Here is a 56607-nt window from a genome sequence, read left to right on the forward strand (position 1 = left end):
CAAGAGCGGCTCGGGTTTCTACACCTACGGCTGACCTGCGTACCACCGCACGGGCCCGGCACCTGGGAGAGATGCCGGGCCCGCGGCATTCACACACCGTGTGCGCCCCGGGCTCGCATATGCCCCGCGCACACGCTCCCCGGCGGTCCGGTGCGGGGGTTGACTCGCCATGGACATGTAATCGACCGACCCGACCACGCCACGAAAGGAGCGGACTCGTGACCGCCGATCCCGAGCATCCGGTCGTCAACGGAGACCTCGCAGAGTTACGACGCCGCCTCGACGTCGCCTACGCCCGCGTCGAAGGCGGACTGACCCTGCTCAGTCACCGCACCGAGGAGACCGTGAAGGAACTGGACGAGCTGAGCACCCGCCTCGTCACCCTGGAACACACCCGCTGGCCGCTGCCGTCGATCGCGGCCGTGACGGCCGTGGGCGCGCTCGTCGTGGTGCTCTGGCAGGCGTTCGGCCGGTAGCCGGCCGCCTTCCGCCGGTCACCTGCTGTCCTTCACCTGGGGGGGGGATCAGGGCAAGGTGTCCTGCCCGAGCCGGAGGTGGTGCAGCAGCAGCAGGGCCGCCGCCATGTTGGCGGCCGGCACCTCCCCGCGGGCGACCATGTCGGGGACGAGCTTGAGCGACACCCACTCCCGGCGGTCGGACTCGAAGTCGTCCACCGGGTGCCCGGTGTACTCCCCCTCGTCCGCCCAGTAGATGTGGTGCCGGGCGTCGGTGAGGCCGTTGGACGGCTCCACGCTCATGAGGTGGCGCAGCGGCCCCGGCCGCCAGCCGGTTTCCTCCTCCAGTTCCCTGGCCGCCGCGACCACGATGTCCTCGCCGTCCTCGACGACCCCCGCCGCGAGTTCCCAGCCCCAGCTCCCGGTGATGAAACGGTGGCGCCAGAGCAGGAGCACCTCGCCCGCGTCGTTCACCACCGTGGCCACGGCGACGGGCCGCAGCCGGAGCAGGAAGTGGTCGAGGTGCCGGCCGTCCGGCAACTCGACATCCGCGAGGTTGACGCTGAACCAGCGGTTTTCATACACAGTTTGTTCGTTCTGTTTCGTCCACTGCACGGTTCTGCCACCTTTCTCTGAGTAGGTGGCAATATCGCAGCCGGAACCGTCCGGCAGCAGGCGCACGGGGACCGCGTGCGACGCAGTGCCGGGCGCAGAGGCCCGGTCAGTGCGGCACGCGGGGCGGTGGGCGGTGCAGGGGGGTCACAGCGGTACGCGCAGTGCCCCGTCGATGAGCGCGGCGGCCTCGGTGGTGCCCGCACAGCCGCTGCGTATGAGGTGCTCGCGCACCGCGCGGAGTCTGTCGCGCAGCCGCTGGGACTCCATGCCGCGGGCCTGTTCGGCCATCTGCACGGCTGTCACCACCGCCTTGTCGGCGTTGCCCTGGCGCAGCTCGATGGTGCTGAGCATGGCGAGGCGGTGCACCCGGCCCCGGTCGTGGGCGGGGGTGTCGACGGCCGCCGCGGCGTGCTCGGCCGCCGCCGCCACCTCACCGAGGCTGAGCAGCGCCTCCGCCACCTGGACGTTGACCAGCCCCGGCTGCACATAGCCGGTCTCGTCGGGCTCGTACCCGCGCCGGATGCGGTCGGCGGCCTGCTCGGCCCGCCGGATGCAGGACAGGGCGCTCGTGCCGTCGCCGAGGTGGGCGTACGCCTTCGCCTGCATCGCGTACAGGTCGGAGGCGAGCGCCGGGGTGATGTGCCGGCCGGCGGTCCGCAGCGCGGCCTCGGCGAAGGCGACGGCCTGGCGGTACTCCCGCACGTACAGCGCCTGGTTGACCAGGAGCGCGATGACGTACGCGCCGAGCCCCCGGTCGCCGCTGGCCTTCGCCAGCCGCAGGGCCTGGTGGAAGTAGCGCTGGGCCAGGCCGTGCGCGTCGGAGTCGTAGGCGCAGATGCCCGCCACCGACACGAGGCCGCCGGTGGCGCGGTGGAGCTGGCGGCCGGTGGCGTCGGTGTAGCTGCCGCGCAGCAGCGGGGCGGCCTCGGCGTTGAGGAAGCCGACGATCCGGGAGCGGGTCGCGACGCCGCCGGCCTTGCGGTACATCTGCTCGTAGTGGGCGCGGGCCGAGCGCAGCAGCTCCAGGTCGGCCTGGGTCACCCGGCGCCGGCCGCCCCGGGAGACGTCGCCGTCCTCGGGCGGGTTCTCCCACTCCCAGACGGGCATCACCGCCGGGGTGCCGGTGACCGCGGGGGCCTCCATGAGGTGCGGGCGCCGCTGCTGGTCGGAGCGCCACAGGGCGGTGGCGCGCTCCACGAAGCCGGAGAGGGAACCGGTGGGCGAGGCGGCCGGTTCGCCGTGCACGCCGAGGCCGATGTCGTCGAGGGTGACCGGCCGCCGGAGCCGGGTGGCGAGCACCTCGCAGATCAGGTCGGGGACCTGGCCGCGCGGGCGCTGTCCCTTCAGCCAGCGGGCGACGGCGGTGTGCTCGTACCTGAGCTTCAGGCCGCGCGTCCGGCCCGCCTGGTTGACGTGGGCGGCCAGTCCCGCGTGCGAGATGCCGGCCTCGTCCAGGATCGCGTCGAGGAGGGTGTTGGGCTGCATGGGATGCCCCCGGAGGCTCGATGTCCTAGAGAGTAGTAGGTCTGCCTCCGCTGTGTGCGGGTCCGCACACGGGGTGTGAACCGAGTGCGCGGATCCGCAGCGTGTGCGCGCTGTCGCGGAGGGTTGCGGGCCGGGTTGACTGAGGTGCCTCGCAAGAGGCCGGCCGGGCCGTCGGCTCCCCCTCGCGCAGTGCGGCGGCCCGGACACCGCGCCGTCCGCCCGGCCGTCTGCCCGACACTCCGTGGCGGGGCGGACGGCGCCGCCGGCCCGGGTGCGGGTGCGCGCCGGGGGCTCACCGGCGGGGTGCGGGGTCAGGGGTGTGTGGTCGGGTGCGGCGCCGTCGTGGCCGGCCGCGGCGTTCCCCGCGCCCCGACGGGCAGGCTGCCGTCGCGCAGCATCAGAAGGGCGATGTCGTCCGTCACGACGCCGCGGGTGTGCTGTCCGAGTGCGGCGAGGAGACGGTGGAGCACGGCGGCCGGGGGGAGCGTGGGATCGCGCACGGCCTCGGTCACCGCGTCCGCGAGCGGGAAGAAGCGGCCCCGCGGGTCGCGGGCGTCCTCGGCGCCGTCCGTGTGGAGCAGGAGCGCCTCGCCCGGCAGCAGGTGCCCGCACTCCTCGACCGGCGGTTCGTCGGGGAGCGGGAAGAGGCCGAGCGGCGGCAGCGGGTCGGCGCGGGCCAGCGGGCGGATCCTGCTGCCGCTGATCAAGTAGGGCCAGGGATGACCGCAGTTCAGGGCGCGCAGTTCGCCGTCCGCGCGGATCTCCAGCACCAGGACGGTGACGAACTCCTCGGCGGCCGTGTCGTCGCCCGCGCGGGCGCGCAGGTGGCGGGCGAGGGCACGGTCGAGGCGGCGGGCCACACCGTCGAGTCCGGGTTCGTCGTGCACCGCCTCCCGGAAGCTGCCGAGGACGACGGCGGCCGTCCCCAGGGCCGCGAGTCCGTGGCCCCGCGCGTCGCCCATCACGACCCGTACGCCGTACTCGGTGCCGACCGCCTCGTACAGGTCGCCGCCGATCGCGGCGCCCCGGTCGGCGGAGAGCTGGACCGCGGCCACGTCGAGGCCCTCGATCCGCGGCGGCGGGCGCAGCAGCACGCTCTGGGCGGCGTCCGCGACCCGTCGTACCCTGCGCAGCTCGCGCAGCAGCCGGCGCCTGGCGTGGAAGACCAGCCCGGTGCCGACCGCGAAGAAGACGGCGCTGCTGACGATCCGGGCGCCCAGCCCGCTCTGCTGGGCCAGCGGACACGCCAGCTTGTAGGTGATGGCGGTGGCGCCCCAGACGGTGGGCAGCCCCCGTGCGAGCGCCCGGCGCAGCGGGCGTCCGCGCGGGTGGGAGGAGGGGCGGACGTGCTCCCCCGGTCGTGGCCTGCCGGACAGCCCGGCCCTCTTACGGATCATCCCCGTTGGCCCCCCAGTCGGGTCCGTACAGCGCGGACCGGCCCCGAAAGGCCGGTCCGATTCTGTCGACCGACTGGCCCGCCAGGACCAGATCATCCGTGGTTCTCACTCTCACGAGTGAAGCGAGGTGACCGGGGGCGTGCCCCGCCCGACTCGGCGGCGTGTCCGTCCTAGCTCCGCAGCACCGCCCCGGTGCGCTCGCCCGCGAGCGCGACCGCCGCGTCCCGGGCCGCCGATGCCTCGTCGACGGTCAGCGTCCGGTCGGCGGCGCGGAACCGCAGCGCGTAGGCCAGGGACCTGCGTCCCTCGCCGAGCTGCTCGGCGTTGTCGTACACGTCGAAGAGCCGGATGGCTTCCAGCAGTTCGCCCGCGCCCTCGCGCAGCGCGGCCTCGACGTCCGCCGCCGGGACGAACGCGTCGACGACCAGCGCGACGTCCTGGGTGGCGACCGGGAAGGTGGAGATGGACGGCGCCTGCGGGATGTCGTCGCCGACCCGCTGGAGGATGTCGAGGTCCAGCTCCATCGCGCAGGTACGCGCGGGCAGGCCCAGGGTCTTCACGACCCGGGGGTGCAGTTCGCCGGCGTGGCCGACGATCCGCTCGGTGCCGTCGACATCGAGGGTCAGTTCGGCGCAGCGGCCCGGGTGCCAGGGCCCGTACTGGCCCTTGCGGACGCCCAGTTCGGCGCCGGCCTCGCGGGCGACGGTCCGGGCGGCCTCGACCGCGTCGGCCCAGTCGGCCGGACGGCCCTTGCCCCACCAGCCGGTCTGCTCGCGGGCGCCGGCCAGCACGACGGCGACGTGCCGGGGCTGGTCGGGCAGCGCGGCGTCCAGCGCGGCGAGGTCCGCCTCGCTGGGGCGCCGGTCGACGGGCAGGGCGGCGGCGGGCCGCCGCTCCCGGCGCGGGTGGAACACCAGGCCGGTCTCGTACAGGGCCAGGTCGTGGCTGCCGCGGCCGTCGTTGCGGCGCAGCGCGCCGAGCAGTCCCGGCAGCAGCGAGGTCCGCAGCGCGGGCTCCTCGTCGCTGAGCGGGTTGACCAGCTTGACCACCCGGCGGGCCGGGTCGTCGGCCGCCAGGCCGAGCTGGTCGAAGACCTGCTCGCTGACGAACGGGTAGTTCGGCGCCTCGACGAAACCGGCGCCGGCCAGCGCGCGGCCGACCCGGCGGTGCAGCCGCTGACGCCCGCTGAGCCCGCGCCCCGAGGGCGGCTTGGGCAGCGTGGCGGGCAGGTTCTCGTAGCCCTCCAGGCGGATGACCTCTTCGGCCAGGTCGTTCGGGGCGGTGAGGTCGGGCCGCCAGGACGGCACGGTGACCAGCAGCTCGTCCTGCCCGTACACGTCGCAGCCGACCTCCTGGAGGCGGCGTACGACGGTCTCGCGGCCGTAGCGGACGCCCGCGACCCGGTCCGGGTGGTCGGCGGGGAGCGTGACGGTGTGCGGGGCGTGCGGGGCGCTGATCTCGGTGACGCCGGCCTCGGCGGTGCCGCCCGCGAGCAGCACCAGCAGGTCGACGGTCCGCTGGGCGGCGGCGGCCGCGGCCTGCGGGTCGACGCCGCGCTCGAAGCGGCGGGACGCCTCCGAGGAGAGCTTGTGGCGGCGGGCCGTGCGCGCGACGGAGACCGCGTCGAAGTGGGCGGCCTCGATGACCACGTCGCTCGTGGCGTGCGCGTCCGGGTCGTCGTCGTGGTCGGCGATCTCGGTGTCGGCGCCGCCCATGACGCCCGCGAGGCCGATCGGGCCGCGCTCGTCGGTGATCACCAGGTCCTCGGCGGCCAGGGTGCGCTGGACGCCGTCGAGGGTGGTGAGCTTCTCGCCCGGCTCCGCGCGGCGCACGCCGATGGTGCCCTGGACCAGGCCGCGGTCGTAGGCGTGCAGGGGCTGGCCCAGCTCCGTCATCACGTAGTTGGTGACGTCGACGGCGAGCGAGACCGGGCGCATGCCGACCTTCTGCAGCCGGCGCCGGAGCCAGATCGGGGAGCGCGCCTCGGGGCTCAGGCCGGTCACCGTGCGGGCGGTGAAGCGGTCGCAGCCGGACGGGTCGGCGATCTTCACCGGGTAGCCGTAGGCGTTCGGGCCGGGGACGTCGAGCAGCGCCGGGTCGCGCAGCGGCAGGCCGTAGGCGATGGCGGTCTCGCGGGCGACGCCGCGGATCGACAGGCAGTCGCCGCGGTTGGCGGTGACGGCGATGTCGAGGACCTCGTCGACCAGCTCCAGCAGCTCGACGGCGTCCCTGCCGACCTCGGTCTCCGGCGGCAGCACGATGATGCCGTGGCCGCCCCCCCCGGACTCCGTCCGGGGGGACCCCCAGTCACCCATGCCCAGCTCGTCGGCGGAGCAGATCATGCCGTGGGAGGTCTTGCCGTAGGTCTTGCGGGCGGAGATCGAGAAGCCGCCCGGCAGGGTGGCGCCGGGCAGGACCACGACGACCTTGTCACCGGCCCGGAAGTTGCGGGCGCCGCAGACGATCTCCTGCGGTTCGCCGGTGCCGTTGGCCTGTCCGACGTCGACGGTGCAGAAGCGGATGGGCTTCTTGAAGCCCTCCAGTTCCTCGATGGTCAGCACCTGGCCGACGACCAGGGGGCCCTTGAGGTCGGCGCCGAGGTGCTCGACGGTCTCGACCTCAAGGCCCGCCGAGATCAGTTTGGCCTGCACGTCGCGGCCGGTCTGGGTGGCGGGGAGGTCGACGTACTCCCGCAGCCAGGAAAGCGGGACCCGCATCAGATCTCCATCCCGAACGGCCGGGTGAACCGGATGTCACCCTCGACCATGTCTCGCATGTCTTCCACGTGGTGGCGGAACATCAGCATCCGCTCGATGCCGAACCCGAAGGCGAACCCGCTGTACCGCTCGGGGTCGACGCCGCAGGCGGTCAGCACCTTGGGGTTGACCATGCCGCAGCCGCCCAGCTCGATCCAGCCCTCGCTGGAGCAGGTGCGGCAGGGCCGGTCGGGGTTGCCGACGGAGGCGCCCTTGCACACGTAGCAGAGCATGTCCATCTCGGCGCTCGGCTCGGTGAAGGGGAAGAAGTTGGGCCGCAGCCGGGTCTTCATGCCCGCGCCGAACAGGGACTGGACCATGTGGTCCAGGGTGCCCTTGAGGTCGGCCATGGTCAGGCCCTCGTCGACCGCGAGCAGCTCGACCTGGTGGAAGACCGGGGTGTGCGTGGCGTCCAGCTCGTCGGTGCGGTACACCCGGCCGGGGCAGATCACGTAGACCGGCACGCCGCGGCCGAGCAGGGAGCGGATCTGCACGGGCGAGGTGTGGGTGCGCAGCACGACGCCGGACTCGGTGCCGCCCTGGGGGCCCTGGACGAAGAAGGTGTCCGCCTCGCCGCGGGCCGGGTGGTCGGGGCCGATGTTCAGGGCGTCGAAGTTGAACCACTCGGCCTCGGCCTCGGGGCCCTCGGCGACCTCGTAGCCCATGGCGACGAAGACGTCCTCGATGCGCTCGGAGAGCGTGGTCAGCGGGTGGCGGGCGCCGGCCGGTACGCGGTCGTGGGGCAGGGTGACGTCCACCGCCTCCTCGACCAGTACCCGCGCGTCGCGCTCGGCCTCCAGTTCGCCCTGGCGGGCGGCGAGGCCCTTGTTCACCGCGCCGCGGGCCTGGCCGACCAGCTTTCCGGCGGCGGCCTTGGCCTGCGGGGGCAGCGCACCGATCTCGCGGTTGGCGAGGGCCAGCGGGGAGGTGCCGCCGGTGTGGGCGACCTTGGCCTCCTGGAGCGCGTCGAGGGAGTCCGCCGCGGCGAAGGCGGCGAGCGCCTCGTCCCGCATGCGCTCGATCTCTTCCGGTTTCAACGCCTCGACCTCGACAGGGTCGTACGACTTATTCGGTGCCGACATCTCTTCCCGTGCTTCCGATTGGCTGGCTGACGTCCCCGTCACGGCTTGGCACCAGGCTCGTCACCTGGTTGTTCACCTGCGTGTGCGCTGGGTGCGCGCCGTGGGCAGGACACAAAGGTGCCAGAGGCCGAGTCTAACGGGGCGAGGGAACGCGGATGCGCCCGCGGGGCCTTCAGGCGAGGTACGCCGGGGCCGCCACGGGCAGCGTAAATCGGAACTCGGCGCCACCGCCGGGCGCCCGGCCGACGGTGATGGTGCCGCCGTGGGCCTCGACGATTCCCTTGACGATGTACAGCCCGAGGCCGGTGCCGCCGCGCTTGCTGCCCCGCCAGAAGCGGGTGAAGACGCGGTTCATGGACTCCTCCGGGATGCCGGGCCCCTCGTCGCTCACCGTGACCGACGTGCCGGTGTCCTCCCCTTCGCGGGGGGACGCCGAGGGCGTGATGTCGATGGTGACGGTTCCCGCGCCGTGGCGCACGGCGTTTTCGATGAGGTTGCTGAGCACCTGGTCGACCTTGTCGGGGTCGGCCCACAGGTCGGGCAGCGGCCGGCCGAGCCGGAGCAGGAAGCGGTCGGCGCTCTGGCCTGCGGCGACGTACGCCTGGATGTGGCGGCCGACGGCGGCGCCGAGGTCGACGGGCTGGCGGCGGACCTCCAGCCGGCCGGAGTCGATGCGGGAGATGTCGAGCAGTTCGGCGATGAGCCGGGTGACCCGGTCGGCGTCGGCGTCGACCGTCTCCAGCATCAGCCGCTTCTGGTCGTCGGTGAACCGCTCCCACTTGGCGAGCAGTGTGGCGGTGAAGCCCTTGACGGAGGTGAGCGGGGAGCGCAGCTCGTGGGCGACGGTGGCGATCAGCTCGGCGTGGCTGCGCTCGGTGCGGCGGCGGGCCTCGGTGTCGCGCAGGGTGACGACGACGCGGCGGACCGGGCCGGTGGGGCGGCTGCGCACGTACCGTGCGGAGACCAGGACCTCTCGGCCGCCGGGCAGGAGCAGGTTCCGCTCGGGCTGGCCGACCCGGATGGCGAGGCCGCCCCAGGGGTCGGTGAGCTGCCACCAGCGGCGGCCTTCCAGGTCCTCCAGCGGGAGCGCCGTCTCCAGGCGCTGGCCGAGGGCGTCGGCGGCGCGGCGGGCGGTGATGCGCTCGGCGGCGGTGTTGAAGCTGATCACCCGGCCGTGCTCGTCGGCGACGACCAGGCCGTCGGGCAGGTCGTCGGGTCCGACACCGAGACCGGCGGCGTCACCGGGCCGGGGCACGGGCGGCCACCCGGCCTGGCATGCTCCCGGTGCGCTGCTCGTGCCGACGCTCATCCCCGTACCCCACCTCTCGACCGTGCAGGGGTGCCGAGTTGGTCACCCTACTAGCTCTCGGTGACGGAGCGGCACCCTCCGGCGGCGCGCTGTGCACGGGCCGACGCGTAGAGACATACGGCGGCGGCGGTCGCCAGGTTCAGACTTTCGGCCCGGCCGTGGATGGGGACGCGGACGACGGCGTCGGCGAGGGCGCGGGTCTCGGCGGGCAGCCCCCACGCCTCGTTGCCGAAGACCCAGGCGGTCGGTCCGCCCATGGTGCCGTGGTCCAGCTCGGCGTCGAGGTCCTCGGCGCCCGCGCCGTCGGCGGCGAGGATGCGCACCCCGGCGTCCCGCAGTCCGTCCACGGCGCTCTCGACGGGAACGTGCACGGCGACGGGCAGGTGGAAGAGGGAACCGACGGAGGCCCGCACGGCTTTCGGGTTGTAGAGGTCGACGGAGGCGTCGGTGAGGACGACCGCCTCGGCTCCGGCGGCATCGGCGCAGCGCAGCACGGTGCCGGCGTTGCCGGGGTCCCTGACGTGGGCGAGGACCGCGACCAGCCGGGGCCGGGCGGCGAGGATCTCCTCGAAGGGGGTGTCCAGGAACCGGCAGGTGCCGACCAGGCCCTGCGGGGTGACGGTGGTGGAGATGTCCTCGATGACCTGTTCGGCGGCGAGGTGGACGCGGGCGCCGGCGGCGCGGGCGGCACCGACGATGTCGGCGTAGCGCTCGGCGGCCTCGACGGTGGCGAACAGTTCCACGAGCGTGGCCGCGCCGCCGCTGCGGTGCGCGGCGGCCTCCCGCACGGCCTGCGGCCCCTCGGCCAGGAAGAGCCGCTCCTTGCCGCGGAAGTTCCGCTTGGCCAGCCGCCGCGCGGCCAGCACGCGGGGGGAGCGGGGGGAGATCAGCTCGGGGACAGCAACCATGCGACGTACCTTCGGGAAACTAGGGGCGCGGGGCGGTATCGGCATGCGGCTCCGCCATCGGCATGCGGCTCCACCGCGCGGGTGCGCTCAGCCCGTCGAGCCCGCGCCGACGCTACGGGCCGGACGCGGCGCCACGCGACGGACCGGGCCCGGCGACACGCGGCGGGCCGGGCGCGGCAACGACAGAACCCGCAGGCATCAGTACCTGCGGGTCCGGTCACGTCAGCCTGGAGCCGGCGAAGTGTCACGCGGCCTTGGGCGCGTTCACGTCACTCGGCAGCGCCTTCTGAGCGGCCTCGACGAGCGCGGTGAACGCGCCGGCGTCGTTGACGGCCAGCTCGGCCAGGATCTTGCGGTCCACCTCGATGTTGGCGGCCTTCAGTCCCTGGATGAAGCGGTTGTACGTGATGCCGTTGGCGCGGGCAGCCGCGTTGATGCGCTGGATCCAGAGCTGGCGGAAGTCACCCTTGCGCTTCTTGCGGTCGTTGTAGTTGTAGACCAGCGAGTGGGTGACCTGCTCCTTGGCCTTGCGGTACAGGCGCGAACGCTGACCGCGGTAGCCGGAGGCCTGCTCGAGGATCGCCCGGCGCTTCTTGTGGGCGTTGACTGCCCGCTTGACGCGTGCCACTTGTTAACTCCTTGCAGCGGGGCCGCGGTGGTTCCTCACGCGGCCCGGAATCGATGGGGTCCCGGTCCTGACGTACGGCGCTCGGTGCGAGCGCCGGGACGTCACTTGCCGAGAAGCTTCTTGATCTTCGCGGCGTCGCCCGGGGCCATCTCGGCGTTGCCGGTGAGGCGACGCGTCACACGGGACGACTTGTGCTCGAGCAGGTGGCGCTTGCCGGCGCGCTCGCGGAGCACCTTGCCGGAGCCGGTGATCTTGAAGCGCTTGCTGGCACCGCTGTGCGACTTGTTCTTCGGCATAGCGCCGTTCTCTCCTCGTCGATGGCGCTCCGGTGCCCGGTCGTGAGAACCGGGCACGGTGGAACGTCGCTCTTGTTTCGATTACGTCCCGGGACTCACGTCCCAGGGGTCACGCCTCGGCAGGAGCCTGGGCCGGCGCCTCGGCGTCGACCACATCCGCATCCAGATCGTCGTCCGCGTTCACGGAGTCGGAGTCCGCGGCGTTCTGCGAACGGCCCGGGTTGGCCTTCGCTTCGGCCTTGCGGGCCTCCTGCGCCTGACGGGCCTCGGCCATCGCCTCGGTCTTCTTCTTGTGCGGACCGAGGACCATGATCATGTTTCGGCCGTCCTGCTTCGGGTTCGACTCCACGAACCCGAGGTCGGCCACGTCCTCCGCGAGGCGCTGCAGCAGTCGGTAGCCCAGCTCGGGCCGGGACTGCTCGCGACCACGGAACATGATCGTGATCTTGACCTTGTCGCCCTGCTTGAGGAACCGGACGACGTGACCCTTCTTGGTGTCATAGTCGTGCGGGTCGATCTTCGGCCGGAGCTTCATCTCCTTGATGACCGTGTGCGCCTGGTTCTTGCGCGCCTCACGGGCCTTCATGGCCGACTCGTACTTGAACTTCCCGTAGTCCATGAGCTTGCACACGGGCGGACGGGCGGTCGCCGCGACCTCGACGAGATCGAGGTCGTACTCCTGTGCGAGCTCCAGGGCCTTGGCAAGCGGGACAATCCCGACCTGCTCGCCGCTGGGACCGACAAGTCGCACCTCGGGAACGCGAATCCGGTCGTTGATGCGGGGCTCGGCGCTGATGGATCCTCCTCGGTAGCACCACACGACTGCCTGGGGGGCAGCCGCGTAACGTCTCTGTACGTGGGACCTAACCGCGCCGGCGCAACAAAAATGCCCCGGACGGTCACAGGCGGGGCTCCTCGAACTACTACCGGAGCACCGTCGCGATGACCGCGGGGCGCGAACTCGGGCGGGTCGCCGCCGCAGCGGGACCGCCTGACCGGTGACCCGCCGTCCCGGAGGACGGTCAGGTGGGAGTTCGAAGCCTCCACTTGTGGGCCGGACGCGCTGCCGTGAGACATGCGGATCCGACCGGTCGTGCCTCAAGGTTAGCAGTTCCGCGAAGGGGGCGCGAACCCGGCGCCGTCCGCCCTCCTGCTGTCAAGAGGGCACCCGGGGGGGTTCTATCGTGTGCGGCATGAGTGAGACCCCTCCCGAGCACACCGAGAGTTCCGAGAACCCCGATTTCGACGCCATGGCCCGCGACATCGCCGAGGTCCCGGCGGTCGAGGTGATCGTGACGGTCGCCGTCAACCTGATGAGCGCCGCGGCCGTGAAGCTCGGTCTGACCGAGGAGGGCGAGGAGCACAAGGACCTGGACGAGGCGCGCAAGCTGGTGCACGCGCTGGCCGGTCTGCTGGACGCGAGCGCGACCGAGATCAGCTCCTTCCACGCGGCGCCGCTGCGCGACGGCCTGAAGTCGCTCCAGCTCGCGTTCCGTGAGGCGTCCCTGGTCCCCGACGGCCCGGGCCAGGGTCCGGGCGAGAAGTACACGGGCGCCGTCTACGGCTGACCCGCCCCCCCCCCGCTTCCTCCTCTTCCTCGGGTCACCGCACGTACAAGGGCTCGCCCGGTGGCGTCGCCCCGGCCGGCAGCAGTGCCAGGTCGAGGCCGCGCACCAGGCGGGCCCTCAGCGTCTCGTCGGCGGCGAGCCGCCCGGCGACGGCCTGAGCCGCTTCGGCGGGGGCCGCCGCCGGGTCGAGGACCAGGGCGAGGGTGCCGTCGGCCGCTCCCGGACCGAGGTGGGCGCGCAGGACGGCGGGCTCGGCGGCCACGGCGGAGCGCACCGCCGCGACGACGGCCGGGTCGGCGAGCGGGTCGGCGCTGGTCCGTCCCTCGGCGAGGGCCAGCAGCGCGGCCCCGGTCAGCTCGAAGGCGACCGGCCCGGCCAGGTCCAGCACCACCGTGTCCGCCTTCTCGTGCGCGGCGGCCCGGAGCGCCTGGTGCAGGGGTACGGCGACGGGGCGGGCCGCGGGGTCCCAGCGGGCGAGCGAGTCGGTGGAGGTGAAGGCGGGCAGCGCGGTCCGGCCGCCGGCCTTGAGGGTGGGCACCGCCATGTCGCTGGTCTTCTCGCGGCGCAGCCCGTGCTCGTCCTCCTCGGCCTCTCCGAGGACGGCGACGACGGGGACCAGCAGCCGGGCGCCCCTGAGCGCCTCCAGTACCGGTGCCAGGGCGGTGCGGTCCTCGGCCCAGGCGGCGAGCGCGGTGCTCAGCCGGGGGTCGGCGGAGCCGTCGTCGTCGGAGAAGCCGGGGTCCGGGATGTTCTTGTTCGCCACGGTCCCCGACCCTATCGGGGGCCGGACGGCCTTTTCCTCAGCGGCCTCTCAGGAACCTTTCACCCGTTTCTGACCTCGTTGAAACGGGGCACTCAGGCACGGCCCGGACCATCGCGGGCATGGGAGATTCCGGAGCCCGGCGAGGCCGACGCGCCCGGCGGCGCGCGCCGGTGTGGGCGGCCGCCGTCGCGTTGGCGGTCGTGTGCGGGACGGTCACCGGGGCGGTGTACGTGCGGGGGCAGGCCGGGGCGGGAGCGGGGACGGCGGCGGGCCGAGCCGTATCGTCGGCTTCGGCCTCGGCTTCGGCTTCGGCTTCGGGTCCCGGTCCGGATTCGGGTTCGGGTTCGGGTTCGGCTTCGGGTGACGGGGAGGCATCGGTGGAACCGGTCATGGACCGCGACGCGCTGCTGGCGGACGCGATGGCGGCGGTGCCGGTGGCGGACGGCGCCGAGTTGTCGGTCGCGGTGCTGGACGAGGAGAGCGGTGAGAGCGCCGGGTACGGCGAGGGCGCCTTCGACACGGCGAGCATCGTCAAGGTCGACATCCTGGCGGCGCTGCTGCTCCAGGCGCAGGACGCGGGGCGGTCGCTGACCACGGCGGAGCGGACGTACGCCACCGCCATGATCGAGAAGAGTGACAACGACGCCGCCTCAGCCCTGTGGCGGACGATCGGGCGGGCGGCGGGGCTGGCGGCCGCCAACGAGCGGTTCGGGCTGACGGGGACGGAGGGCGGGAGCGGTGCCCTGTGGGGACTGACCCGGACGACCGCCGCCGATCAACTGGTGCTGCTGCGCCAGGTCTTCGAGGAGGACTCGGAGCTGGACGCGGCCTCGCGGTCGTATCTCAAGGGGCTGATGGCGCGGATCGCGGACGGTCAGGACTGGGGGGTGTCGGCGGCGGGATCGGCGGCCGGGCTGAAGAACGGCTGGCTGGCGCGGAGCACCACCGGGCTGTGGGTGATCAACAGCATCGGGCGGGTGACCGCGGACGGCCGCGCTCTGCTGGTGGTCACGTTGTCGGGCGGCAACGCGACGCAGGCGGACGGGATCTCGCTGGTGGAGGCGGCGGCGAAGGCGGCGGTGTCGGTGTTCGCGACGGACACGGCGGGCTCGACGGGCTCGACGGGCTCGACTGATGTGGCGGGCACGGAGGTGAGGGGCGGCGGTGTGGTGTCCGGGCGTCGGCCGGACGAGGCTCAGAAGGTGTCGTAGCGGGAGCGGGAGCGTCGGCGCCAGACCGTCACGGCGGCGGCGAGCAGGACCGTTCCGGCGCCGCCCGCGAGCGCCGCCGCCCAGACCGCGCCGGACCCGCCGGAGGTGTCGGCGTCGGGTCCGGCGCCGAAGTACTCGTCGCCGTACGCCGCCGGCTTCAGCCCCTGCGGTTCCAGGCCGTCGGCGGCCTCGACGGCGGCGGCCGGGTCGATGAAACCGAAGCCCCGGGAGTCGTCGCGGCCGGTCGCGGGCGCGTCGCGGGCGGTGTCCTCCAGGAGGCTCTTGACCTGGGCCGGGGCGAGGCCGGGGCGGGCGGCCCGGAGCAGGGCGACGGAGCCGGAGACGAAGGCGGCGGCGGCGCTGGTGCCCCAGCCCTCGTAGTAGCGGTGGTCGGGGTCGGCGATGATCACGTCGACGCCGGGGGCGCTGACGGTGGCGTACCAGCGGCGGGTGGAGAAGGCGGCGCGGGTGCCGTAGCGGTCGACGGCGGTCGCGGCGATCACCCCGGGATATGCGGCCGGGTAGGAGACGTGGTCGCCCTTCTCGCCGCCGTTGCCGGCCGAGGCGACGACGACGACGTTCTTCTTCAGCGCGTACTGGATGGCCTCGTCCTCGCCGGGTTCCGGGTGGGCGGAGGAGGAGTCGTCGCCGAGGGAGAGGTTGATGACGTCGGCGCCGTGGTCGGCGGCCCAGCGGATGCCCTCGGCGAGAGCGCCACCGCGGGTCTTGCGGGCCGTGGCGCGGGAGGGGTCGCCGTCCTCCAGGATGACCCGGACCGGGAGGATCTTCGCCTCGGGGGCGACCCCGAGGACGCCGTCGGCGCCGCCGGTGCCGTGTCCGTGGCCGGCGATGATCCCGGCCATGGCGGTGCCGTGCCGGGCCCAGGCCCGTTCGCCGCGCTCGGCCCCGAAACCGACCAGGTCCTTGCCGGTGAGGACGTTGCCGGTGAGGTCCGGGTGGTCGTCCTCGACGCCGGTGTCCAGGACGGCGACGGTGACGCCGGCGCCCTTGGTCGTCCGCCACACCTCGTCGGTGTGCAGGGCGTCCAGCGCCCACTGCTTGGCGCGTATGCCGTCGGCGTGCGCGGCGGTGGCCGGGACGAGGGCCGCGGTGGCGGCGAGGAGCAGCGCGAGGGCGGTGGCCCGGCGGGACGGGGTGGCGTTCACGAGGGCTGCTCCGTGGCCGGTTCGACATGTTTGCGCAGGCCGCGTTCGACGCGGTCGGCGAGGCCCTTCGCCTCGTGGCCGAGACCGGCCTGGGCGGGGGCGGTGGTGGCGCCGGTCTCCATGGCGTTCTCGGCGGGCTGCGGTTCGTCGACGGTCCGGGCGTCGGCCCAGCCGGAGACGGCGTAGACGACGACGGGGGCGTCGGTGAGGACGGAGACCGTCCAGGCGGCGCGCTGGGCCGCGCCGAAGCCGGCGGCGACGGTGCCCTCGGCGGCGTAGGGCAGCGGCATGAGGTCGGCGCGGCGGCCCAGTCCCTCCTTGTCGAACCGGCCGGCCAGCGAGGTCATCGCGGCGGCGTCGCCCTTGGTGAAGAGCAGGCCGACGGTGGTGACGTGGCTGCGGGTGGCGTCGGTGTAGGTGGCGCGGAGCAGGCGGGCGCAGCCGACGGGGGCGAGCGCCTTGCGCAGCAGGGCGTCGAAGGCGTGCCCGCAGCCGCTGTCCGGGGCGACCGCGACGCGGGTCCAGGTGCGGTCGGCGCCGCCGGGACCGGCACCGGTGCCTTGGAGCGTGGGCGGGAACAGCCGGTCGACCGGCGCGTTGTGCCACAGGCCGCCGGCGGCGGCGAAGGAGTCGTCCGCGCCGCCGTCGCCGGAGTCACCGGAGAGCCAGGTGCCGGTGGCGGCCCCGGTGACGAGTCCGGCTCCGAGGACGAGGCAGACGGTGGCGGCCACGATCTGGGCACGCGGCCGTCGGCCGAGGGCGCGCGGCCGGGCCCGCTCGTCGTACCCCTCGGGCCGGCCGAACGAGACGAAGGGCCGCCGGCCGTTGGGCTCGCCCCAGGACAGCGCCGGGTCGGGCACGACCGGCCGGGCGGCCGGGCGGGGCGAGCCGGCCGGCGGGGACACCGGCGCGCCCGGCCCGGTCCGGAGCCCGGCCGTCGTCTCCGGCGGGACCGGCCTGAGCCGCCTCGTCGTCTCGGAGAACGTCTCGACCGGCCCGGAGGGCTCCGTCGGTCGACCAGGCGGCGGGTACGGGGACCGCGGGTTCGCCGGGGGGCGGGGTCCGGACGGCGCGGGGCTCGCCGGGGGGTGGGACGCGGGCCGAGGGGGCGCCACCGGGGGGCGGGGCACGGAGGGCGACCCGGCGTTCCGGCCCTGCGCCCCGTTCCGGCCCTGCGCCCCGTTCCCGTTGTGTCCCCTGTTCCCGTTGTGCCCTGGGTCACGCGGGTCACGCGGGTCACGGAGGTCGCGGCGCGTGATCGGTGGAGTGTCCGGGAAGCGGGCCGAGGCGCGCGGCGGCGGGGGCGGGGTGCCGTCGTCCTGGGGTGCGGCGGCCGTGCCCGCACGGGCCGCCGCCGGGGGACGCTCCTGCGCCCCGGTACCGGCCGGGGGCGGCGGCGTCACCGGGCGCGGCGGGACCTGCGGGGGCAGCGGCACGGCGACCGGGCGCGCGGCCGCGGCACCGTGCCTCGAAGACCCTGCCGGCGCTGCCGGTGGGGGCGGCGGGAACGGCGGTGCGGTCGCCGTCGAGTCGGGGGCGGCGGGCGGGGCAGCGGGCCGAGGGGGGTTCGACGGGGGCGGCGGGATGGAGGCGCGCCGCGCTTCCGTGCTCATGCGCCCCCCGTTTCCTCGTACCCGGGCCGTCGTCGTCCGCGGGCCGTGTGCAGCCGCCCGGCCCGGCGCGGACAGGTCCGTCCCGGGCACATACCCGCAGCGGCGGACCGCCATCCCGCGCGGGCGCCCGGCCCGCGCACAGCGGTCTCCGTCGTGCGTGCGCGTCACTCTACGGCGTGAGCCGGTGCCGAGGGGAACCAGTCCGCAGGCCCGGGGCATTGGCCCGGAACGTCCCCCTACCCTGCGGTAATCGTGTCTGGCAGGCTGCGTACATGACTGCGCGCTCCGCCGACCGGGCCCGTTACGACCGGGCCACCGCACTCCTCGACGCGCCGCTGGCGATCGTGGACCTGGAGGCGTTCGACGCCAACGCCGACGACCTGGTGCGCCGCGCCGGCGGCAAGCCGGTGCGGGTGGCCAGCAAGTCCGTACGCTGCCGTGCCCTGCTGGAACGCGTCCTCGCCCGGGACGGTTTCGCGGGCGTGATGTCGTACACGCTGGCCGAATCGCTGTGGCTGGCGCGCTCGGGGTTCGAGGACGTGCTGCTCGCCTACCCGTCGGCGGACCGTGCCGCGTTCGCCGAGCTGACCGCCGACCCGAAACTGGCCGCCGCCGTGACCGTGATGGTGGACGACCCCACGCAGCTCCGGCTCATCGACGAGGCCCGCGCCGGCGGTGGTGAAGTCGTGCGGGTCTGCCTGGAGTTGGACACGTCACTGAAGCTGCTCGGCGGGCGGGTGCGGGTGGGGGCGCGTCGTTCGCCGCTGCACTCCCCCGCCCAGATCGCGGACCTCGCCCGCGCGGTGGCCCGGCGCCCGGGGTTCCGGGTGGTGGGGATCATGGCGTACGAGGGGCATGTGGCCGGTGTCGGCGACGCGGTCGCGGGACGTCCGCTGCGCTCACGGGCGGTACGGCTGATGCAGGCCACCGCCCGCCGGGAACTGGCCGGGCGGCGCGCCGAGGCGGTGCGGGCGGTGCGGGCCGTCGTACCGGATCTGGAGTTCGTCAACGGCGGCGGCACGGGCAGCGTGCAGCACACGGCGGCGGAGGACGCGGTCACCGAGATAGCCGCCGGGTCCGGTCTCTACCTGCCGCGTCTGTTCGACAACTACACGTCCTTCCGCGGCCGCCCGGCGGCCCTCTTCGCCCAGCCCGTCGTCCGGCGGCCGGGCGTCGGCGCGGTGACCGTGCTCGGCGGCGGCTACCCGGCCTCGGGTGCGGCCGGACCCGACCGGCTGCCGGTGCCGTATCTGCCCGAGGGGCTGCGGTACGACGGCCAGGAGGGGCCCGGCGAGGTGCAGACGCCGCTGCTCGGCTCCCCCGCCGACGACCTGCTGGTGGGCGACAAGGTCTGGTTCCGGCACGCCAAGGCCGGTGAGCTGTGCGAGCGGTTCGAGGCGCTGCACCTGGTCGAGGGGGACGCGGTGACGGCGACCGTCCCGACGTACCGGGGCGAGGGCCGCACCTTCCTCTGAGCGCCTTGCCCCCGCGGCCTACAGGGGCGTGACGTACGCGCCCGAGATCCCGCCGTCCACCAGGAAGTCGGCGGCGTTGACGAAGGAGGAGTCGTCGCTGGCGAGGAAGGCGACGGCGGCGGCGATCTCCTCGGCCTCGGCGAACCGGCCGACCGGGATGTGCGTGAGCCGGCGCGCGGCCCGCTCGGGGTCCTTGGCGAACAGCTCGCGCAGCAGCGGGGTGTTGACCGGGCCGGGGCAGAGCGCGTTGACCCTGATCCCCTCGCGGGCGAACTGCACGCCCAGTTCCCGGGACATCGCCAGCACCCCGCCCTTGGAGGCGGTGTACGAGATCTGCGAGGTGGCCGCGCCCATCCGGGCCACGAAGGACGCGGTGTTGATGATGGAACCGCGGCCCTGGCGCCGCATGTAGGGGAGGGCGGCCTTGCAGCACAGGTAGACGGAGGTGAGGTTGACCTCCTGGACCCGCCGCCACGCCTCCAGCCCCGTCTCCAGGATCGAGTCGTCGTCGGGCGGTGAGATCCCCGCGTTGTTGAAGGCGACGTCCACACTGCCGTAGGTCTCGTACGCCGTCCTGAACAGCGCCTCGACCTGCTCGGGGTCGGTGACGTCGACGAGGACGAAGGTGCCGCCGACCTCGTCGGCCGCCGCCCTGCCCCGGACCTCGTCGATGTCGCCGCAGACCACCCGGGCGCCCTCGGAGGCGAGCCGGCGGACGGTGGCCAGGCCGATGCCGCTGCCCGCCCCGGTGACGACGGCCGTACGGCCGGTCAGGCGGCGGCAGATGTTCGCTTCGCTCACTGTGCGGGGTCCTCCGTGCTCGATGAGGCGCTGCTGATGAAGACGTTCTTGGTCTCGGTGAAGGCGGTCAGCGCGTCCGGGCCCAGCTCGCGGCCGATGCCGGACTGCTTGAAGCCGCCGAAGGGGGTCGAATAGCGGACGCTGGAGTGGGAGTTGACGGAGAGGTTGCCCGCGCGGACCGCCGCACTGACGCGCAGGGCGCGGCCGAGGTCCCAGGTCCAGATGGAGCCGGACAGGCCGTGCGGGGTGTCGTTGGCGAGCCTGATCGCGTCCTGTTCGTCGCGGAAGGGCAGCAGGACGGCGACGGGGCCGAAGATCTCCTCACGGGCCGCCCGGCTGTCGGAGCGTTCGCCGGTGAGGACGGTGGGCGGGAACCAGAAACCAGGGCCGTCGGGGGCGGCGCCGCGCAGCGCCGGGGCGTCCTCGGGGACGTAGGAGCGGACGCGGTCGAGCTGCCGGGCCGAGATCAGCGGTCCCATCTGCGTCCTGTCGTCGGCCGGGTCGCCCACCACGACGGCGGCGAGCGCGTCGGCGAGGATCTCGCGGGCCTGGTCGAACACCTCCCGCTGGACGAGGATCCGGGTGCGGGCGCAGCAGTCCTGGCCGGCGTTGTCGAGGAAGGAGAACGGGTCGAGGGCGGCCGGGAGGTCGGCGTCGGCGAAGACGACGTTGGGGCTCTTGCCGCCGAGTTCGAGGGTGACGCGCTTGAGCAGCGCCGAGCCCTCGGCCAGTACGCTCCTGCCCACCGCGGCCGAGCCGGTGAAGACGACCTTCGGCACGTCCGGGTGCCTGACGAGGGCCCGGCCGGTGACGGGTCCCGGTCCCGGCAGCACCTGGAAGAGGTGCTCGGGCAGCCCGGCCGCCAGGGCGAGTTCGGCCAGCCTGAGCGCGGTCAGGGGGGTCGTCTCGGCGGGCTTGAGGAGGACCGCGTTGCCCGCCGCGAGGGCGGGCGCCGTGCCCCAGGCGGCGATGGGCATCGGGAAGTTCCAGGGCGCGATGACGCCGACGACGCCGAGCGGTTCGAGGAGGGTGACGTCGAGACCGCCGGCGACCGGGATCTGGCGGCCGGTGAGCCGTTCCACTCCCCCGGCCGCGTAGTCGAGCAGGTCACGGACGTTGCCCGCCTCCCAGCGGGCGTTGCCGAGGGTGTGCCCGGCCTCCCGGACCTCCAGCCGGGCCAGTTCCTCGACGTGGCTGTCGACCGCGGTGGCGAACCGGCGCAGCAGCCGGGCGCGGTCGCCGGGCGCCAGCGCGGCCCAGCGCTCCTGGGCCCGGACCGCGCGGACGACGGCGGCGTCGACGTCGGCGGCCGAGGCGGCGGGGACCGTGGCGACGGTCTCCTCGGTGGCGGGGTTCAGCACCCGCAGTTCCCGCGGCTCGTGCTCGGAGAACCCGGGGGGCGCAGGGGACACGGGGGGCACGGGGGGCGGAGGGGAGACGGGAGGCGGAGGGGACACGGGGGGCACAGGGGACCTCACATGCGTTCGAAGGAGCGGCGCAGCTCCCAGTCCGTGACCGCGGCGTCGAAGGCGTCCACCTCGACCCGCGCCATGTTGCGGTAGTGGGCGACCACCTCGGCCCCGAAGGCGGCCTCGGCGAGCGGGCTGCGCTCCCAGAGTTCGGCGGCCTCGCGCAGGGTCGTGGGGACGTGGTCGTAGTCGGCGGTGTAGGCGTTCCCGGTGCAGGGCTCGGGCAGCTCCAGCTTGTGTTCGATGCCGTGGAGTCCGGCGGCCACCATGCCCGCCACCGCGAGGTAGGGGTTGACGTCGCCGCCGGGGAGCCGGTTCTCGAAGCGCAGGGAGCGGCCGTGGCCGACCACGCGCAGGGCGCAGGTGCGGTTGTCGCGCCCCCAGGCGACGGCGGTCGGCGCGAAGGAGCCGGGCTGGAACCGCTTGTAGGAGTTGATGTGCGGGGCGTAGAGCAGGGAGAAGTCGCGCAGGGCCGCGAGCTGCCCGGCGAGGAAGTGCCGCATGACGTCGGACATGGCGCCGGGTCCGGTGCCGTGCGGTCCGCTGCCGCCCGATCCGGTGCCTTCCGGCTCGGCCATGACGCCGGTGCCGTCGGCGTCGGTGAGCGAGAGGTGGATGTGGCAGGAGTTGCCCTCGCGCTCGTCGTACTTGGCCATGAAGGTGAGGGAGACGCCCTCCTGGGCGGCGATCTCCTTGGCACCGGTCTTGTACAGCGCGTGCTGGTCGCAGGTGACCAGGGCCTCGTCGTAGCGGAAGACGATCTCGTGCTGGCCGGGGTTGCACTCGCCCTTGGCGGACTCCACGCTGAGGCCGGCCCCGGCCATCTCGTTGCGGATGCGGCGCAGCAGGGGCTCGACGCGTCCGGTGCCGAGGACGGAGTAGTCCACGTTGTACTGGTTGACCGGGGTCAGTCCGCGGTGGTGCGCGTCCCACGCCTGTTCGTAGGTGTCCTTGAAGACGATGAACTCCAGTTCCGTGCCGGCCTGCGCGGTCAGGCCGTGCGCGGCGAGACGCTCCAGTTGGCGGCGGAGTATCTGGCGCGGCGCGGCCACCACCGGGGAGCCGTCCTCCCAGGCCAGGTCGGCGAGGACGAACGCGGTGCCCTCGTGCCAGGGCAGCCGGCGCAGGGTGGCGAGGTCCGGGCGCATGGCGAAGTCGCCGTACCCGTGCTCCCAGGAGGACATGGCGTAGCCGTCGACGGTGTTCATCTCGGCGTCGACGGCGAGCAGGTAGTTGCAGCCCTCGGTGCCGTGGTCGAGGACCTCGTCCACGAAGAAGCGCGCGGCGAACCGCTTGCCCTGGAGGCGTCCCTGCATGTCCGGGAAGGCCAGGACGACGGTGTCGATCTCACCGTCGCCGACGAGGGCGTGCAGTTCCTCGACAGTGAGCGGGGGTGTGCGCTCTGCCACGGGTCGGCCTCCTGGGCGGTGTCGTCGCTGCGTCGGGAGCCATAAGGTATGGCCGCGAACCATTGCTTGGGAAGGGGGCCACGGCCGTATGCCGGAGGAGACCGGGGGCGCGGGGGCGGACCGGCTGGCGCCGGTGCTCGGGCCGGTGCGCGCGGGCAACGGTTTCGAGGAGGCGCTGGAGCGGATACTCCAGGTGGTCCGGCTGGGGCTGGTGCCCGCGGGCGGCCGGCTGCCGTCCGAGCGGGACCTGGCGGAGCGGCTCGGGATCAGCCGGGTGACGCTGCGCGAGGTGCTGAAGGTGCTCCGGGAGCAGGGGCTGGTCGAGGCGCGGCGAGGGCGGTACGGCGGCACGTTCGTGCTGGCCCGCGCGGACCCGGGCGGGGCGGGTACGGGCGGTGTGGGGACAGGCGGTGGGGGGACGCCCGGTGCGGGCGGTGCGGACGCGGGCGGTGCGGGTGAGCTGCGGCGCCGGGTCGCGGCGGTCGACGTCGAGGACGTCCTGCGGTTCCGGGAGGTGCTGGAGGTGGGGGCGGCCGGCCTCTGCGCCGAACTGGAGCTGGGTCCGGAGCGGGCGGGGCGGCTGCGCGCGGCGCTGGCCCGCACCCGGGACGCGCCGCCCGCCGAGTACCGCCGCCAGGACACCCTGCTCCACCTCACCCTCGCCGGGCTGTGCGGCTCGCCGACGCTGGCCACGCAGTACGCGGCGGTACGGGCGACGGTGAACGGCCTGCTCGACTGCATTCCGCTGCTGGTGCGCAATCTGGAGCACTCCCAGCGTCAGCACGCCGCGCTGGTCGAGGCGGTGCTCGCCGGGGACGCGGACGGGGCGCGGGCGGCGATGCGGGAGCACTGCGCGGGGACGGCGGCGCTGCTGCGGGGTTTCCTGACCTGAGCCCGCGCCCGCTTAAGGTATGGATTCCGTCCATTGCCCGTTCCACCGTTCCGTTCATTGCCGTTCCGTTCATCGCGAGGAGGCCGGATGTCGTCCCACAGGCCGCTGATCGGCGTCAGCACGTATCTGGAGTCCGGGACCCGCTGGGGCGTCTGGGAGCTGGAGGCCGCGCTGCTGCCCGCCGGGTATCCGCGGCTGGTGCAACGGGCGGGCGGGCTGGCCGTGATGCTGCCGCCGGACGCGCCGGAGCACGCGGCGGCGACCGTGGCCCGTCTCGACGGCCTGGTGATCGCGGGCGGACCGGACGTGGAACCGGTCCGCTACGGCGCCGCCCCCGACCCGCGCACCGGCCCGCCCGCCCGCGCCCGGGACACCTGGGAGCTGGCGCTGGTCGAGGCGGCGCTGGCCGCCCGGGTCCCGCTGCTCGGCATCTGCCGGGGCATGCAACTGCTCAACGTCGCCCTGGGCGGCACGCTCCACCAGCATCTGGAGGGCCACATCGGGGTGCCGGGCGTCTTCGGCCGCCACCCGGTCAAGCCGGTGCCGGGGACCCGGTACGCCGCCGTGGTCCCGGAGGAGACGGAGGTGCCGACCTTCCACCACCAGGCGGTGGACCGCCTCGGCGCCGGACTGGTGCCGTCGGCGTACGCGGTGGACGGCACGGTGGAGGCGCTGGAGCTGTCGCCCGCGCGGGACTGGGTGCTGGGCGTCCAGTGGCACCCGGAGATGGGCGAGGACGTGCGGGTGATGCGGGCGCTGGTGGAGGCGGCGCGCGACCGGGTGGAGGCCGGGTCCTGACCACGAGTTCTCACCCTGGGTCCTGCCCACGGGTCCTGACCACGGGTCCTGACCCTGGGACGAGACGCGCCCGGCTGCCGAAGGTCAGGGGTGGTTCACCCCCGGGTCAGTGACAGCAGTTGCCGGGCGGGCCCGGTCGGCCGGTGGCCGGTGGGCCAGACGGCGCGCAGGTCGCGGGCGAGGGAGACGTCAGCGACCGGGACCCGGACCAGGCGCCGCACGGCCAGTTCCTCTCCCAGCGCCAGTTCACTCAGGACCGCGGGCCCCGCGCCGCCCACGGCCGCCGCCTTGACCGCGGTGGTCGAGGACAGCTCGATCAGCGGGCGGGCCAGACCGCCGAGGGCGGCGTCCAGCACCTGCCGGGTGCCCGAGCCCTCCTCCCGCAGGATCAGCGGGGTCGCCGCCAGTTCTCGCGCGGCCAGCGGGTGCCGGCGCCGGGTCCAGGGGTGCCCGGGGGCGGTCACGACGATCAGCCGGTCGCGGGCGACGACCGTGGAGCCCAGGCCGGTCGGCACGCTCAGGCCCTCCACGAACCCCAGATCGGCCTCGTCGCCGAGGAGGCGCTCGGCCACCGTCGCCGAGTTCCCGGCGAGCAGCGACACCGCCGTGTCCGGCCGCTGGAGCCGCAGGGCGAGGAGCCAGCCGGGCAGCAGGTACTCGGCGATGGTCATGCTCGCCGCCACCCGCAGCCGCGAGTCCCGCCGGTCGCGCAGCGCCTGCGCCCCCGCGTCGAACGCCTCGGCCGCCGCCACGATCGGCCGCGCCCAGTCCGTGACCAGCCCGCCGGCGTCGGTGAGCCGGGAGCCGCGCGGCGACCGGTCCACCAGGGCCACCCCCAACTGCCGCTCCATGGACCGCACCCGGCTGCTGGCCGCCGGCTGGCTGATGCCCAGCTCCCGGGCGGCCCCACCGAGGCTGCCCAGCCGGGCCACCGCCAGCAGCAGTTCCAGCGCGCCCAGATCGGGCACCCGGTGGGCCAGCGACCCGGCGGGCGTCCGCCCGGACCCGTCACCGGCGCTCCGGCCGCCCCGGTCCTCGCCGCCGCCCTCCGTACCGCTCATAACTGCAGCTTATGTCCTCATAGAGCCATGCTCCCTGGTCGGCGGTCCGGACCCGGGCGACGGTGGAGCCATGGTCACCGCCGTCCCGCCCCCGTCCCGCGCCACCGCGTCCACGACGACACCGCCACCGTCACCGTCACCGTCACCGCCGTCTCCCCGGGCGTCGCGGGTGCCGTCATCGCCGGTGCCGTCCTCGCCGGTGCCGTCGTCGCGGGTGCCGGCCGTCCGTCACCTCGGACCCCAGTGGTACGCCTCGGTCATGGGCACCTCCGTCGTGGCCACGGCGGGCGTCGCGCTGCCCTGGCAGCCGCCCGGACTGCGTACCGTCTGCGCGGCGGTCTGGGCGCTCTCGCTGCTGCTGCTCCTGACGCTGCTCGCCGCCCGGTCCCTGCACTGGCTCCACCACCGCGACCAGGCCCGCGCCCACCTGCTCGACCCGGCGGTGGCCCCCTTCTACGGCTGTGCGGCGATGGCCCTGGTGGCGGTCGGCGGCGGCGCCGTCACCGTCGGCCGGGACTGGATCGGCACCCGGGCCGCGGTCGCCCTGGACGTGGTGCTGTTCACCGCCGGTACGGCCGTGGCGCTGGCGGCGGCCGTCGGCGTCCCGTACCTGATGGCCGTACGCCACCGCGTCGGGCCCGGGCAGGCGGTGCCCGGGTGGCTGCTGCCGCTGGTCGCGCCGATGGTGTCCGCCGCGCTGGGGCCGCTGCTCGTGCCGTACCTGCCGGCCGGGCCGCCCCGCGAGACCCTGCTGCTGGCCTGTCTGGCGCTGTTCGGGCTGAGTCTGCTGGCGACCCTGCTGATGCTGCCCCTGGTCTTCGGGCGGCTGCTGGTCGCCGGGCCGCTGCCGCTCGCCCTCACGCCGTCGCTCTTCCTGGTGCTGGGCCCGCTGGGGCAGTCCACCACCGCCGTGGGCAACTTCGCCGACGTCGCGCCCGGCGCCGTCCCGTCCCGCCTGGCCGAGGGGTTCGCCGTGCTGGCCGTCCTCTACGGCGTGCCGGTGATGGGGTTCGCCCTGCTGTGGCTCTGCCTGGCCACGGCCCACGTGGTCCGGGCCCGGCGGCACGGCATGGGCTTCTCGATGACCTGGTGGTCGTTCACCTTCCCGGTGGGCACCTGCGTCACCGGCGCCGCCGCGCTCGCCCGCCACACCGGGCCGGCCGGCTACGACGGGCTCGCGCTCGTCCTGTACGGGGTCCTCGTCGCCGCCTGGGCCGTCGCCTGCACGGGGACGGCGCGCGAGCTGCGGGAGACGGTCCGCGGCGCCGGGCTCAGCGGCCCGGCCGGTCCCGTACCGCCTCGATGTGTTCGGCCACCGCGACCACGATGAGCCGGGTGTCGGGCACCGTCGCCCGCCACCGGTGGCGCACGCCGCCGGTGAGGTACAGCGTGTCGCCGCGGCCCAGCCGGTAGGCGCGGCCCTCGGCCTCGATCTCGACGGCGCCCTCGGCGACGTACATCAACTGGTCGTTGCGGTACTGCAGTTCGCGGCCCGCGTCGTGGTCGCCGGTGAACTCCGAGGCGTGCATCTGGTGGTGGCCGCGGACCAGGGAGCGCACCCGGGGCTCGGCCGCCGGCTCACCGTCCTCGGCGCGGACCACGTCCACGCTGCACGCGGGGTCGGCGGCGGCGAGCAGTTCCACGGCGGTGGTCCGCAGCGCGTCGGCGACCTTCTCCAGGGAACTGGTGCTGGGCCGCGCCCGGTCGTTCTCGATCTGGCTCAGAAAGGGCACCGACAGGCCGCTGCGCCCGGCCACGACGGCGAGGGTGAGGTCCAGCGCGCGGCGCCGCCGCCGCACGGCCGCGCCCACCCGGAGGGGCTGTTCTTTGTGGTCGCCCATCGCTCCGGCTCCCTCCTTCGCCCGTCGTCGCTCGCCTCGGCGTCCGGGTCCGGACACCGTCCCTCTGGTGGGTTCTCTGCACCCTACGCATGTTCGGCAAACCGTTTCACGCGGCCGTCACATCGACGTCATGTCCCCATGGTCCGGACCTGACAGTTCTCGCCACCGGTTCGGTCCCGGCCGCACGCCGCCGGGTCCGTCCCGGCGCCGCCCCCCGGGACCTCGCCCCTGCGTGGTGAGGGGTCCGCGGTGAGTCCCCGGCGGGTCCTCGCTCCAGCATCTCGCATCCGCGGCGGTCCGGCTCGGGCGGGGGCGTGGCGCTCCGTGGTTGTCCGGATCCCGACCGTGTCACCCCTCCCGCTCGGCCCACCGGGGGGCCGGGAACGAGCCGAGGGGCGGGCCCGGCCCCGCGCGGTCAGCACGCGCGGGCGGGCCCACCCCTCGGGTGGCGCGGAGTACGGGTTACGCCGGGGTCATCCGGTCGGCGACCGCCGGGTTCTCCTTCAGCCAGGCGTCCACCGCCGCTTCCTCATGGCCCTGGCCCCGGTCCTTGATCTCGCTCTCCAGGCTGCCGAGCTCCTTCTCACTCATGTGGAAGCTCTTGATCCACTTGGTGAGCTGCGGGTACTGCCCGGGGAACTTCTCGCTCGCGATCGTGTGGATCGTGTTGTTCTCGCCCCAGAGCTTCTTGTCGTCCTTGAGCTTGGTCAGCTCGTAGTCGCTGTACGCCCAGTGCGGCGACCACAGGACGACCGCGACCGGCTTCTTCTTGGCGTAGGCCCGCTTCAGCTCGGCCAGCATCGCCGGGGTGGAGCCGTCGACGACGTCGTACTCGTCGTCCAGGCCGTAGCCGGGCAGGACCTTGTTCTTGAGCAGGTTCATCTCGCCGGTGCCCGGCTCGATGCCGATGATCTTCCCGTCGAAGAGGTCGCCCTTGCCCTTGAGGTCCCGCATGGACTTGACGTCCTTGACGTAACCGGGCACCGAGACCTCCAGGGAGGTCGGTTCGTACCAGGTGCCCAGGTCGCTCAGGCTGTCCTTGCTCTTCTCCCAGAAGTTCGCCTGGGCGTGTGGCAGCCACGCGTCGAAGTTGAGGTCGAGGTCGCCGGAGGCCAGGCCGGTGTAGACCGGGCCGACGTCCATCTGCTTGAGGTTCAGCTTGTAGCCGCGCCGCTCCAGGACGTTCTTCCACAGGTAGGTGACGGCGACGTCCTCGTCCCAGGGGAACCAGGCCACGTCGAGCGCGCGCTTGGCCTCGGCCGGCTCGGTACCGGAGCCGGAGGCGACCGGTGCCAGCTTGTCGACGACGCCCGGGTTCTTCTTCAGCCAGGCGCGGACCGCGTCCTGCTGCTTGCCCTCGCCGGACTTGTTGATCTCGGCCTCCAGGCTGGTGAGCTGCTTCTCGTCCAGCTTGAAGTCCTTGAGCCACTCGGCCACGGTCGCGTTCTCGGCGGCGAAGCCCTTGCGGGAGAGCGTGTGCACGCCGTCGCCCTCGCCCCAGGCGCCCTTCGGGTCCTTGAGCTTCTTCAGGTCGTAGTCGTTGTACGCCCAGTGCGGCGACCAGAGCGGAACCACGATCGGCTCCTTCTTGCTCATGGCCCGCTTCAGCTCGGCCAGCATCGCCGGCGTGGAGCTGTCGACGACCTTGTACTCCTTGTCCAGGCCGTACGCCTTGAGGACCTTGCTCTTCAGCAGGCCCGTCTCACCGGCGCTGGACTCGATGCCGGTGATCCGGCCGCCGAAGAGGTCGCCCTTGCCCTTGAGGTCCGCCAGGGTGTCGACGTCCTTCACATAGGCCGGGACGGTCAGCTCCAGGGTCGTCTCGTCGTACCAGGCGCCGAGGTCGTCGAGCTGCTTGCCGTACTTCTTCCAGTACTGCTCGTGGGTGGTCGGCAGCCAGGAGTTGGTGAAGACGTCGACGTCACCCTGGGCGAGCGAGGTGTAAAGCGGCCCGGCGTCGAACTGCTTGGCGTCCACCTCGAAGCCGCGCTGTTCCAGGATCTCCTTCCACAGGAAGGTGGAGGCGACGCCCTCGTCCCAGGGGACGTAGCCCATGCTGATCTTCTTGCCCTGGCCGACGTCGTCGCCGCCGGCGACGCTCTCGGAGTCTCCGGAGCCGCCGAAGATGCCCATGCCGCCGGCCACCAGGGCCAGGACCACGACGCCGACCACGGCGATCTGCGGGCGGGGACGGTAGGACCAGATCTTCAGGCCGCCCGCGGCGCGGGCCTTGGCGGCGGCGCGCCGGCCGAGCGGGGAGACCTGGGTGCCCAGGGCGCTGGTCATCCGGTCGAGGTAGATCGCCAGGATCACGATGGCCACACCGGCCTCGGAGCCGAGGCCGACGTTGAGCTGGCCGATGGCCTCGTTGACGTCGCCGCCGAGGCCGCCGGTGCCGACCATGCCGGCGATCGCGGCCATGGAGAGGCCGAGCATGATCACCTGGTTGACGCCCGCCATCACGGTGGGCAGCGCCAGCGGGAGCTGGACGCGCAGCAGGGTGTTGCGGGGGGTGGTGCCGAACGCCTCGGCCGCCTCGACCAGTTCCTTGTCGACCTGCCGGATGCCCAGCTCGGTCATGCGCACGCCGGGGGCGAGCGCGAAGATCAGGGTGGCGACGATGCCCGCGGAGGCGCCGGTGCCGAAGAACAGGATCGCCGGGATGAGGTAGATCATCGCGGGCAGCGTCTGCATGAAGTCGAGCACCGGCCGGACCAGGCCGCTGACCCGGTCGGAGCGGGCCGCCCAGATGCCCACGGGCACGGCGACGACCAGCGCGATGATGGTGGCGACGAGGACCAGCGACAGGGTCACCATCGCGTCCTCCCACAGTTCGAGGGAGTCGATGAACGCGAATCCCACGAAGGTGAGGACACCGGCCAGGGTGCCGCGCAGCCAGAAGGCGAGGACGGCGAAGATGCCGGCCAGGAGCAGCGGGTGGGGCGCCTGGAGGACGGCGTCGATACCGTCGTAGGTGCCCGTGAAGACGGTCTTGAGGAAGTCGAAGAGCCAGGCGACGTGGCCGAGCAGCCAGTCGACCACGTCGTTGACCCAGTCGCCGAGCGGAATCCTAGGCACGGGCCATCACCTTTTCGCCGCCCTTGTCCCGCGGCGAGTCGCAGGTGCCGGGGTCGGCCTGCTCGTCGCCGAGGAAGCCGATCAGGCGCTGGCGCGGGACGACGCCGACGAGCCGGTCGCCGTCGAGCACGGCCACCGGGTGCGGCACCCGGGCGCTGATCGCGCACAGCTCGGTGAACGACGTGCCGGGCGCCGCGGTCTCGCAGCCGCAGTCGGCCTCGTCGCCGCGTACGTCGGTCTCCATGACCGCGCCGGCGGTGAGCACCCGGGAGCGGTCGACGTCCTGGGTGAACGAGGCGACGTAGTCGTTGGCCGGGCGGATGAGGATGTCCTGCGCGGAGCCGATCTGCACGATGCGGCCGTCGCGCATCACCGCGATGCGGTCGCCCAGGCGCATGGCCTCGTTGAGGTCGTGGGTGATGAAGACGATGGTCTTCTTCAGCGTCTTCTGCAGCTCCAGCAACTGGTCCTGCATGTCGCGCCGGATCAGCGGGTCGAGCGCGCTGAAGGACTCGTCCATCAGCAGCAGGTCGGCGTCGGTGGCGAGCGCGCGGGCGAGGCCGACGCGCTGCTGCATACCGCCGGACAACTCGTCGGGCCAGGACTTCTCCCAGCCGGCCAGGCCACACAGGGCGAGCGCCTCGTCGGCGCGGCGTTCGCGCTCGGCGCGGGGCACGCCCTGCACTTCCAGGCCGTAGGCGGCGTTGTCGCGCACGCTGCGGTGGGGGAAGAGAGCGAAGTGCTGGAAGACCATGCTGATCTTCTTGGAGCGGACCTCGCGCAGGCCGCGGTCGCCGAGCTCCGTCAGGTCCTCGCCGCCGAAGCGGACGTGCCCGGCGGTCGGCTCCAGCAGGCCGTTGAGCATGCGCAGCAGCGTGGACTTACCGGACCCGGACAGGCCCATGACGACGAAGATCTCGCCCGGTTCCACGGTGAAGGACGCGTCGATCACGGCTGGGGTGATGCCGTCGGCGCGGAGTTCCTCCCGGTCGGCTCCCTGGCGCAGTCGTTCGACTGCCTGGTCGGGTCGTCTGCCGAAAACCTTGTACAGGTGCTCGGCCTCAAGCCTGGCTGACACGCTTACCTCTTGCCTCGGGAACAGGGACAAGGGCGATATGAAGTCTGGCTAACAGTTGAACGAATCAACCAGCTTCCGCCCGGCAGCGCACCTGCCCTGTTCCTTATCCGTCAAACACAAGAGTGACTTGGTTCACTTCGAGTCCATTTGGCGGACACGGGCCATTGGGTGGCGGTAATGGCCCACCCGCGCCCACCCGGAGTTCCGCGTCTTCTGTCAGTGGCCTGCGGCATGATGCGGGGCGTGACCGGACGACTCATGCTCCTCGACACCGCCTCCCTCTACTTCCGCGCCTACTTCGGCGTCCCGGACTCCGTGAAGGCCCCCGACGGCACACCGGTGAACGCGGTGCGCGGACTGCTCGACTTCATCGACCGCCTGGTGAGGGACCACCGGCCCGGCCACCTGGTGGCCTGCATGGACGCCGACTGGCGACCGCGGTGGCGGGTGGACCTGATCCCCTCCTACAAGGCGCACCGCGTCGCCGAGGAGCGCGCCGCCGGACCCGACGCGGAGGAGGTGCCCGACACCCTCTCCCCGCAGGTACCGGTGATCGAGGAGGTCCTCGACGCCCTCGGCATCGCCCGCGTCGGCGTCCCCGAGTACGAGGCGGACGACGTGATCGGCACCTTCACCGCGCGGGCGACCGGCCCGGTCGACATCGTCACCGGCGACCGCGACCTCTACCAACTCGTCGACGACGCCCGCGGGGTGCGCGTCCTCTATCCGATCAAGGGCGTCGGCACCCTCCAGCTCACCGACGAGGCGTTCCTGCGCGAGAAGTACGGCGTCGACGGCGGCGGCTACGCCGACCTGGCGCTGCTGCGCGGCGACCCGAGCGACGGCCTGCCCGGTGTGCCGGGGGTGGGCGAGAAGACGGCGGCCAGACTGCTGGACCGGTTCGGGGACCTGGCCGGGATCCTGGCCGCCGTGGGTGACCCGGGCTCCGGGCTCACTCCGGCGCAGCGCAGGCGCCTGGACGAGGCCCGGCCGTATCTGGCGGTGGCCCCGAAGGTGGTCCGGGTGGCGGCCGACGTCCCGTTGCCGGAGGTCGACACCGCGCTGCCGCACACGCCGCGCGACCCCGTGGCCCTGGCCGCCCTCGCGGCCCGCTGGGGATTGGGCGGATCACTGGAACGGCTGCTCACGACGCTCGCGTCCTGACCCCGCGCCACCGGACAACCAATGGTTGCGCGGTGCGTCGCGGCCCCGGCCACGGGAAGTCGTAGGGTGCGGGCTGGGCGCCCGGCTCGGGCGGGAGCCCGGGCGGGGGGACCGGGCGGGGGGACCGGGCGGCCGGGCGCGGGAACGCGGGAATTCGTGGGTTTCGCACCACGGATGTCACACAGGGAGGGATGCTAACTTAGGTGTACCTAACTGAGTGACAGGGAGGCCGTCATGGCAGAGCGACCGGGACGCAAGCCGCGCACGCCGCACACCGCGGAGGTCGTCCGTACCGAGCGGCTGACCCCGCACATGCAGCGCGTGGTCCTCGGCGGTGCGGGACTGGCCGCCTTCTCGGCGGACACGTGCACCGACCACTACGTGAAACTCCTCTTCCCGTCCGGCGGCGCCACCTATCCGGAGCCGTTCGACATGGAGCGGATCCGCGAGGAGTTCCCGCGCGAGCAGTGGCCGGTGACCCGGACCTACACCGTGCGGCACTGGGACGCCCAGCAGCGTGAACTGTCGCTGGACTTCGTGATCCACGGTGACGAGGGCCTGGCCGGCCCCTGGGCGCGCGACGTCCGGCCCGGCGAGCTGATCCGCTTCATGGGCCCCGGCGGCGCCTACTCCCCCGACCCCGCCGCCGACTGGCACCTGCTGGCCGGCGACGAGAGCGCGCTGCCCGCGATCGCCCGTTCACTGGAGGCGCTGCCGGCCGGCACCCGGGCCTTCGCGTTCGTGGAGGTGGCGGGCCCCGAGGAGGAGCAGAAGATCGACTCCGACGTGGAGGTCCGCTGGCTGCACCGCGGCGACCGCCCGGCCGGCGAGGCCCTGATCGAGGTCGTCCGCGGGCTGGACTTCCCCGAGGGCCGGGTGCACGCGTTCGTGCACGGCGAGGCGGGAAGCGTCAAGGAACTGCGCAAGCTGCTCCGCGTCGAGCGCGAGATCGCCCGCGAGGACCTGTCCATCTCCGGGTACTGGCGCCTCGGCCACAACGAGGACGGCTGGCAGTCCTCGAAGCGGGAGTGGAACGCGCGGATCGAGGCGGAGCAGGAGGGCGGCGCCCCGGCGTCCGCCGCGTAGCGGAGGGCGCGGCGCCCCCGCGTGTCCGCCGCGTGACCGGCCGCCCTCGCGTCCGCCGCGTGATCGACCGGCCGGCCGGTCAGGCCCGGCCGGGCATCGTCGGTCGGTCTCCGGCCCCCGCCTCCACCCCCGTGCTCCGGCCCCGCCTCCGTGCCCGGCCCCGCCTCCGTGCCCGGCCCCGCCTCCGTGCCCGGCCCCNCCCGTGCCTGGCCGACACCGTGCCCGGCCGCTACCCGCGCACCCGCGCGTGCAGATGCATGTCGTGCCAGCCGTCGGGGTGGAGCAGGGCGCTGCGTTTGACGCCCTCCAGGGCGAAGCCGGTCCGTGCGGCGACCCGGCAGGACGCCTCGTTGGCGGCGGCGTGGCTCAGTTCCAGCCGGTGGAAGCCGACCTCGTCCAGGGCCCAGTGGGCGAGCGTCTCGGTCGCGCGCCCGGCGACGCCCTTCCCCCGGGCCTCGGCCGCGGTCCAGTAGGCCACCTCGGCCGTACCGTCGCCGAGCAGGACGTCGCGCAGGGCCACTCTGCCTAGCAGTCGGCCGCCGGCCTCGTCGGTGACCGCCCACTGCGCGTTCCGTTCCTCCTCCCAGGCCCGCCGCCAGTCGGCGATCCAGCCGCACACCTCGTCCACCGAGTCGGCGGCCCGGATGTGCCACTGGTGCATCACCGGGTCCTGGAAGGCGGCGTGGACGGCGGGCGCGTCCTCCTCCCGCCAGGGGCGCAGCAGCAGCCCGTCGCCGGTGGTGAGGGTGGGCTGGGGCCGGCGGCAGAACGTTCCCGCCGGCAGGACCGGAGTAGTCAGATACGGCATGCCCCGCATTGTGTCGACGCCGTCCGCGCCGGCCCAGCGGTTTTCCGGCGGCGGCCACCGCCTCGTACCCTGGCCGACGATGAGACGCCGCACCCCGCCCCCGCCCTCCCCGCTCCCCCAGCACGACGGGGTCGACCCCGTCCGGGTGCGGCTGCCCGCGGCGACGGAGTGGACCACCGTGGGCGCCTACCTCGTCGCCCGGCTGTCCGGCGCCGGGGAAGGAGTCGTCGCGTCACTGCTCGACGCCGGACTCGTGGTCGGGGCGGACGGAACCCCGGTGCCGGCCGAGGCGCCGTACCGGCCGGGGACGTACGTGTGGTTCCACCGCCCGCTGCCCGCCGAGGTCCCCGTGCCCTTCCCGCTGGAGGTGCGCCACCGCGACGCCCACATCGTCGTCGCCGACAAGCCGCACTTCCTGGCCACCACCCCCCGGGGCAGCCACGTCACCCAGACCGCGCTGGCCCGGCTCCGCCGCGAGCTGGGCCTCCCGGCCCTCACCGCCGCGCACCGGCTCGACCGGCTCACCGCCGGACTGGTGCTGTTCACCGTGCGCCCCGAGGAACGCGGCACCTACCAGACACTGTTCCGTGACCGCCGCGTCCACAAGGAGTACGAGGCCGTCGCCGCGTACGACCCCGCGCTCGCCCTGCCCCGCACCGTACGCAGCCGGATCGTGAAGGAGCGCGGGGTGCTGACCGCCCGGGAGACCGAGGGCGAGCCGAACGCCGTGACCCGCGTCGAACTGGTCGGCCGGCGTCCGGGGCCGGGAACCGGACGGGCCCGCTACCGACTGGTCCCGGAGACCGGCCAGACGCATCAACTGCGCGTCCACATGAGCGCGCTCGGCGTCCCGATCCTCGGTGATCCGCTCTACCCCGAGGTGACCGGCCCCGGACCGGCCGGCGACTTCCGGCGCCCGCTGCAACTGCTCGCCCGGGAACTGGCCTTCACCGATCCGGTCACGGGCCTGGACCACCGCTTCCGCAGCACCCGGCGGCTGACCGCGTGGGACTCCTACGACGACTGGGCCGCCGGTCAGTAACCACGCCACCAGCGCAGGAAACGCTGCCAGGCCCCCGTCGGACGGACCGCTTCCGGGGCCGACACGGGCGCCGCCGCGGACGCCGGCGCCGGAGCCGGAGCGGCGTGGTCCGCGGCGGTCGGCCGCGGCCGGGGTGACTCGGGTCGCCGCGGCTTCGGCCACGCGCCGGCCGGTTCCGGCTGTGACACGACTGTTGTCTGCCAGGGCAGCGGAGCACCGACATGCCAGTCCGCGCGCTGCCGCGGCAGGGGAGCGTGGCTCGGCGCCTGCGTCACGTCCTGCGGCGGCTTGGGCTCGAACCGCACCGGCAGCTCCACCAGATGCCGGGAGGCGATGGAGGAACGCCAGCGCAGCTCGTCCTCGTCGCAGTCCAGCTCGACGTCCGGCAGCCGCATCAGCAGCGCGTCGACCCCGGAGTCGGCGATCGCGCGTCCGATGTCCTGGCCGGGGCACTCGTGCGGGCCGCCGCCGAAGGCGAGGTGGGACCGGTTGCCCTGCATGCTGGCGTCCAGGTCGGGACGGATCCGCGGGTCGACGTTGCCCGGCGCGATACCGAACAGCAGCCCGTCGCCCTGGCGGATCCGCTGCCCGCCCAACTCCGTCTCCTGCTTGGCGAAGTAGGCGAAGATGGTGCTGAACGGCGGCTCGTCCCACAGGGACTGCTCGACCGCCTCCGGCACCGTCATCTGGCCACCGCTGAGCTGGGCCCTGAAGCCCGGGTCGGTGAGCACCACGCGCAGCACGTTGGAGAGCAGGTTGACGGTCGCCTCGTAGGCGGCGAAGAGGACCAGCCTCAGGTGCTCCCGGACCTCCTCGTCGGTGAGCCCGGCCGGGTGGTTGATGAGGTGGGTGGTGAAGTCCTCGGCGGGGTGGACACGGCGGCGCGTGGTGAGCCGGCCGAGGACCTCCATGACGTGGGTGTGGCTGGCGATCGCCGTCTCGGTGCCCTTGAGCGCGTCGCGGGCCGCCTCCACGAGCCGGTCGTCGTACTCGTCGGCCATGCCGAGCAGCTCGCACATCACGGCCATCGGCAGATGCTCGGCGAAGTCGCCGACCAGATCGGCGCCGCCCTGCTCGCAGAACCGGTTGACCAGGCGCTGGGTGTGCCGCCTGATGTGCCGGCGCAGACTGCGGAAGTCGATCGTGGACATGGCGCCCGAGACCGCGCCGCGGAGCCGCTTGTGCTCGTCGCCCTCCGCGTGGGAGGCGATGGGCTGCCAGGCGATGTGCGGCATGAGGGGGTGGTCGGACTTGACCATCCCCTCCTTGAGCGGGTTCCACATGCGGCTGTCCCGGCAGTACTGCGCGGGCGTGCTCACCATGTGCAGGTTCTCCGAGTGGCCGAGGACGACCCACATCGGCACGTCGTCGTGGAGCAGCACGGGCGCCACCGCGCCGTACCGTTCGCGGAGCCGCTCGTACAGCTCCTCCAGGTCCTCCGCCTCGTGGAGCCGGTGCAGACCACCGGGTCCGAGGCCGTGCGCGGGGCAACCCGGGGGCGGAACGAGCGCGGAGTCGCCCGTTCCGGTCAGGGAGTGGGATTCAGGCGTCACAGGTGTCGCTCCGAAGCTGTGGTGGAACCGGTGTCATGGGCCCGGTGTGGGGGGTCGGCGAAACGGTCGTCGGGCGTCGAGCGGCAGGCGGCAAGTGGCGGGCAGCAGGCGGCAGGCGCATGACGTCAGTTGAGTGAGCCGGTCAGGGCGAGGGAGTGCAGAAAACGCATCAGGGTCATCAGGACGTCCCGGCTGGAGGCCCTGCGCCGCACGTCGCACTCGACGATGGGGATCTCCTCGGACAGGTCGAGGGCGGTGCGCAGTTCGGCGAGGGGGTACTGCGGCCCGTCCGGGAAGGTGTTGACGGCGACGACGAACGGCACCCCGCGCTCCTCCAGCCTCCCCATGACGTCGAAACTGACCTCCAGCCGGCGCGTGTCGACCAGCACGACCGCGCCGAGCGCACCCTCGAACAACCCGTTCCACAGGAACCAGAAACGCTCCTGGCCCGGGGTGCCGAACAGGTAGAGCACCAGTTGGTCCGTGATGCTGATCCGGCCGAAGTCCATGGCGACGGTGGTGGCCGTCTTGGAGTCGGAACCGAAGTTGTCGTCGACCCCGACGCCGGCCTGGGTCATGGTCTCTTCGGTGGTCAGTGGCCTGATCTCGCTGACCGATCCGACCATGGTGGTCTTGCCGACACCGAAGCCGCCCACGATGACGATCTTCACGGCCGCCTCGGCGGTGTGCGGCAGCCGGTCCTCCGTGCGCGGGCCGGGGAGCGTGTCAGAGTTTTTGAAGTCCATGCATCACCGCTTCGAGGAGAGATCGGTCGGCGACCTTCTGCCGGACGATGGGGGCGCGGGCCTGCACCAGCTCGGCGGTCAGCATGTCGGTGAGCAGTACGGTCACCACGCTGAACGGCAGCCCCAGATAGGCCGACAGTTCCGCCGTGGACAGCGGCGCCACGCACAGCCGGAGCAGAGCGGCCTGCTCCGGAGTGGCGGACGCCGGTGGATCGGTGCGCGCCACGATCAGCGTCACCAGGTCGATGTCCGCGCGGTCGCCGCCCCCTTCGCCGCCGATGACGAACAGCCGTTCGGGGTTGCCCTTTCTGCTCCCCGTGGACGAGGCGTTCCGCGCGGGGGGCGGGGTGGGCGGCTCTTCCTGGGGGGATCGCCTCCGGCGCCTGGGAGGAGTCATACGCTCTGCCCGTTGCGCCGGGCGGGACTGGTCAGATGGGGGCCGATGCGGGCGACCAGGTCCCGCATGCGGTTGCTCATCCGGCCGGGTTCGCAGGTGATGTCGGAGAGCACCGCCAGGTAGGCGTTGGGGCCGGCGGCCATGAGGTAGAAGTAGCCGCCGTTGATCTCGATGATGACCAGCTTCATCCGGCCGTCGCTCTCCGGGATCTCGTGGGCCACGGCGCCGGCCAGGCTCTGCAGGCCCGCGCAGGCGGCGGCGACACGGTCGGCGGCGTCCGGATCGCCGGAGTAGCGGGCGATGCGCAGTCCGTCGGCCGAGAGCACCACGATCATCTCGATGCCCGGGACGCCGTCGTAGAGATCCCTGAGCATCCAGTCGAACTTGCCTTGCTGCTCGATCACTTGCGGTCTCCCTCGTCGTCGGCCGGGGCATGGGCCGGCTCATGGGGCGGCTGGGTGAACGCGTCGGGGTCCGGGTCGCCCTTGAGCCCCTCCCAGAAGGCCTCGACCCACAGTCCCGGCGGGGGCTCCTCCTCGGGCTCCTTCTCCGGCTCCGGCCCGGAGGTGTTCCAGGCGGCGTCGCGGGCCCGCTCGGCGGCCTCGCGGGCCTCCCGCTCGGCCTCGGCGCGCTCGAAGACGGCCTGTTCGGCGAGGCGCTGGCTGAGCGGCGTCTTCATCCGGCTGCGGCGCTGCGGCAGACCGCCGGCCGTCCATTCGGTGACCTCGGGGACGTCGTCCTCCAGGGACACCCCGGCCGGGAGCCGCGGGCTGGTGGGGCGGCGCTTCTTGGGCTTGCGCGCGGGGCCTTCGAGCGCGTCCGGTCCCGGCTGGGGGATCGAGGTGGCGCCGATGCCGTGGGCGAGTCCGACGCCGGGCTCGTTGGTCATCATGTCGCTCGGCACGATGAGGATGGCCCGGACGCCGCCGTAGGCCGAGGCCCGCAGGGAGACCTGCATGTTGTAGGTCGTGCACAGGCGGCCGACGACGGAGAGGCCGAGGCGCGGGTTGGCGGCGAGGTCCTGGAGGTCGGTGCCGCGCTTGGCGGCCTCCAGCATGCCCTCGATGCGCAGCCGGGACTCCTCGCTCAGGTTGACGCCGGCGTCCTCGATCTCGATGGCGACACCGGTCTGCACCTCGGTCGCCGTGACGTTGACCTTGGTGTTGGGCGGGGAGTAGCGGGTGGCGTTGTCGAGCAGTTCCGCCGCCGCGTGGATGACCGGCTCGACCGCGGTGCCCTTGATGTTGACCTTGGCGATGGAGGCCAGGTGGATGCGGCGGTACTCCAGGATCCGGGACATGGCGCCGCGCAGCACACTGTAGAGCGCCACCGGCTGCGGCCACTGGCGTCCGGGCCGGCCGCCGCCGAGAACGGAGACGGAGTCGGCGAGGCGGCCGATCAGCGCGGTGCCGTGGTCGATGCGCAGCAGGTCGTCGAAGACCTCGGGGTTGCGGCCGTGGTCCTCCTCCATCTCCCGCAGTTCGTTGTTCTGCTGGTGGACGATGGCCTGGACCCGCCGGGCGACGTCGACGAAGGAGCGGGCGGCCGAGTCGCGCAGTGCCTCCTCGTGGTCGATGATCTCGACCACCTGCCGGATCAGCCCCCGCTGCGGCTCCCGGAGGTCGGCGCCCGCCGGGTGCAGGTCCGCCAGGTGGAGCATCACCTCGCGCGGGGTGTTCCCGCGACGCAGGTAGTGCAGGGCGGCGGGGAGCACCTCGTCGACGAGGCAGGCCATCTCCTCGTCGTTACCGGCGATCCGCCGTTCCAGGTACGCGCGGTGACGGGCCTGCTCGGCCCGCTGGGTGCGCAGGGCGCGTCCGCGACGCACCACTTCGGTGCCCGTCACGATCACCAGGAGCGTGGCGAGGGAACCGCACAAACCGACGGCGAGCCGGGCCGGCTCCGTCACCGCGGCGACGGCGGCTCCGGTCACCGCGGCCATCAGTATGGCCGGCAACAACAGTGCTCGCGCGTACGGCAGTTCGCGGCGACCGGGAGGGGATTCAACACTCACCATGTAGGCCCTCTGGAAACGAATCGACAGGGATGGGGGAGTTCGTCGGGGGGTATGTCATGGGATTGTCCGGATCTTCTGCACATGAGGAACAAGCGCACGAAAATTCAGCTCGACTCGGTGCGCTGCGGGCCGAGCCTATTCCGGGCGGATCACCGCCGTGTCATCTTCAGCAACCACCTGAAACGGACATCCGGACAGGGGTACCCTCGACCCCATTTACACGCTGTGGAATGGACCGAACACGTAAAGTATCCACGGACGAGCGTGCGAATGTCACTCACCGTAACGAGTGAAGGAGTGGTCCCGGATATGACGAAGGCACCCGAGTCACCAGGACTCGGGCGCCTTCACACCGCACGCACCGCACGCACCGCACGCACCGCACGCGGTCGCCCCGCCGGAACGGCGGCGGGGCGCCGGCGGGTCACCCCACCGACGAGTAGGCGACCACCCCGCGCAGCAGTTCCTCGACCGCCTTGCGCGCGTTCTTCGGCACCGTGGAGTGCTCTCTCGGCGCGGCGGCGGCGATCTGGCCGAGCACGTCGATGACCTGCTTGCACCAGCGCACGAAGTCACCGGCCGGCATCTCCGCCTCGCGCAGCACCTCGTCGAGGCCCTTCCCGGACGCCCACATGTAGGCCGCCCAGGCGAAGCCGAGGTCCGGCTCGCGCTGGCCGACCCCCTCGGTCTGGGTGATCCGGAACTCCTCCTCCAGCGCGTCGAGCCGGCCCCAGATGCGCACCATCTCGCCGAGCGCCGCCTTCGCCGCCCCGGAGGGCACCTTGGGCGCCATCGCGTCGTCGGCGACCCGGGACTCGAACACCAGGGCCGAGGCACAGGCGGCCAGCTCGGCCGGACCCAGTCCCTCCCACACCCCCTCGCGCAGGCACTCGCTGGCCAGCAGATCCAGCTCGCCGTAGAGCCGGGCGAGCCGCTTGCCGTGCACGGTGACCTCGTCGGCGCGCAGGTAGTCCAGCTCGGTCAGCAGCGCCACGATGCGGTCGAAGGTGCGCGCGATGGTGTTCGTGCGCCCCTCGATCCGGCGTTCGAGCTGCGAGGTGTCACGCATCAGGCGGTGGTAGCGCTCGGCCCAGCGGGCGTGGTCCTCGCGGTCGTCGCAGCCGTGGCAGGGATGGGCGCGCAGGGCCTTGCGCAGCCGGGCGATCTCCCGGTCGTCGGCCGCGGGGGAGCGCTTCTTGCGGTGCCGGTCCGCCGTGATGTGCCCGGCCTTGGTGCGCAGCGCGGAGGCGAGGTCCCGTCGCGACTGCGGCGAGCGCGGGTTGAACGACTTGGGGATGCGCATCCGCTCCAGCGGCTCGACCGGCACCGGGAAGTCCATCGACGCCAGCCGCTTGACCTGGCGCTCGGCGGTCAGCACCAGCGGGCGCGGACCGTCCTGGTGGTCGAAGCCGCGGTGGCCGTTGGACCGCCCGGCGGGCAGGCCGGGATCGAGCACCAGGGCGAGGCCCGCGTACTTGCCGGTGGGCACCTGGATGACGTCGCCCGGCTTGAGCTTCTCCAGCGCCACGGCGGCCTCGGCGTGCCGCTGGGCCATGCCCTGCCGGGCCAGCTCGTTCTCGCGGTCCTTCAGCTCGCGGCGCAGCCGCGCGTACTCCTCGAAATCGCCGAGGTGGCAGGTCATGGACTCCTTGTAGCCGTCCAGTCCCTCCTCGTTGCGCTGCACCTGGCGGGAGATCCCGACGACCGACTTGTCCGCCTGGAACTGCGCGAACGACGTCTCCAGCAGTTCGCGCGAGCGGTGCCGGCCGAACTGCTCGACCAGGTTGACCGCCATGTTGTACGACGGCTTGAAGCTGGAGCGCAGGGGATACGTGCGGGTGCCGGCCAGGCCGGCGAGGTGCTCGGGGTTCATGCCGCGCTGCCACAGCACGGCGGCATGTCCCTCGACGTCGATGCCGCGCCGTCCGGCCCGGCCGGTGAGCTGGGTGAACTCGCCGGGAGTGATGTCGGCGTGCTGCTCGCCGTTCCACTTGACCAGCTTCTCCAGGACGACGGAGCGGGCCGGCATGTTGATGCCGAGCGCCAGGGTCTCGGTGGCGAAGACGGCCTTGACCAGGCCGCGTACGAACAGTTCCTCGACGACCTCCTTGAAGGTCGGCAGCATGCCCGCGTGGTGGGCGGCGAGACCGCGCTCCAGGCCCTCCAGCCACTCGTAGTACCCGAGGACGTGCAGGTCCTCGGGCGGGATGGCGGCCGTGCGCTCCTCCACCAGGGCGCGCACCCGCTCCCGCGCGTCCTCGTCGTTGAGCCGCAGCCCGGCGTGCAGGCACTGCTGGACGGCGGCCTCGCAGCCCGCGCGGCTGAAGATGAAGGTGATGGCCGGCAGCAGTCCCTCGGCGGCGAGCCGCTCGATGACCTCCGGCCGGCTCGGCGTCCAGATCCGGGACCGCTGTCTGCGCTCCCGCTCCCGGTCGGCCTCGCGCATGGCACGGCCGCGCCTGCGGTCCTGGTACGACGGGCGGCTGGCCTCCATGCGGGCCATGCGCATCAGGTCGGGGTTGACGGCCTTCTTCTGGCCCTCCCCCTCCTCGAACAGGTCGTACATCCGCCGGCCGGCCAGCACGTGCTGGAAGAGCGGCACGGGCCGGTGCTCGGAGACGATCACCTCGGTGTCGCCCCGGACGGTGTCGAGCCAGTCGCCGAACTCCTCGGCGTTCGACACGGTCGCCGACAGCGACACCAGCGTCACCGACTCGGGGAGGTGGATGATCACTTCCTCCCAGACGGCGCCGCGGAAGCGGTCGGAGAGGTAGTGCACCTCGTCCATGACCACGTATCCGAGGCCGAGGAGGGTCTGCGAGCCGGCGTACAGCATGTTCCGCAGGACCTCGGTGGTCATCACGACCACCGGGGCGCCCGAGTTCACGCTGTTGTCACCGGTGAGCAGACCGACCTTGTCGGCGCCGTAGCGGCGGCACAGATCGGCGTACTTCTGGTTGGAGAGTGCCTTGATGGGCGTGGTGTAGAAGCACTTCTTGCCCTGCTGGAGGGCGAGGTGCACGGCGAACTCGCCGACGATCGTCTTGCCGGATCCGGTGGGCGCGGCCACCAGGACGCCCTTCCCCGCCTCAAGCGCCTGGCAGGACTCGATCTGGAAGGGGTCGAGGCCGAAGTCGTACATCTCGCGGAAGGCGGCGAGCGCGGTGGCCTGCTCGGCAGCGCGCAGACGGGCTGCCGCGTAACGCTCGGCCGGTGAGAGATCCTCTGTCATCGTGCTTTCGAGCGTACCGGGCCGCACCGACAACAGGACGATCATTATCCGGATCGGATCTCTCCGGGGGACCGGAACCGCAGATCAGGGGCTTCGGGCCGGGCCGCGCCGCTGGTCGCGGGCGCGGCTCGGTCACGGCCTTCAGGTCACGTCGTCGTATCCGTCGACCCGCTCGCTCAGGTCACGTCGTCGTACCCGTTGACCCGGTCGGTCCGGGACTGCTCGGGCAGGGCGGGAGCCGTGGTCACGGGCTCGATCTCGCCGATGTCCTCGGGGGTGAGGTCCAGGTCGGACGCCTCGTCGTCGGCGGGGCCCAGGGCGTCACGACGGCGTCGGCGGCGGTCGTTCAGCAGCGAGAAGAGGACCGCCGCGAAGTACAGGATCCAGATCGGCCCGGCCAGCGCCAGCATGGTCAGCGGGTCCGTGCTGGGTGTGGCGATGGCCGCGAACACGGTGATGCCCATGATCATCGCTCGCCACCAGCCGAGCATCCGCTTGCCGGTGATCGCTCCGGTGAGGTTGAGGAACACCAGCAGCAGCGGAAGCTCGAAGGAGAGCCCGAAGACGAGCACCATGCGCGTGACGAGGTCGAGCAGGTCGTCCAGCGGCAGCAGGTTCGAGGTGCTGTCCGGGGTGAAGTCGAGCAGTACCTCGGCCGTGGTCGGCAGGACCGTGTACGCGAAGTACGCGCCGCCGAGGAAGAGCGGGGCGCCGGTGCCGACGAAGGCGAAGGCGTATTTCTTCTCGTGTCCGTGCAGACCGGGCGCGACGAACGCCCAGAGCTGGTACAGCCAGACCGGCGAGGCCAGGACGACGCCGGCCATCAGCGACACCTTCAGGGCCAGCGTGAACGGCGTGAGCAGACCGTTGATGGTGATCTGCGCGCAGGGTTCCTCGGACGTCGACTTGGCGAGCTGTTCGAAGCTCTGGCCACAGCCGACCGAGTCGAGGATCGGCCGGGTGATGAGGTTGATGATGTCGTTGTAGAAGAAGGCGGCCACTACCGTGACGGCGATGATGGCCAGCATCGCCTTCGCGAGCCGGTTGCGTAGCTCACGAAGGTGTTCCGCGAGGGGCATCCGCCCCTCGGGGTCCTTCTCCTTGATGCGGGCGGACTTCAGCAACCCACGTTCCCATCTCGTGCGGGCGGGCCGGAGGTCACCGGCCCCGCGTCAGCGCTTGCTCGTGTCCGTCGGCTCGGTGACCGGGCGGGAACTGGTCACGTCGCCGGGGGCGGCCTGGATGGTGCGGTGGGACGCGGACTGCCCGTCCGGGTTGGGCGGGTCCGCCGGGGCGGGGGCGGCGCTGGACTTGTCGTCCTTCATCGCCTTGGCCTCGCTCTTGAGGATGCGCGCGGACTTGCCGAGCGAACGCGCCATGTCCGGAAGCTTCTTCGCGCCGAACAGCAGGATGATGACGACGAGGATGAGAATGATCTCGGGGGCGCCGAGCCTTCCGAACATAAGTCTTTACCTTCTCACCGAGGCGGCTGGGGGGTGCTGTCCGACCGATCGGACACACGTCTGAACGGCCATGCTGTGCAGCGATCGTAACGCTCAGGGGTGAACGCGAGGCAATCCCTGTGCGTACTCCCGTCCGCGGCCGGGCCTCGTTTTTCCGGTCCGCGACCAGCAGCGTACCCGCACGGGCCAGCCGGATGACAGGGCGAAGCGGCGCAAAACGTAAGTCACAGCCGACCCCGGCGTGACGCGTCGACGACGCACAGCTCCCTGACGTGCGCCCCGGGGACCACCGCCGGTGACTGCCCGGACCCGTTGCGGCGGACCGGTCAGAGGGCGTCCACGGTCCGGCCCACCCGTGCGCCGGCCCGCTCCAGGTCCTCCGCGGCCCGGTTGATCCGCCGGGTCGAGTCGGAGACCTGCCGGCCCAGCCGCTGCGCCTCCACGAACACCCTCACGGCGAGCACGCCGAGGACGGCGAGACCCAGAAACCCCATGGCAATCGCGAGCATCGGCCAGAACATGGGTCCGAGCCTAGACCGTCCCGCCGCCCCGGTCCTAAACCGTGGGGTGCAGCCGCAGGGTCCGCACCCCGCCGCCGGTGAGCAGCTCCACGATCCGCTCCCCCGCCGGCTTGCGGACGGCCGTGTCGCAGTCGGGGCAGGTGAACGAGTAGAACGTCGTACGGTCCGTGGCGCCGATGGCCAGGCGCAGTGCGCTCGCGGCCAGTTCGAAACTGCCCCGGCACTCCGGACAGCCCGCCCGGAAGACCACCGGCGCCACGCCGCGCATCCCGGCGAACGCGGACGCCACCGTCACGCCCGTCGCACCGGGCGTCACCGACTCGCTCACAGCACCCGCTCCTGCTCGTCGTCCTGCGCCGCGTGCACCGCGACTCCGGCCGGCGCGGCGTCGGCCGTCACCGTCTCGACGCCGTCGTACGCCGCCAGCGCCTCCCGCGCCGCCCGGCGGGCGGTGTCGGCCAGCTCGCCCGGCGCGATGATCCGGCCGTCCCGTCCCAGCCGCAGCGCGAGGCGCTTGAGCGAGGCGGGTTCGGGGGTGCGCAGGGTGATGCGGAGCCCGCCGTCGGGCAGTTCGTCCGCCTGGTCGTGCGGGTAGTACTCGGCGACCCAGCGTCCGCCCGGGCCGACCTCCACGACGACCTCCGGGTCCTCGGCGGCCGGTTGCACCAGCGCCTGGGACAGGTCGCGCGGCTCGATCTGCGGGGGCGCGGACGGCTCGTCGAGGATTTTGATCTCGGCGACCCGGTCGAGCCGGAAGGTGCGCCGCGCCTCGGAGCGGCGGCACCACGCCTCGACGTAGGTGTGGCCCACGCTGACCAGGCGGATCGGGTCGATCTCGCGCTCGGTGACCTCGTCCCGGGCCGGGGAGTAGTACCGGATCCACAGGCGGCGCCGCTCGGAGATGGCCCGGTCGACGTCGGCGAAGACCCCGCCCTCGGACTCGAAGGTGACCGACAGCCGGGAGCTGGCGCCGGCCACCTCGCCCGCCGCGGCCTCCACCTTGGCCGTCGCGCGCAGCAGCGCCTGCCGGTCGCTCTCGCGCAGACCGGGCAGGGTCGCCACCGCCCGCGCCGCGACCAGCAGCGCGGTGGCCTCGTCGGCGGCGAGCCGCAGCGGCTCGGCGGCGTCCGCGCCGAGGGCGGCCGGGTTGTGCCACCAGATGCGCTCCCCGTCGGTGTCGATGTCGAGCAGGTCGCCGCCGCGGAAGCTGGTACCGCACATGGGCAGCACGTCGAGGTCGGAGACCAGTTCGTCCTCGGTGATCCCGAAGGCGCGCGCGACGTCCTCGATCCGCGCCCCTGGGCGTTCCCTGAGATAGGTCACCAGGGAGAGCATCCGCCGGGTCTGGTCGATGGCGTTGACGGTCCTGACCGGTTTGCCTGCCACTGTGTTGTCCGCTCCCCCTCAGCCCTTGGCGACGGCGCGCAGCCGGTCCACCACGTCGGCCCGCAGCTCGGCCGGCCCGAGGACCACCACGTCCGGCCCGAACTCCACCAGCCATGCGTCCAGGCCGTGCCCGTACGGAATCTCCAACTCGTCCCAGCCGTCGCCGAGTTCCCGCACCGCCGTGGCCTTCGCCCGAAGGGGGTACCCGGCGCCCGTGCGCAGCCGGATCGACGCGGAGCGGTCGGCGGTCTCGCCCGCCCAGCTCTCCACGGTCCCGCGGACGGTGACGACGTCCGGCACGGGGGCGGTGAACCGTCCGACCCGCGAGCGCACCTTGCCGGTGATCCGGGAGAGCCGGAAGACCCGCTCGGCACCGCGGTCGCGGTCGAAACCCGCCAGGTACCAGTGCCCGCGCCAGCACTCCAGCGCCCACGGCTCGACCTGCCGGGGCTCGGGACGGGCGGCGGTGGCCTTGCGGTACTCGAAGACGACCGGTCGGCGGTCCCGGCAGGCCAGCATCAGCGGTTCGAAGGCGGCCTCGTGCACGGGGATGCGCGGCTCCAGCGCACCATGGGCCTCGTACGGGTCGACGTCCTCGGGCAGCCCGGCCGCGCGGAGCTTCTGCAGGGCGCCGCTGGCGGCGCCGGCCAGCCGGGCCTGCTGCCAGACCTTGGCGGCCAGTCCGAGGGCGGCGGCCTCCTCGGCGTCGAGGGTGATGGGCGGCAGGCGGTTGCTGTCCCGGCGGGCCAGGTAGCCGATCTCGCCGTCGAGGCTCTCCACGGTCTCGATGACCAGCCCCAGCTCACGCAGGTCGTCCTTGTCCCGCTCGAACATGCGGTTGAAGGCGTCGTCGGAGCCGACCGGCCCCTGCTCCCCGCCGAAGGCCACGCCGCCGGCCGGCCCGAACGCCTCGACGTAGGCCTCGATGGACTCGCGCAGCTCGCGCTTGCTGAGCGGCCGGCGGGTGCCGAGCAGGCACAGCGCCAGATTCATCAGCCGCTCGGCCTTGGCAATGGCCATCGACGCCCTTCGCCTCCTTGTGATGCTTACGACCGATGACCGTACCGCCCCGCGGTGGCCTGGCAAAAGCCGAGGGCCCATGCCTGGACAGGCATGGACCCCAGGTGATCGTTTCCGATCGGATCCGTACACGGTCGGTACGACGAGCGGACCACCCTCGGCGTGGCGCGAGGCTCAGACGCCGAGCAGGTCGACGACGAAGATCAGCGTCTCACCGGGCTTGATGGCCGGGGTGGGGCTCTGGTTGCCGTAGGCGAGATGCGCGGGGATGGTCAGTTGGCGGCGGCCGCCGACCTTCATGCCCTGCACGCCCTGGTCCCAGCCCTTGATGACCCGGCCGCCGCCCAGCGGGAAGCGGAAGGGGGCGCCGCGGTTCCAGCTCGCGTCGAACTCCTCACCCGTGGAGAAGGCGACACCCACGTAGTGGACGGTGACGGTCTGGCCCGCCTCGGCCACCGCGCCGTCGCCCTCCCAGATGTCCTTGATCTCGAGGTCCGCCGGGGGCTCGCCGCCCGGGAAGTCGATCTCGGGCTTGTCGATGCTCACGTCTTCAGCTCCTGCGTGTCTACGGAAAGGCAACAGACTCAAGTCTCGCATCTTCCGGGCGTCACATCTTCGCCAGGATGTCCACCGAGAAGACCAGGACGGAGTCCTTCTCGATGCCGCTGCCCTGCGGCGGGTTGTCGCCGTAGCCCAGCTTCGGCGGGACCACGACGAGGACGCGGCTGCCGACCTTCTTGCCGGTCAGACCCTGCCCCCAGCCCTTGACGACCTGCTGCAACGAGAACGACGTCAGTTGCTTGCGGCTGTACGTCGAGTCGAACTCCTTGCCGCCGTCCCAGAGCACGCCCTTGTACTGGACGAGGATGCTGTCCTCGGCGGCCACCTCGGCGCCGTCGCCCTCCAGGATGTAGTTCGCGACGAGCTTCGTCGGCGCGTCGGCGTCGGGCACCTCGATGGAGGGCGCCTTGCCGTCGGTGCCGGTGCCGACCTTGGGCAGGGAGATGTCGTCCTGGGCGACCTCCTTGCCCTTGGCCGAGCTCCTGCCGTTGAAGGTGTCCTGCACGTCGACCACGAAGACCAGCGTGTCGGTGCCCTTGATCCCCGCGTCCTCGTTGCCCTGCTCGCCGTACCCCCAGGTCGGCGGGACGGAGAACTCGACGCGGCTGCCGACCTTCTTGCCGGCCAGCGCGTACCGCCAGCCGTCGATGATGCTGCCCTGGGCGAGCTGGATGATCAGCGGGGTCTTGCGGTCGTAGGAGTTGTCGAAGACCTTCGCGCTGGTCCAGATCTGCCCGAGGTAGTTCGCCGCCACGAAGTCGTTCTCGGCGACCGGGCCGCCGCCGCCGGCGATGACCGTCTTCACCGCGAGCTGCGAGGACGGCTCGCCGGAGCCCTTGGCGACGGTCGGCTTCTGGTCGAACTTCGTGCCGGCCGTGATCGCGGGCAGCGGACCGTCGACGATCTTGGGCGCCGGTGCCGCCGAGGTGGCCGACGCCGAGGGCGAGGCGCTTTCGCCGGCCTCGCTCGATTCGGCCCCGTCGTCGCCGCACGCGGCGAGAGTGGCCAGTCCGGCGGGAACGGCGATGAGAACTGAGCGTCGGCGCACGGTGGGGGCCTCGTAATCGGTCGATCTCGGCTGGTGGGGTGCGCACAGACTCTACGGCGTGAGAAGGGCGCCGTACGGCTAACGTACGGCGCCCGTGTGGCGTTCCGGCATTTCGTGCGGACCACGTGTCCCGCCCCACGTGTCACACGTCCGACTCTCACATTCCGGCGATGAGCTTCTCCACCCGGTCGTCCACGGAACGGAACGGGTCCTTGCACAGGACCGTGCGCTGGGCCTGGTCGTTGAGCTTGAGATGGACCCAGTCGACCGTGAAGTCCCGGCGCTGCTCCTGGGCCCGCCGGATGAAGTCGCCGCGCAGCCGGGCCCGAGTGGTCTGCGGCGGGACGGACTTGCCTTCGAAGATCTTCAGATCGTTGGCGATCCTGGCCGCCTGGCCTCTCTTCTCCAGCAGGTAGTACAGGCCACGACGGCGGTGGATGTCGTGGTAGGCGAGGTCTATCTGCGCGACCCGGGGGTGGGACATGGTCATGTTGTGCTTCGCCCGGTAGCGCTCGATGAGCTTGTACTTCATGACCCAGTCGATCTCGGTGCCGATCCGGTCGAGATCCTCCGCCTCGATCGCGTCCAGGGTGCGGCCCCACAGCTCCAGCACCTGCTCGACGGTGCCGGTGCGGATGCCCCGGCGCTCGCAGAAGTCCACGGCCTTGTCGAAGTACTCCCGCTGCACCTCCAGCGCGGACGCCTCCCGGCCGCTGGCCAGGCGCACCTTGCGCCGTCCGGTGATGTCGTGGCTGACCTCGCGGATCGCCCGGATCGGGTTCTCCAGGGTGAGGTCCCGCATGACGGTGCCCGCCTCGATCATGCGCAGCACCAGGTCGGTGGCGCCGACCTTGAGCAGCATGGTCGTCTCGGACATGTTCGAGTCGCCCACGATGACGTGCAGGCGGCGGTAGCGCTCGGCGTCGGCGTGCGGTTCGTCGCGCGTGTTGATGATCGGCCGGGAGCGGGTCGTCGCCGAGGAGACGCCCTCCCAGATGTGCTCGGCCCGCTGGCTGACGCAGTACACGGCACCGCGCGGCGTCTGCAGCACCTTTCCGGCGCCGCAGAGTAGCTGCCTTGTCACCAGGAACGGGATGAGGATGTCCGCGAGCCGGGAGAACTCCCCGTGCCGGGCCACCAGATAGTTCTCGTGGCAGCCGTAGGAGTTGCCCGCCGAGTCGGTGTTGTTCTTGAAGAGGTAGACGTCACCCGCGATTCCCTCCTCGTGCAGGCGTCGTTCCGCGTCTACCAGGAGTCCCTCCAGAATGCGCTCGCCCGCTTTGTCGTGGGTGACGAGCTCGGTGACGTTGTCACATTCGGGTGTGGCGTATTCCGGATGTGATCCGACGTCGAGATAGAGGCGGGCGCCGTTGCGCAGAAAGACATTGCTGCTGCGGCCCCATGACACGACACGGCGGAAGAGGTACCGCGCCACCTCGTCAGGCGACAGGCGGCGCTGTCCCCTGAACGTGCACGTGACGCCGTACTCGTTCTCCAGCCCGAAAATGCGGCGGTCCATGACTGAACATTACGCCCGATCCCCTGAACTGAAACGGGGTTCGACGGCACGGTTTGGATCATTTTCCGATGAAGCCGCAACCACCGCCTGCCGCGCGGGAGCTGCGAGGACCCGTCCGGTGGCCGTCAGCACCAGCAGGGAGACGAATCCCGCGGCGCCCGGCAGGACGAACCCCCAGAGCGTGCCGCCCGCCTCCACGACCGGCCCCGCCAGCCCGGTGCCGACCGACGCGCCGACGGTGAACGTGGTCACCAGCCAGGAGAACGCCTCCGTCACCGTGCCCCGGGGCGCGTGCCGGTCGACGAGGACGAAGGCGCAGGCGATGGCCGGCGCCAGGAAGACCCCCGCGACCATGGTGAGCAGCACCATGGCTACCACGCCCGGCATCAGCGTCAGCGGCAGGTAACACACCGCCAGGAGAGCCACCAGCGCCCGCAGTCGCCGGGCGGGGTCGCCGGTCCACCGCCGCGCCCCGTACCCGGCACCGCCGAGCAGCGCGCCGAGCCCCAGGGCGGCCATCAGCCACCCGTACACGGCGTCGCCGCCGCGCTCGTCCGCGTACGGCACGGCCGCGACCGTGATGGAGCCGAGCGCCACCCCCACGAACAGGAAGGCGCCGAGCAGCGCCAGCAGCCCCGGCGACCTGAGCGCGCCCAGCCAGTGCGCCTCGCGCGGTGCCGACCGCCACGCGCGTGCGGGCGGCGACACGACGACCGACAGGGCGCCGAGCACCCCGATCACGTTGAGCACGATCAGCGCGACCTGCGCCGACCACAGCGCCACGCAGAGGGTCACGAGCAGCGGCCCGACGGTGAACATCACCTCCTGGGCCACGGCGTCCATCGCGTACGCCGTGTGCACCTGGCCCTCCTTGGGCAGCACGCTGGGCCACAGCGCCCGCAGTCCGCCCTCCAGCGGCGGGGTGAAGAGGCCCGCCGCGGCGACCGCGACGCAGGCCACCGCCGCCTGCCCGGTGCCGGTGAAGGCGAAGACGGCCGTCGCCGCCGCCGACGCGAGGGCCGCGGGCAGTTGCACGCGCGGCTGGCCGTAGAGGTCCACCAGCCGGCCGAGCACGGGCTGCCCCACGGCGTTGGCGACCCCGTAGACGGCGGCGAGCGCCCCGGCGAGGCTGTACGTCCCGCCCTCGGCCCGCACGAACAGCACGATGGCGATCGCCGCCGTGGCGTTGGGCAGCCGCCCGACGAGCGTGCCGGCCAGCAACCGGACGGCATGCCGCGCCCGGAGAATCTCCAGATACCCCGTGGCCACGCCCGACTCCCCTCGCCGATCCCGCACGTTGTACGTATAACTAGATGCTCCATACGTACCATGGCCGCTGTTCACGAGTCCAGACGAAGGAGCGGGCCCACGGTGGTACGAGGCAGCACGCGTCCGACCAGCAGGGACGTCGCCCAGGCCGCCGGCGTCTCGCAGGCCGCGGTCTCCCTGGTGCTCGGGGACAAGTGGCGCGGACGGGTCTCGGAGCCGACCGCCGAGCGGGTACGCCAGGCCGCGCACGACCTCGGCTACCGCCCCAATCTGGCCGCCCGCAACCTGCGCCTGGGCCACACCCGCACCGTCCTCCTCGTGGTGCCGGCCCTGACCACGGAGTTCTTCGCCGGGGTCTACACCGGCGCCGCCCGGGTGGCCGCCGCGCACGGCTTCGGCGTGGTCCTGTACCCCTCGCCCGAGGGCATCGGGCCGGCCCGGGACCCCTTCGCCTCCGCGCGGGCCGCCCTGGACGGCGTGATCGCCTCCTCGATGGCCGCCGACGCGCTCACCGCGATCCGCGGCGACCAGCTCCCCCTGGTGATGCTGGACAGCGATCCCGAAGGCAGCCTGGGCACGACGACGGTGAACCTCGACATCGCGGACGCGGCCCGCCAGATCGCGGAGCACCTGCTCGCCCTGGGCCACCGCCGCTTCCTCCACCTGGCGGCGGACGTGGCGTCCTGGACCTTCGACGTACGGGCCCGGGAACTGGCGGCCCGGCTGGCCGCGGTCCCGGGCACCGAACTGCGCACGGTCCGCGCGCCCCTGTCCATCGAGGGCGCGCAGGCGGCCACGGCCGGCGCTCTCGCGGCGGCCGGCCCCCGTCCCACCGCGCTCGTCTGCGACGACGACAAACTGGCCGCCGGTGCCTACAAGGCGCTGCGCCGTCTGGGGCTGCGGGTCCCCGACGACCTCTCGGTCACCGGTCTGGACGACCTGGCGCTGGCCACCGCCATCGACCCCGAGCTGACGACGGTCCGGCTGGACGCGGAGCTGTTCGGCGAGCGCGGCATGCGGGCCCTGCTGGCGGTCCTGGACGGCCGTACGCCGGAGGCCGGCGACATCCCGGTACAGCTTGTCGTCCGGGGCTCGACCGCACCGGTGCGGTGAGCCGCCGGCGTCGTCCCGCCGCTGCTCCTCTACTCCTCGTCCGGCTCGGCGGCCGCCGAGCCGCCCGACTCCTCCAGCAGCCGCGACAACTGGCTTCCCACGATCCGCTTGAACTTGCGCTTCTGCGGCCGCCTGCGGTCCAGCACGGCCACTTCCAGGCGCTCGGCGGGAATCTCCCGCTCGCTGCCGTTGGTGTCGCGGGAGAGCGCCTGCACGGCCAGCCGCAGCGCCTCGGCCAGCGTCATCCCGTCCCGGTGCCGCTGGTCCAGGTACCCGCTGATCTGCTCGGCGTTGCCCCCGACCGCCACCGACCCGTGCTCGTCCACGATGGAACCGTCGTGCGGCAGCCGGTAGATCTGGTCGCCCTCGGGCGTCTCCCCGACCTCGGCGACGACCAGCTCCACCTCGTACGGCTTCTCCGCGGCGCTGGAGAAGATGGTGCCCAGCGTCTGGGCGTAGACGTTGGCGAGCCCGCGGGCCGTCACGTCGTCCCGGTCGTAGGTGTAGCCCCGCAGGTCGGCGTAGCGCACGCCGCCGATCCGCAGGTTCTCGTACTCGTTGTACTTGCCGGCCGCGGCGAAGCCGATCCGGTCGTAGATCTCGCTGAACTTGTGCAGCGCGCGGGACGGGTTCTCGCCGACGAAGACGATGCCGTCGGCGAACTGCAGCACGACCAGGCTGCGGCCCCGGGCGATGCCCTTGCGGGCGTACTCGGCCCGGTCGGCCATGGCCTGCTGGGGTGAGACATAGAACGGCGTCGACACCGGTTATCCGTCCCTTTCTGTCGAAGTCACTGGACCACCTGGCAACAAGGCGAGCGGCTCGCCGCTAGAGGAGCGAGGCCCGCGGGCCGTCGGGCTGCTCCAGCCGCCGCTCCAGCACGGACCGGGCGATCCCGGACGACTCGTCGTCGGTCAGCCGGCGGAAGCCGTCGTCGGTGATCACGGTGACGATGGGGTAGATCCGGCGGGCGACATCGGGGCCGCCGGTCGCCGAGTCGTCGTCCGCCGCGTCGTACAGGGCCTGCACCACCAGGGTGGTGGCCTCGTCCTCGCTCAGGTCGCCGCGGTAGAGCTTCTTCATCGCGCCGCGGGCGAAGACGGACCCCGACCCGGTGGCGGCGAAGTGGTGCTCCTCGGAGCGCCCGCCGGTCACGTCGTAGGAGAAGATGCGGCCCCTGCCGCGGTCGATGTCGTACCCGGCGAAGAGCGGCACCACGGCCAGTCCCTGCATCGCCATGCCGAGGTTGGAGCGGATCATCGTCGAGAGGCGGTTCGCCTTGCCCTCCAGGGACAGCGTCGCGCCCTCGACCTTCTCGAAGTGCTCCAGCTCCAACTGGAACAGCTTCACCATCTCCACGGCCAGGCCCGCCGTGCCGGCGATGCCCACCGCGGAGTACTCGTCGGCGGGGAAGACCTTCTCGATGTCCCGCTGCGCGATGACGTTGCCCATGGTGGCCCGCCGGTCGCCGGCCAGCACCACGCCGCCGTCGAACGTCACGGCCACGATCGTGGTGCCGTGCGGCGCCTCGATCACACCCTGCACCGGCGGAAGCTGCCGTTTGCCCGGGAGCAGTTCCGGCTGCTGCTCGCCGAGGAAGTCCATGAAGGAAGAGGACCCGGGCGTCAGGAAGGCAGCCGGCAGACGCCCGGTGCTACGAGTGTTGGCCTCCACGCGATTCCTTCCACTTGATGCTCGTGATGCATGTGTGCGAGAGCCCGCCGTACGACGTCGGGCCGTTCGTGGGTGTGCCCCGGCTCAGCGGTGCGGCCGGAGCACGGTACGCCACGGACCCTACCCGCCCCGCGGCGGTGATCCACCTCCTGCGCGAAAGCGGGGGCGGAAGCGCGAAGACCCCTCCGGGGCCCGGGCGGAGGCCGCGTGCGACGCGGCCCCCGGCCCGGCCGCGGGGCCTACTGGCCGCCCTTCTGCACGAAGGACCGCACGAAGTCCTCGGCGTTCTCCTCCAGGACGTCGTCGATCTCGTCCAGGACGGAGTCGACGTCGTCGCTCAGCTTCTCCTGGCGCTCCTTGAGGTCCTCCGTGGCCTGCGCGTCCTGCGCCTGCTCCTCGGCCTCCTCGGTGGAACGCGTGGCCTTCTGCTGCCCGCCGCCGGTGTCCTTGGTCGCCATCACCCTCACCCCGCTCGGTTCGCCCGACACAGTTGCTCGGTCAAGATCAGACCCTACAAGCCGGGTCTGACATCGGCCCCGCGCTTCTCGCAAGTGCGGCACCACCTCGATGATTCCCGGACGCGACCTTCTCCATCCCGTCCGGCCCGGGGGACCCGGGTACCCACTCAGTTCCCGGACAGCACCCTGACCAGGTCCTCCGCCGTGCGGCAGCGGTCGAGCAGCTCCTTCACGTGATTACGCGTTCCGCGAAGCGGTTCCAGGGTTGGGACGCGCTGCAGGGAGTCCCGGCCCGGCAAATCGAAGATCACCGAGTCCCAGGACGCCGCCGCGACGTCGTCCGCGTACTGCTCCAGGCAGCGGCCGCGGAAGTACGCGCGGGTGTCCTCCGGCGGCTTCGTACGGGCCCGCTCGACCTCGGACTCGCCCAGCAGGCGCTTCATGCGCCCCCGGGCCGCCAGCCGGTTGTAGAGACCCTTCTCGGGGCGCACGTCGGCGTACTGGAGGTCGACCAGGTGCAGCCGGGCGGCGTCCCAGTCGACGTCGTCCCGGCGGCGGTAGCCCTCCATCAGTTCCCGCTTGGCGACCCAGTCCAGCTCGCCGGCGAGGGACATCGGGTCGTTCTCCAGGCGGTTGAGGGTGTCCTCCCACCGCGCCAGGACGTCCTTGGTCTGGTCGTCCGCGTCCGCCCCGTACCGCTCCTCGACGTACTTGCGCGCCAGTTCGTAGTACTCCATCTGGAGCTGGACCGCGGTGAGCGTCCGGCCGCTGCGCAGCGTGACGTGCTGCCTCAGCGTCGGGTCGTGGGAGACCTGGTGGAGCGTGCGCACCGGCTGGTCGACGGCGAGGTCGACGGCGATGAAGCCGTCCTCGATCATCGACAGGACCAGGGCGGTCGTACCCAGCTTCAGGTAGGTCGAGATCTCGGACAGGTTGGCGTCCCCGATGATCACGTGCAGCCGGCGGTACTTCTCGGCGTCGGAGTGCGGCTCGTCGCGCGTGTTGATGATGGGGCGCTTGAGCGTCGTCTCCAGGCCCACCTCGACCTCGAAGTAGTCCGCGCGCTGGCTGAGCTGGAAGCCGTGCTCGTGCCCGTCCTGGCCGATGCCGACGCGGCCCGCTCCGGCGAAGACCTGGCGGGAGACGAAGAAGGGCGTCAGGTGGCGCACGATGTCCGAGAACGGGGTCTCCCGCCTCATCAGGTAGTTCTCGTGCGTGCCGTAGGAGGCGCCCTTGTTGTCGGTGTTGTTCTTGTAGAGGTGGATGGACTGCGCGCCGGGCAACTGGGCGGCCCGCTCGGCGGCCTCGGCCATGATCCGCTCGCCGGCCTTGTCCCACAGCACGGCGTCCCACGGGTTGGTGACCTCGGGCGAGCT

At 72.7% G+C, this 56607-nt stretch carries 52 protein-coding genes (1 of these 52 only partly in view); 11 read left to right on the forward strand and 41 right to left on the reverse strand.

Translation table 11 applies throughout. The annotated features are described in order from the left end of the window. Positions 1 to 218: 218 nt before the first annotated feature. Positions 219 to 476: a hypothetical protein gene (locus tag ABEB00_RS34420; protein WP_345624655.1), complete on the forward strand. Its 258-nt coding sequence runs from the start codon at positions 219 to 221 to the stop codon at positions 474 to 476. 48 nt (positions 477 to 524) lie between these two features. Here the strand turns inward: ABEB00_RS34420 and ABEB00_RS34425 are convergent, their stop codons facing one another. The 10 genes from ABEB00_RS34425 to infC all read right to left on the reverse strand — a co-directional run bounded on the left by ABEB00_RS34425 (position 525) and on the right by infC (position 11751). Then, the gene (locus tag ABEB00_RS34425) at positions 525 to 1070 is read right to left on the reverse strand and encodes an NUDIX hydrolase (protein WP_345624656.1); all 546 of its coding nucleotides are present in this window, start codon (positions 1068 to 1070) and stop codon (positions 525 to 527) included. Between the two features lie 144 nt (positions 1071 to 1214). Beyond that, a complete protein-coding gene (locus ABEB00_RS34430) occupies positions 1215 to 2555 on the reverse strand; it encodes an NsdA family TPR-like regulatory protein (RefSeq protein ID WP_345624657.1) in 1341 nt (446 codons plus the stop codon). Positions 2556 to 2866: 311 nt separating this feature from the next. Continuing rightward, complete coding sequence (locus ABEB00_RS34435; RefSeq protein ID WP_345624658.1) at positions 2867 to 3952, reverse strand: PP2C family protein-serine/threonine phosphatase; 1086 nt, start codon at positions 3950 to 3952, stop codon at positions 2867 to 2869. Between the two features lie 170 nt (positions 3953 to 4122). Beyond that, the gene (gene pheT / locus ABEB00_RS34440; RefSeq protein WP_345624659.1) at positions 4123 to 6669 is read right to left on the reverse strand and encodes a phenylalanine--tRNA ligase subunit beta; all 2547 of its coding nucleotides are present in this window, start codon (positions 6667 to 6669) and stop codon (positions 4123 to 4125) included. Beyond that, positions 6669 to 7790 carry a phenylalanine--tRNA ligase subunit alpha gene (gene pheS, locus ABEB00_RS34445; RefSeq protein ID WP_345624660.1) on the reverse strand — a complete coding sequence of 374 codons (1122 nt, stop codon included), beginning with the start codon at positions 7788 to 7790 and terminating at the stop codon, positions 6669 to 6671. Before pheS ends, pheT begins: the two co-directional genes overlap by 1 nt. A gap of 172 nt (positions 7791 to 7962) precedes the next feature. Further along, complete coding sequence (locus tag ABEB00_RS34450) at positions 7963 to 9099, reverse strand: sensor histidine kinase (protein WP_345624661.1); 1137 nt, start codon at positions 9097 to 9099, stop codon at positions 7963 to 7965. A 50-nt stretch (positions 9100 to 9149) separates the two neighbouring features. Then, the gene (locus tag ABEB00_RS34455; RefSeq protein WP_345624662.1) at positions 9150 to 10007 is read right to left on the reverse strand and encodes a TrmH family RNA methyltransferase; all 858 of its coding nucleotides are present in this window, start codon (positions 10005 to 10007) and stop codon (positions 9150 to 9152) included. Between the two features lie 244 nt (positions 10008 to 10251). Continuing rightward, positions 10252 to 10635, reverse strand: a complete 384-nt coding sequence (gene rplT / locus ABEB00_RS34460) for a 50S ribosomal protein L20 (RefSeq protein ID WP_345624663.1) — start codon at positions 10633 to 10635, stop codon at positions 10252 to 10254. 101 nt (positions 10636 to 10736) lie between these two features. After that, complete coding sequence (gene rpmI, locus ABEB00_RS34465; protein WP_003977225.1) at positions 10737 to 10931, reverse strand: 50S ribosomal protein L35; 195 nt, start codon at positions 10929 to 10931, stop codon at positions 10737 to 10739. 109 nt (positions 10932 to 11040) lie between these two features. Further along, positions 11041 to 11751 carry a translation initiation factor IF-3 gene (gene infC / locus ABEB00_RS34470; protein WP_345624664.1) on the reverse strand — a complete coding sequence of 237 codons (711 nt, stop codon included), beginning with the start codon at positions 11749 to 11751 and terminating at the stop codon, positions 11041 to 11043. Between the two features lie 373 nt (positions 11752 to 12124). Here infC and ABEB00_RS34475 point away from each other — a divergent pair, with 373 nt between their 5' ends. Then, entirely contained in the window at positions 12125 to 12499 is a 375-nt protein-coding gene (locus ABEB00_RS34475) for a DUF1844 domain-containing protein (RefSeq protein WP_345624665.1), read from the forward strand. Between the two features lie 34 nt (positions 12500 to 12533). Here ABEB00_RS34475 and ABEB00_RS34480 read toward each other — a convergent pair whose 3' ends face one another. After that, positions 12534 to 13262, reverse strand: a complete 729-nt coding sequence (locus tag ABEB00_RS34480) for an SseB family protein (protein WP_345624666.1) — start codon at positions 13260 to 13262, stop codon at positions 12534 to 12536. Between the two features lie 119 nt (positions 13263 to 13381). Here ABEB00_RS34480 and ABEB00_RS34485 point away from each other — a divergent pair, with 119 nt between their 5' ends. Further along, the gene (locus tag ABEB00_RS34485; RefSeq protein ID WP_345624667.1) at positions 13382 to 14473 is read left to right on the forward strand and encodes a serine hydrolase; all 1092 of its coding nucleotides are present in this window, start codon (positions 13382 to 13384) and stop codon (positions 14471 to 14473) included. Here the strand turns inward: ABEB00_RS34485 and mycP are convergent. Together mycP and ABEB00_RS34495 are read right to left on the reverse strand one after the other, a co-directional pair. Continuing rightward, the gene (gene mycP / locus ABEB00_RS34490) at positions 14458 to 15639 is read right to left on the reverse strand and encodes a type VII secretion-associated serine protease mycosin (protein WP_345624668.1); all 1182 of its coding nucleotides are present in this window, start codon (positions 15637 to 15639) and stop codon (positions 14458 to 14460) included. The two genes, ABEB00_RS34485 and mycP, sit on opposite strands and share 16 nt — an antisense overlap. Further along, positions 15636 to 16544, reverse strand: a complete 909-nt coding sequence (locus tag ABEB00_RS34495) for a hypothetical protein (RefSeq protein WP_345624669.1) — start codon at positions 16542 to 16544, stop codon at positions 15636 to 15638. Before ABEB00_RS34495 ends, mycP begins: the two co-directional genes overlap by 4 nt. A 980-nt stretch (positions 16545 to 17524) precedes the next feature. Here ABEB00_RS34495 and ABEB00_RS34500 point away from each other — a divergent pair. Beyond that, positions 17525 to 18727 carry an amino acid deaminase/aldolase gene (locus tag ABEB00_RS34500; protein WP_345624670.1) on the forward strand — a complete coding sequence of 401 codons (1203 nt, stop codon included), beginning with the start codon at positions 17525 to 17527 and terminating at the stop codon, positions 18725 to 18727. 18 nt (positions 18728 to 18745) lie between these two features. On the opposite strand, the gene ABEB00_RS34505 is transcribed toward ABEB00_RS34500, so the two are convergent. The 3 genes from ABEB00_RS34505 to ABEB00_RS34515 all read right to left on the reverse strand — a co-directional run bounded on the left by ABEB00_RS34505 (position 18746) and on the right by ABEB00_RS34515 (position 22406). Further along, positions 18746 to 19528, reverse strand: coding sequence for a 3-oxoacyl-ACP reductase (locus tag ABEB00_RS34505; RefSeq protein WP_345624671.1), 783 nt, complete (start codon positions 19526 to 19528; stop codon positions 18746 to 18748). Further along, positions 19525 to 20940: an aldehyde dehydrogenase family protein gene (locus ABEB00_RS34510; RefSeq protein WP_345624672.1), complete on the reverse strand. Its 1416-nt coding sequence runs from the start codon at positions 20938 to 20940 to the stop codon at positions 19525 to 19527. The genes ABEB00_RS34505 and ABEB00_RS34510 overlap by 4 nt, the downstream gene beginning before the upstream one ends. Positions 20941 to 21002: 62 nt before the next feature. Continuing rightward, positions 21003 to 22406: a glutamine synthetase family protein gene (locus tag ABEB00_RS34515; protein WP_345624673.1), complete on the reverse strand. Its 1404-nt coding sequence runs from the start codon at positions 22404 to 22406 to the stop codon at positions 21003 to 21005. Between the two features lie 88 nt (positions 22407 to 22494). Between ABEB00_RS34515 and ABEB00_RS34520 the strand changes: the two genes are divergently transcribed. Both ABEB00_RS34520 and ABEB00_RS34525 read left to right on the forward strand, forming a co-directional pair. Beyond that, entirely contained in the window at positions 22495 to 23298 is an 804-nt protein-coding gene (locus ABEB00_RS34520; protein WP_345624674.1) for a FadR/GntR family transcriptional regulator, read from the forward strand. 87 nt (positions 23299 to 23385) lie between these two features. Further along, positions 23386 to 24096 (forward strand): gamma-glutamyl-gamma-aminobutyrate hydrolase family protein, encoded by a 711-nt coding sequence (locus tag ABEB00_RS34525; RefSeq protein ID WP_345624675.1) that lies wholly within the window; start codon positions 23386 to 23388, stop codon positions 24094 to 24096. 95 nt (positions 24097 to 24191) lie between these two features. Here ABEB00_RS34525 and ABEB00_RS34530 read toward each other — a convergent pair whose 3' ends face one another. Continuing rightward, the gene (locus ABEB00_RS34530; protein ID WP_345624676.1) at positions 24192 to 25157 is read right to left on the reverse strand and encodes a LysR family transcriptional regulator; all 966 of its coding nucleotides are present in this window, start codon (positions 25155 to 25157) and stop codon (positions 24192 to 24194) included. A gap of 70 nt (positions 25158 to 25227) precedes the next feature. On the opposite strand from ABEB00_RS34530, the gene ABEB00_RS34535 reads away from it, so the two are divergent. Next, positions 25228 to 26487, forward strand: a complete 1260-nt coding sequence (locus ABEB00_RS34535; RefSeq protein WP_345624677.1) for a TDT family transporter — start codon at positions 25228 to 25230, stop codon at positions 26485 to 26487. Here the strand turns inward: ABEB00_RS34535 and ABEB00_RS34540 are convergent. The 3 genes from ABEB00_RS34540 to ABEB00_RS34550 form a co-directional block, all read right to left on the reverse strand. Beyond that, positions 26429 to 26998: a helix-turn-helix domain-containing protein gene (locus ABEB00_RS34540; protein WP_345624678.1), complete on the reverse strand. Its 570-nt coding sequence runs from the start codon at positions 26996 to 26998 to the stop codon at positions 26429 to 26431. The two genes, ABEB00_RS34535 and ABEB00_RS34540, sit on opposite strands and share 59 nt — an antisense overlap. 462 nt (positions 26999 to 27460) lie before the next feature. Continuing rightward, positions 27461 to 30076 (reverse strand): ABC transporter permease/substrate binding protein, encoded by a 2616-nt coding sequence (locus tag ABEB00_RS34545; protein WP_345624679.1) that lies wholly within the window; start codon positions 30074 to 30076, stop codon positions 27461 to 27463. Continuing rightward, positions 30069 to 31154 (reverse strand): quaternary amine ABC transporter ATP-binding protein, encoded by a 1086-nt coding sequence (locus ABEB00_RS34550; protein ID WP_345624680.1) that lies wholly within the window; start codon positions 31152 to 31154, stop codon positions 30069 to 30071. Before ABEB00_RS34550 ends, ABEB00_RS34545 begins: the two co-directional genes overlap by 8 nt. Before the next feature lie 234 nt (positions 31155 to 31388). Between ABEB00_RS34550 and ABEB00_RS34555 the strand changes: the two genes are divergently transcribed. Together ABEB00_RS34555 and ABEB00_RS34560 are read left to right on the forward strand one after the other, a co-directional pair. Continuing rightward, a complete protein-coding gene (locus tag ABEB00_RS34555) occupies positions 31389 to 32318 on the forward strand; it encodes a 5'-3' exonuclease (protein ID WP_345624716.1) in 930 nt (309 codons plus the stop codon). A gap of 234 nt (positions 32319 to 32552) precedes the next feature. Then, the gene (locus ABEB00_RS34560) at positions 32553 to 33404 is read left to right on the forward strand and encodes a siderophore-interacting protein (RefSeq protein ID WP_345624681.1); all 852 of its coding nucleotides are present in this window, start codon (positions 32553 to 32555) and stop codon (positions 33402 to 33404) included. Positions 33405 to 33633: 229 nt separating this feature from the next. On the opposite strand, the gene ABEB00_RS34565 is transcribed toward ABEB00_RS34560, so the two are convergent. Further along, positions 33634 to 34212, reverse strand: a complete 579-nt coding sequence (locus ABEB00_RS34565; protein WP_345624682.1) for a GNAT family N-acetyltransferase — start codon at positions 34210 to 34212, stop codon at positions 33634 to 33636. Positions 34213 to 34291: 79 nt separating this feature from the next. On the opposite strand from ABEB00_RS34565, the gene ABEB00_RS34570 reads away from it, so the two are divergent. After that, complete coding sequence (locus ABEB00_RS34570) at positions 34292 to 35254, forward strand: RluA family pseudouridine synthase (RefSeq protein ID WP_345624683.1); 963 nt, start codon at positions 34292 to 34294, stop codon at positions 35252 to 35254. Here the strand turns inward: ABEB00_RS34570 and ABEB00_RS34575 are convergent. From ABEB00_RS34575 to ABEB00_RS34650, 16 genes are all read right to left on the reverse strand, one after another. Further along, positions 35248 to 36807 carry a cytochrome P450 gene (locus ABEB00_RS34575; RefSeq protein WP_345624684.1) on the reverse strand — a complete coding sequence of 520 codons (1560 nt, stop codon included), beginning with the start codon at positions 36805 to 36807 and terminating at the stop codon, positions 35248 to 35250. The two genes, ABEB00_RS34570 and ABEB00_RS34575, sit on opposite strands and share 7 nt — an antisense overlap. A 125-nt stretch (positions 36808 to 36932) precedes the next feature. Next, a complete protein-coding gene (locus tag ABEB00_RS34580) occupies positions 36933 to 37553 on the reverse strand; it encodes a GTP-binding protein (RefSeq protein ID WP_345624685.1) in 621 nt (206 codons plus the stop codon). Next, complete coding sequence (locus ABEB00_RS34585) at positions 37534 to 37950, reverse strand: DUF742 domain-containing protein (RefSeq protein ID WP_345624686.1); 417 nt, start codon at positions 37948 to 37950, stop codon at positions 37534 to 37536. The genes ABEB00_RS34580 and ABEB00_RS34585 overlap by 20 nt, the downstream gene beginning before the upstream one ends. Next, positions 37947 to 38324 (reverse strand): roadblock/LC7 domain-containing protein, encoded by a 378-nt coding sequence (locus ABEB00_RS34590; protein WP_425586625.1) that lies wholly within the window; start codon positions 38322 to 38324, stop codon positions 37947 to 37949. The genes ABEB00_RS34585 and ABEB00_RS34590 overlap by 4 nt, the downstream gene beginning before the upstream one ends. Positions 38325 to 38350: 26 nt before the next feature. Continuing rightward, positions 38351 to 39967 carry an ATP-binding protein gene (locus ABEB00_RS34595; protein WP_345624688.1) on the reverse strand — a complete coding sequence of 539 codons (1617 nt, stop codon included), beginning with the start codon at positions 39965 to 39967 and terminating at the stop codon, positions 38351 to 38353. Between the two features lie 424 nt (positions 39968 to 40391). Continuing rightward, complete coding sequence (locus ABEB00_RS34600) at positions 40392 to 43244, reverse strand: DEAD/DEAH box helicase (protein ID WP_345624689.1); 2853 nt, start codon at positions 43242 to 43244, stop codon at positions 40392 to 40394. A 131-nt stretch (positions 43245 to 43375) separates the two neighbouring features. Then, positions 43376 to 44323, reverse strand: coding sequence for a twin-arginine translocase subunit TatC (gene tatC, locus ABEB00_RS34605; protein ID WP_345624690.1), 948 nt, complete (start codon positions 44321 to 44323; stop codon positions 43376 to 43378). Positions 44324 to 44371: 48 nt separating this feature from the next. Next, positions 44372 to 44662 (reverse strand): Sec-independent protein translocase subunit TatA, encoded by a 291-nt coding sequence (gene tatA / locus ABEB00_RS34610; RefSeq protein WP_345624691.1) that lies wholly within the window; start codon positions 44660 to 44662, stop codon positions 44372 to 44374. A gap of 326 nt (positions 44663 to 44988) precedes the next feature. Next, entirely contained in the window at positions 44989 to 45183 is a 195-nt protein-coding gene (locus tag ABEB00_RS34615; RefSeq protein ID WP_345624692.1) for a hypothetical protein, read from the reverse strand. A gap of 34 nt (positions 45184 to 45217) precedes the next feature. Beyond that, positions 45218 to 45511, reverse strand: a complete 294-nt coding sequence (locus ABEB00_RS34620; protein ID WP_345624693.1) for a hypothetical protein — start codon at positions 45509 to 45511, stop codon at positions 45218 to 45220. Beyond that, positions 45508 to 46569, reverse strand: coding sequence for a helix-turn-helix transcriptional regulator (locus ABEB00_RS34625; RefSeq protein WP_345624694.1), 1062 nt, complete (start codon positions 46567 to 46569; stop codon positions 45508 to 45510). Before ABEB00_RS34625 ends, ABEB00_RS34620 begins: the two co-directional genes overlap by 4 nt. Before the next feature lie 18 nt (positions 46570 to 46587). Further along, complete coding sequence (locus ABEB00_RS34630; protein ID WP_345624695.1) at positions 46588 to 47589, reverse strand: helix-turn-helix transcriptional regulator; 1002 nt, start codon at positions 47587 to 47589, stop codon at positions 46588 to 46590. Positions 47590 to 47763: 174 nt separating this feature from the next. After that, positions 47764 to 48135 carry an FKBP-type peptidyl-prolyl cis-trans isomerase gene (locus tag ABEB00_RS34635; protein WP_345624696.1) on the reverse strand — a complete coding sequence of 124 codons (372 nt, stop codon included), beginning with the start codon at positions 48133 to 48135 and terminating at the stop codon, positions 47764 to 47766. Positions 48136 to 48196: 61 nt separating this feature from the next. Then, complete coding sequence (locus tag ABEB00_RS34640) at positions 48197 to 49198, reverse strand: FKBP-type peptidyl-prolyl cis-trans isomerase (RefSeq protein ID WP_345624697.1); 1002 nt, start codon at positions 49196 to 49198, stop codon at positions 48197 to 48199. A 157-nt stretch (positions 49199 to 49355) separates the two neighbouring features. Further along, complete coding sequence (pafA, locus tag ABEB00_RS34645) at positions 49356 to 50717, reverse strand: Pup--protein ligase (protein ID WP_345624698.1); 1362 nt, start codon at positions 50715 to 50717, stop codon at positions 49356 to 49358. A 9-nt stretch (positions 50718 to 50726) separates the two neighbouring features. Further along, the gene (locus ABEB00_RS34650) at positions 50727 to 51986 is read right to left on the reverse strand and encodes an MFS transporter (RefSeq protein ID WP_345624699.1); all 1260 of its coding nucleotides are present in this window, start codon (positions 51984 to 51986) and stop codon (positions 50727 to 50729) included. A gap of 60 nt (positions 51987 to 52046) precedes the next feature. On the opposite strand from ABEB00_RS34650, the gene ABEB00_RS34655 reads away from it, so the two are divergent. Further along, a complete protein-coding gene (locus ABEB00_RS34655; RefSeq protein ID WP_345624700.1) occupies positions 52047 to 53099 on the forward strand; it encodes a LacI family DNA-binding transcriptional regulator in 1053 nt (350 codons plus the stop codon). A gap of 29 nt (positions 53100 to 53128) precedes the next feature. Here ABEB00_RS34655 and prcA read toward each other — a convergent pair whose 3' ends face one another. From prcA to dop, 4 genes are all read right to left on the reverse strand, one after another. After that, the gene (gene prcA, locus ABEB00_RS34660; RefSeq protein ID WP_345624701.1) at positions 53129 to 53863 is read right to left on the reverse strand and encodes a proteasome subunit alpha; all 735 of its coding nucleotides are present in this window, start codon (positions 53861 to 53863) and stop codon (positions 53129 to 53131) included. Positions 53864 to 53927: 64 nt separating this feature from the next. Then, positions 53928 to 54773 (reverse strand): proteasome subunit beta, encoded by an 846-nt coding sequence (gene prcB, locus ABEB00_RS34665; protein ID WP_345624702.1) that lies wholly within the window; start codon positions 54771 to 54773, stop codon positions 53928 to 53930. 239 nt (positions 54774 to 55012) lie between these two features. After that, entirely contained in the window at positions 55013 to 55231 is a 219-nt protein-coding gene (locus ABEB00_RS34670) for a ubiquitin-like protein Pup (protein WP_345624704.1), read from the reverse strand. Positions 55232 to 55398: 167 nt separating this feature from the next. Then, positions 55399 to 56607, reverse strand: partial view of a depupylase/deamidase Dop gene (gene dop / locus ABEB00_RS34675; RefSeq protein WP_345624705.1) — the 3' portion only. The gene runs 303 nt beyond the window's last position; 1209 of the gene's 1512 nt are visible here — the last part of the coding sequence; the start codon falls outside the window, past its right edge; the stop codon is at positions 55399 to 55401.

The organism is Streptomyces ziwulingensis (genome assembly GCF_039542605.1).
GTDB lineage: Bacteria > Actinomycetota > Actinomycetes > Streptomycetales > Streptomycetaceae > Streptomyces > Streptomyces ziwulingensis.

What these genes read in the sequence shown, in the direction of transcription:
- ABEB00_RS34430 (WP_345624657.1), bottom strand. Translation starts at nt 2,555, where the DNA reads ATGCAGCCCAACACCCTCCTCGACGCGATCCTGGACGAGGCCGGCATC.
- ABEB00_RS34435 (WP_345624658.1), bottom strand. Translation starts at nt 3,952, where the DNA reads ATGATCCGTAAGAGGGCCGGGCTGTCCGGCAGGCCACGACCGGGGGAG.
- pheT (WP_345624659.1), bottom strand. Translation starts at nt 6,669, where the DNA reads ATGCGGGTCCCGCTTTCCTGGCTGCGGGAGTACGTCGACCTCCCCGCC.
- pheS (WP_345624660.1), bottom strand. Translation starts at nt 7,790, where the DNA reads ATGTCGGCACCGAATAAGTCGTACGACCCTGTCGAGGTCGAGGCGTTG.
- ABEB00_RS34450 (WP_345624661.1), bottom strand. Translation starts at nt 9,099, where the DNA reads ATGAGCGTCGGCACGAGCAGCGCACCGGGAGCATGCCAGGCCGGGTGG.
- ABEB00_RS34455 (WP_345624662.1), bottom strand. Translation starts at nt 10,007, where the DNA reads ATGGTTGCTGTCCCCGAGCTGATCTCCCCCCGCTCCCCCCGCGTGCTG.
- rpmI (WP_003977225.1), bottom strand. Translation starts at nt 10,931, where the DNA reads ATGCCGAAGAACAAGTCGCACAGCGGTGCCAGCAAGCGCTTCAAGATC.
- ABEB00_RS34475 (WP_345624665.1), top strand. Translation starts at nt 12,125, where the DNA reads ATGAGTGAGACCCCTCCCGAGCACACCGAGAGTTCCGAGAACCCCGAT.
- ABEB00_RS34485 (WP_345624667.1), top strand. Translation starts at nt 13,382, where the DNA reads ATGGGAGATTCCGGAGCCCGGCGAGGCCGACGCGCCCGGCGGCGCGCG.
- ABEB00_RS34500 (WP_345624670.1), top strand. Translation starts at nt 17,525, where the DNA reads ATGACTGCGCGCTCCGCCGACCGGGCCCGTTACGACCGGGCCACCGCA.
- ABEB00_RS34520 (WP_345624674.1), top strand. Translation starts at nt 22,495, where the DNA reads ATGCCGGAGGAGACCGGGGGCGCGGGGGCGGACCGGCTGGCGCCGGTG.
- ABEB00_RS34525 (WP_345624675.1), top strand. Translation starts at nt 23,386, where the DNA reads ATGTCGTCCCACAGGCCGCTGATCGGCGTCAGCACGTATCTGGAGTCC.
- ABEB00_RS34530 (WP_345624676.1), bottom strand. Translation starts at nt 25,157, where the DNA reads ATGAGCGGTACGGAGGGCGGCGGCGAGGACCGGGGCGGCCGGAGCGCC.
- ABEB00_RS34535 (WP_345624677.1), top strand. Translation starts at nt 25,228, where the DNA reads ATGGTCACCGCCGTCCCGCCCCCGTCCCGCGCCACCGCGTCCACGACG.
- ABEB00_RS34540 (WP_345624678.1), bottom strand. Translation starts at nt 26,998, where the DNA reads ATGGGCGACCACAAAGAACAGCCCCTCCGGGTGGGCGCGGCCGTGCGG.
- ABEB00_RS34555 (WP_345624716.1), top strand. Translation starts at nt 31,389, where the DNA reads ATGCGGGGCGTGACCGGACGACTCATGCTCCTCGACACCGCCTCCCTC.
- ABEB00_RS34560 (WP_345624681.1), top strand. Translation starts at nt 32,553, where the DNA reads ATGGCAGAGCGACCGGGACGCAAGCCGCGCACGCCGCACACCGCGGAG.
- ABEB00_RS34565 (WP_345624682.1), bottom strand. Translation starts at nt 34,212, where the DNA reads ATGCCGTATCTGACTACTCCGGTCCTGCCGGCGGGAACGTTCTGCCGC.
- ABEB00_RS34570 (WP_345624683.1), top strand. Translation starts at nt 34,292, where the DNA reads ATGAGACGCCGCACCCCGCCCCCGCCCTCCCCGCTCCCCCAGCACGAC.
- ABEB00_RS34580 (WP_345624685.1), bottom strand. Translation starts at nt 37,553, where the DNA reads ATGGACTTCAAAAACTCTGACACGCTCCCCGGCCCGCGCACGGAGGAC.
- ABEB00_RS34585 (WP_345624686.1), bottom strand. Translation starts at nt 37,950, where the DNA reads ATGACTCCTCCCAGGCGCCGGAGGCGATCCCCCCAGGAAGAGCCGCCC.
- ABEB00_RS34590 (WP_425586625.1), bottom strand. Translation starts at nt 38,324, where the DNA reads ATGCTCAGGGATCTCTACGACGGCGTCCCGGGCATCGAGATGATCGTG.
- ABEB00_RS34595 (WP_345624688.1), bottom strand. Translation starts at nt 39,967, where the DNA reads ATGGTGAGTGTTGAATCCCCTCCCGGTCGCCGCGAACTGCCGTACGCG.
- ABEB00_RS34600 (WP_345624689.1), bottom strand. Translation starts at nt 43,244, where the DNA reads ATGATCGTCCTGTTGTCGGTGCGGCCCGGTACGCTCGAAAGCACGATG.
- tatA (WP_345624691.1), bottom strand. Translation starts at nt 44,662, where the DNA reads ATGTTCGGAAGGCTCGGCGCCCCCGAGATCATTCTCATCCTCGTCGTC.
- ABEB00_RS34615 (WP_345624692.1), bottom strand. Translation starts at nt 45,183, where the DNA reads ATGTTCTGGCCGATGCTCGCGATTGCCATGGGGTTTCTGGGTCTCGCC.
- ABEB00_RS34630 (WP_345624695.1), bottom strand. Translation starts at nt 47,589, where the DNA reads ATGGCCATTGCCAAGGCCGAGCGGCTGATGAATCTGGCGCTGTGCCTG.
- pafA (WP_345624698.1), bottom strand. Translation starts at nt 50,717, where the DNA reads ATGGACCGCCGCATTTTCGGGCTGGAGAACGAGTACGGCGTCACGTGC.
- ABEB00_RS34655 (WP_345624700.1), top strand. Translation starts at nt 52,047, where the DNA reads ATGGCCGCTGTTCACGAGTCCAGACGAAGGAGCGGGCCCACGGTGGTA.
- ABEB00_RS34670 (WP_345624704.1), bottom strand. Translation starts at nt 55,231, where the DNA reads ATGGCGACCAAGGACACCGGCGGCGGGCAGCAGAAGGCCACGCGTTCC.